This is a genomic window from Echinicola salinicaeni, from assembly GCF_014280965.1.
Lineage (GTDB): Bacteria > Bacteroidota > Bacteroidia > Cytophagales > Cyclobacteriaceae > Echinicola > Echinicola salinicaeni.
This window is the reverse complement of sequence record NZ_JACODZ010000006.1, coordinates 115,344-173,014: the sequence shown is the minus strand read 5'-3', so window position 1 is coordinate 173,014 and position 57,671 is coordinate 115,344. Positions and strand designations below refer to the sequence as shown.

Annotated in this window: 45 protein-coding genes (2 of these 45 cut by a window edge); 21 read left to right on the top strand and 24 right to left on the bottom strand. The window is 38.5% G+C overall.

Going from position 1 to position 57,671, the window contains the following annotated elements:
• Window positions 1–358, top strand: partial view of a YeiH family protein gene (locus H7U17_RS12845; RefSeq protein ID WP_230981403.1) — the end only. Its footprint begins 626 nt before the window's first position; only the last 358 of its 984 coding nucleotides appear in the window; its start codon lies off the left edge, out of view; the stop codon is at window positions 356–358.
• Window positions 359–433: 75 nt separating this feature from the next.
• On the opposite strand, the gene H7U17_RS12840 is transcribed toward H7U17_RS12845, so the two are convergent.
• From H7U17_RS12840 to H7U17_RS12830, 3 genes are all read right to left on the bottom strand, one after another.
• Window positions 434–2,539: a protein-disulfide reductase DsbD family protein gene (locus H7U17_RS12840; RefSeq protein ID WP_186757141.1), complete on the bottom strand. Its 2,106-nt coding sequence runs from the start codon at window positions 2,537–2,539 to the stop codon at window positions 434–436.
• A 170-nt stretch (window positions 2,540–2,709) separates the two neighbouring features.
• Window positions 2,710–4,098, bottom strand: a complete 1,389-nt coding sequence (locus H7U17_RS12835) for a dipeptidase (RefSeq protein WP_186757140.1) — start codon at window positions 4,096–4,098, stop codon at window positions 2,710–2,712.
• A gap of 118 nt (window positions 4,099–4,216) precedes the next feature.
• A complete protein-coding gene (locus H7U17_RS12830) occupies window positions 4,217–5,152 on the bottom strand; it encodes a hydrogen peroxide-inducible genes activator (RefSeq protein ID WP_186757139.1) in 936 nt (311 codons plus the stop codon).
• A gap of 266 nt (window positions 5,153–5,418) precedes the next feature.
• Here H7U17_RS12830 and H7U17_RS12825 point away from each other — a divergent pair, with 266 nt between their 5' ends.
• Both H7U17_RS12825 and H7U17_RS12820 read left to right on the top strand, forming a co-directional pair.
• Window positions 5,419–6,456, top strand: coding sequence for an ABC transporter ATP-binding protein (locus H7U17_RS12825; protein WP_186757138.1), 1,038 nt, complete (start codon window positions 5,419–5,421; stop codon window positions 6,454–6,456).
• 115 nt (window positions 6,457–6,571) lie between these two features.
• Complete coding sequence (locus tag H7U17_RS12820; RefSeq protein WP_186757137.1) at window positions 6,572–7,891, top strand: Gfo/Idh/MocA family protein; 1,320 nt, start codon at window positions 6,572–6,574, stop codon at window positions 7,889–7,891.
• Between the two features lie 291 nt (window positions 7,892–8,182).
• Here H7U17_RS12820 and H7U17_RS12815 read toward each other — a convergent pair whose 3' ends face one another.
• Window positions 8,183–8,656 carry a YcxB family protein gene (locus tag H7U17_RS12815; protein WP_186757136.1) on the bottom strand — a complete coding sequence of 158 codons (474 nt, stop codon included), beginning with the start codon at window positions 8,654–8,656 and terminating at the stop codon, window positions 8,183–8,185.
• 305 nt (window positions 8,657–8,961) lie between these two features.
• Between H7U17_RS12815 and H7U17_RS12810 the strand changes: the two genes are divergently transcribed.
• Window positions 8,962–9,192, top strand: coding sequence for a hypothetical protein (locus tag H7U17_RS12810; RefSeq protein ID WP_186757135.1), 231 nt, complete (start codon window positions 8,962–8,964; stop codon window positions 9,190–9,192).
• Here H7U17_RS12810 and H7U17_RS12805 read toward each other — a convergent pair.
• The 4 genes from H7U17_RS12805 to H7U17_RS12790 form a co-directional block, all read right to left on the bottom strand.
• Complete coding sequence (locus tag H7U17_RS12805) at window positions 9,189–9,605, bottom strand: Fur family transcriptional regulator (protein ID WP_186757134.1); 417 nt, start codon at window positions 9,603–9,605, stop codon at window positions 9,189–9,191. The genes H7U17_RS12810 and H7U17_RS12805 overlap by 4 nt on opposite strands.
• Window positions 9,606–9,769: 164 nt before the next feature.
• Window positions 9,770–12,259 carry a zinc-dependent metalloprotease gene (locus tag H7U17_RS12800; protein ID WP_186757133.1) on the bottom strand — a complete coding sequence of 830 codons (2,490 nt, stop codon included), beginning with the start codon at window positions 12,257–12,259 and terminating at the stop codon, window positions 9,770–9,772.
• 381 nt (window positions 12,260–12,640) lie between these two features.
• Window positions 12,641–13,486, bottom strand: a complete 846-nt coding sequence (locus tag H7U17_RS12795) for a mechanosensitive ion channel family protein (RefSeq protein WP_186757132.1) — start codon at window positions 13,484–13,486, stop codon at window positions 12,641–12,643.
• A 239-nt stretch (window positions 13,487–13,725) separates the two neighbouring features.
• Window positions 13,726–14,397 carry a peptidoglycan DD-metalloendopeptidase family protein gene (locus H7U17_RS12790; RefSeq protein ID WP_186757131.1) on the bottom strand — a complete coding sequence of 224 codons (672 nt, stop codon included), beginning with the start codon at window positions 14,395–14,397 and terminating at the stop codon, window positions 13,726–13,728.
• A 58-nt stretch (window positions 14,398–14,455) separates the two neighbouring features.
• On the opposite strand from H7U17_RS12790, the gene H7U17_RS12785 reads away from it, so the two are divergent.
• Window positions 14,456–15,409, top strand: coding sequence for a pyridoxal-phosphate dependent enzyme (locus H7U17_RS12785; protein ID WP_186757130.1), 954 nt, complete (start codon window positions 14,456–14,458; stop codon window positions 15,407–15,409).
• Between the two features lie 79 nt (window positions 15,410–15,488).
• On the opposite strand, the gene H7U17_RS12780 is transcribed toward H7U17_RS12785, so the two are convergent.
• The 3 genes from H7U17_RS12780 to H7U17_RS12770 all read right to left on the bottom strand — a co-directional run bounded on the left by H7U17_RS12780 (window position 15,489) and on the right by H7U17_RS12770 (window position 18,360).
• Window positions 15,489–16,634, bottom strand: coding sequence for a cysteine desulfurase family protein (locus tag H7U17_RS12780; RefSeq protein ID WP_186757129.1), 1,146 nt, complete (start codon window positions 16,632–16,634; stop codon window positions 15,489–15,491).
• A 23-nt stretch (window positions 16,635–16,657) separates the two neighbouring features.
• Window positions 16,658–18,049, bottom strand: a complete 1,392-nt coding sequence (gene glmM, locus H7U17_RS12775) for a phosphoglucosamine mutase (protein WP_186757128.1) — start codon at window positions 18,047–18,049, stop codon at window positions 16,658–16,660.
• Between the two features lie 80 nt (window positions 18,050–18,129).
• Window positions 18,130–18,360 (bottom strand): hypothetical protein, encoded by a 231-nt coding sequence (locus H7U17_RS12770; RefSeq protein ID WP_186757127.1) that lies wholly within the window; start codon window positions 18,358–18,360, stop codon window positions 18,130–18,132.
• Window positions 18,361–18,434: 74 nt separating this feature from the next.
• Between H7U17_RS12770 and mazG the strand changes: the two genes are divergently transcribed.
• Both mazG and H7U17_RS12760 read left to right on the top strand, forming a co-directional pair.
• Window positions 18,435–19,235, top strand: a complete 801-nt coding sequence (gene mazG / locus H7U17_RS12765) for a nucleoside triphosphate pyrophosphohydrolase (protein ID WP_186757126.1) — start codon at window positions 18,435–18,437, stop codon at window positions 19,233–19,235.
• A 130-nt stretch (window positions 19,236–19,365) separates the two neighbouring features.
• Entirely contained in the window at window positions 19,366–21,144 is a 1,779-nt protein-coding gene (locus tag H7U17_RS12760; protein WP_186757125.1) for a chloride channel protein, read from the top strand.
• A 416-nt stretch (window positions 21,145–21,560) separates the two neighbouring features.
• On the opposite strand, the gene H7U17_RS12755 is transcribed toward H7U17_RS12760, so the two are convergent.
• A complete protein-coding gene (locus H7U17_RS12755) occupies window positions 21,561–22,031 on the bottom strand; it encodes a Fur family transcriptional regulator (protein WP_186757124.1) in 471 nt (156 codons plus the stop codon).
• A 223-nt stretch (window positions 22,032–22,254) separates the two neighbouring features.
• Here H7U17_RS12755 and H7U17_RS12750 point away from each other — a divergent pair, with 223 nt between their 5' ends.
• The 5 genes from H7U17_RS12750 (at window position 22,255) to H7U17_RS12730 (ending at window position 28,874) form a co-directional block, all read left to right on the top strand.
• A complete protein-coding gene (locus H7U17_RS12750; RefSeq protein ID WP_186757123.1) occupies window positions 22,255–23,502 on the top strand; it encodes a retropepsin-like aspartic protease in 1,248 nt (415 codons plus the stop codon).
• A gap of 117 nt (window positions 23,503–23,619) precedes the next feature.
• Window positions 23,620–26,904: an ATP-binding protein gene (locus tag H7U17_RS12745; RefSeq protein WP_186757122.1), complete on the top strand. Its 3,285-nt coding sequence runs from the start codon at window positions 23,620–23,622 to the stop codon at window positions 26,902–26,904.
• An 82-nt stretch (window positions 26,905–26,986) separates the two neighbouring features.
• Entirely contained in the window at window positions 26,987–27,577 is a 591-nt protein-coding gene (locus H7U17_RS12740) for a LemA family protein (RefSeq protein ID WP_186757121.1), read from the top strand.
• Between the two features lie 54 nt (window positions 27,578–27,631).
• Window positions 27,632–28,066, top strand: a complete 435-nt coding sequence (locus H7U17_RS12735; protein ID WP_186757120.1) for a TPM domain-containing protein — start codon at window positions 27,632–27,634, stop codon at window positions 28,064–28,066.
• Window positions 28,047–28,874 (top strand): TPM domain-containing protein, encoded by an 828-nt coding sequence (locus H7U17_RS12730; RefSeq protein ID WP_186757119.1) that lies wholly within the window; start codon window positions 28,047–28,049, stop codon window positions 28,872–28,874. Before H7U17_RS12735 ends, H7U17_RS12730 begins: the two co-directional genes overlap by 20 nt.
• 81 nt (window positions 28,875–28,955) lie before the next feature.
• On the opposite strand, the gene H7U17_RS12725 is transcribed toward H7U17_RS12730, so the two are convergent.
• On the bottom strand, window positions 28,956–29,105 hold the full coding sequence (locus tag H7U17_RS12725; protein WP_186757118.1) for a hypothetical protein: 150 nt from the start codon (window positions 29,103–29,105) through the stop codon (window positions 28,956–28,958).
• A gap of 425 nt (window positions 29,106–29,530) precedes the next feature.
• On the opposite strand from H7U17_RS12725, the gene H7U17_RS12720 reads away from it, so the two are divergent.
• From H7U17_RS12720 to H7U17_RS12695, 6 genes are all read left to right on the top strand, one after another.
• Window positions 29,531–30,142, top strand: coding sequence for an RNA polymerase sigma factor (locus tag H7U17_RS12720; RefSeq protein WP_186757117.1), 612 nt, complete (start codon window positions 29,531–29,533; stop codon window positions 30,140–30,142).
• Window positions 30,143–30,398: 256 nt separating this feature from the next.
• A complete protein-coding gene (locus H7U17_RS12715) occupies window positions 30,399–31,502 on the top strand; it encodes a FecR family protein (protein WP_186757116.1) in 1,104 nt (367 codons plus the stop codon).
• Window positions 31,503–31,711: 209 nt separating this feature from the next.
• The gene (locus H7U17_RS12710) at window positions 31,712–35,254 is read left to right on the top strand and encodes a SusC/RagA family TonB-linked outer membrane protein (protein WP_186757115.1); all 3,543 of its coding nucleotides are present in this window, start codon (window positions 31,712–31,714) and stop codon (window positions 35,252–35,254) included.
• Between the two features lie 17 nt (window positions 35,255–35,271).
• Entirely contained in the window at window positions 35,272–36,990 is a 1,719-nt protein-coding gene (locus H7U17_RS12705) for a RagB/SusD family nutrient uptake outer membrane protein (protein ID WP_186757114.1), read from the top strand.
• A 55-nt stretch (window positions 36,991–37,045) separates the two neighbouring features.
• A complete protein-coding gene (locus H7U17_RS12700) occupies window positions 37,046–38,344 on the top strand; it encodes a sulfatase-like hydrolase/transferase (protein WP_186757113.1) in 1,299 nt (432 codons plus the stop codon).
• A 217-nt stretch (window positions 38,345–38,561) separates the two neighbouring features.
• Entirely contained in the window at window positions 38,562–39,200 is a 639-nt protein-coding gene (locus tag H7U17_RS12695; protein ID WP_186757112.1) for a TetR/AcrR family transcriptional regulator, read from the top strand.
• A 30-nt stretch (window positions 39,201–39,230) separates the two neighbouring features.
• On the opposite strand, the gene H7U17_RS12690 is transcribed toward H7U17_RS12695, so the two are convergent.
• The 8 genes from H7U17_RS12690 to H7U17_RS12655 form a co-directional block, all read right to left on the bottom strand.
• Window positions 39,231–39,722 carry a peptide-methionine (S)-S-oxide reductase gene (locus tag H7U17_RS12690; protein ID WP_186757111.1) on the bottom strand — a complete coding sequence of 164 codons (492 nt, stop codon included), beginning with the start codon at window positions 39,720–39,722 and terminating at the stop codon, window positions 39,231–39,233.
• A 31-nt stretch (window positions 39,723–39,753) separates the two neighbouring features.
• Complete coding sequence (msrB, locus tag H7U17_RS12685; RefSeq protein ID WP_186757110.1) at window positions 39,754–40,197, bottom strand: peptide-methionine (R)-S-oxide reductase MsrB; 444 nt, start codon at window positions 40,195–40,197, stop codon at window positions 39,754–39,756.
• A 77-nt stretch (window positions 40,198–40,274) separates the two neighbouring features.
• Window positions 40,275–41,027, bottom strand: a complete 753-nt coding sequence (locus tag H7U17_RS12680) for a hypothetical protein (protein ID WP_186757109.1) — start codon at window positions 41,025–41,027, stop codon at window positions 40,275–40,277.
• A 213-nt stretch (window positions 41,028–41,240) separates the two neighbouring features.
• Window positions 41,241–42,941, bottom strand: coding sequence for a SusD/RagB family nutrient-binding outer membrane lipoprotein (locus tag H7U17_RS12675; protein WP_186757108.1), 1,701 nt, complete (start codon window positions 42,939–42,941; stop codon window positions 41,241–41,243).
• A gap of 18 nt (window positions 42,942–42,959) precedes the next feature.
• Complete coding sequence (locus tag H7U17_RS12670) at window positions 42,960–46,133, bottom strand: SusC/RagA family TonB-linked outer membrane protein (RefSeq protein ID WP_186757107.1); 3,174 nt, start codon at window positions 46,131–46,133, stop codon at window positions 42,960–42,962.
• Between the two features lie 570 nt (window positions 46,134–46,703).
• Window positions 46,704–47,789, bottom strand: a complete 1,086-nt coding sequence (locus tag H7U17_RS12665) for a nickel-binding protein (RefSeq protein WP_186757106.1) — start codon at window positions 47,787–47,789, stop codon at window positions 46,704–46,706.
• A gap of 206 nt (window positions 47,790–47,995) precedes the next feature.
• A complete protein-coding gene (locus tag H7U17_RS12660) occupies window positions 47,996–49,327 on the bottom strand; it encodes a Gfo/Idh/MocA family protein (RefSeq protein ID WP_186757105.1) in 1,332 nt (443 codons plus the stop codon).
• 297 nt (window positions 49,328–49,624) lie between these two features.
• Window positions 49,625–50,677 (bottom strand): phosphotransferase enzyme family protein, encoded by a 1,053-nt coding sequence (locus tag H7U17_RS12655; RefSeq protein WP_186757104.1) that lies wholly within the window; start codon window positions 50,675–50,677, stop codon window positions 49,625–49,627.
• Window positions 50,678–51,052: 375 nt separating this feature from the next.
• On the opposite strand from H7U17_RS12655, the gene H7U17_RS12650 reads away from it, so the two are divergent.
• Window positions 51,053–52,834, top strand: a complete 1,782-nt coding sequence (locus tag H7U17_RS12650; RefSeq protein WP_186757103.1) for a sodium:solute symporter family protein — start codon at window positions 51,053–51,055, stop codon at window positions 52,832–52,834.
• A gap of 524 nt (window positions 52,835–53,358) precedes the next feature.
• On the opposite strand, the gene H7U17_RS12645 is transcribed toward H7U17_RS12650, so the two are convergent.
• Entirely contained in the window at window positions 53,359–54,972 is a 1,614-nt protein-coding gene (locus H7U17_RS12645) for a glycoside hydrolase family 10 protein (protein WP_186757102.1), read from the bottom strand.
• A gap of 46 nt (window positions 54,973–55,018) precedes the next feature.
• Entirely contained in the window at window positions 55,019–55,594 is a 576-nt protein-coding gene (gldD, locus tag H7U17_RS12640) for a gliding motility lipoprotein GldD (RefSeq protein ID WP_186757101.1), read from the bottom strand.
• Window positions 55,595–55,714: 120 nt separating this feature from the next.
• Between gldD and H7U17_RS12635 the strand changes: the two genes are divergently transcribed.
• Window positions 55,715–56,242, top strand: a complete 528-nt coding sequence (locus tag H7U17_RS12635) for a DinB family protein (RefSeq protein WP_186757100.1) — start codon at window positions 55,715–55,717, stop codon at window positions 56,240–56,242.
• 87 nt (window positions 56,243–56,329) lie between these two features.
• Here H7U17_RS12635 and H7U17_RS12630 read toward each other — a convergent pair whose 3' ends face one another.
• Entirely contained in the window at window positions 56,330–57,352 is a 1,023-nt protein-coding gene (locus H7U17_RS12630; RefSeq protein ID WP_186757099.1) for an NTPase, read from the bottom strand.
• Window positions 57,353–57,431: 79 nt separating this feature from the next.
• Here H7U17_RS12630 and H7U17_RS12625 point away from each other — a divergent pair, with 79 nt between their 5' ends.
• Window positions 57,432–57,671: the beginning of a M28 family peptidase gene (locus H7U17_RS12625; RefSeq protein WP_186757098.1), read on the top strand. 654 nt of this gene lie beyond the right edge of the window; the window shows 240 of its 894 coding nt (coding positions 1–240); the start codon lies at window positions 57,432–57,434; its stop codon lies beyond the right edge, outside the window.

Genomic DNA, 57,671 nt, shown 5'->3' with positions numbered 1-57,671 from the left:
TCAGGCTTTGTCCGTTGCTACTACATTGAAATTGGCCAGGGCAATGTGGATAATTCCTGTTGCGCTGATCGCTGCGGTTGTGTTTTCTAAGAAGACCAGTAAGGTAAAGATTCCTTATTTTATCGGGCTTTTTGTAGTTGCAGTACTGCTCAATAGTTATTTACCCGAGATTGGCATGATCAGGTCTTATATTGTTAGTTTTGCTCATGCATGCATGTGTCTGGCGATATTCCTGATAGGAAGCAGTTTGTCCAAAAAAGTACTTTTCAGCGGAGGGCCAAAAATATTATTGCAGGCAAGCTTGCTTTGGTTGCTCATAGGATCTGCTACTTTATGGGCGATTATACAATTTTATTAATAACCACAACTCCATATACAAAAAAAGGTGCTGAATTTGTTTTCAGCACCTTGATTTTAAGCAATTTGTTTAAGTTTATTTTTCAAATTCCGCCTTGGCCTTATCCAAGAATTCCACGAAATTTTGTGGATTGGTATCATAGGCTTTTGGTCTTATCAACAGGTTTTCTTCATTGTCCAATATTACATAATAAGGCTGTGCATTATTATTGAACCGTGTGATTTGAAAATCAGCATTTTGCTTACCGATGGTTTTCTTCACCTTATTGTCATATTCAGAAGTATACCATTCTGATTCAGGAAGCTCAGTTCTTTCATCGACATACAATGCCACCAAGACGAAATCATTTTTCAATCTACTGAGCACTTCCGGATTAGACCAAACCTTTGCTTCCATCTCCCTACAGTTAACACAGCCATGGCCGGTAAAATCTATGAAAAGTGGCTTGTTTTCTTTTTTGGCAACACGAAAGGCTTGTTCATAATCAAAATATCCTTGTAGTCCATGGGGCCAATGAAGTAAGTCGGCATATTTTGGTGCTTCGGTCATTTCACTTTCAGAAACAGCAGCCCCTTTATTTTCACGGATCAACTTTTCCAAATTAAAATCATGGGTAGCCATTGGGGGAAGATATCCGCTTAGTGACTTAAGTGGGGCACCAAATAGCCCTGGGATCAAATAGATTACAAATACAAAGGTGATGGTGGCTAGAAGCAATCTAGGTACACTTAGGTTCTCTAGAGGTGAGTCGTGTGGCAAGCGTATTTTACCCAGTAAATAAAGTCCAAGTAAGGCGAAGATTACGATCCAAATGGCTAAATAAATATCCCTGTCCAATAGTCCCCAATGATAAACTTGATCGGCTACACTTAGGAATTTGAAGGCAAGTGCAAGTTCCAAAAATCCCAATACTACTTTAACAGCGTTCAACCAACCTCCAGACTTAGGAAGGCCGTTCAGCCATTCTGGGAAGATAGCAAATAGGGTGAAAGGAACTGCGAAGGCCAATGAAAAGGCAAACATACCTAGGATTGGCTTTATGATTTCACCTCCCGCGGATTCTATAAGGATGGAACCTACAATCGGGCCAGTACAGGAAAAGGAAACCAACACCAAGGTGAAGGCCATAAAGAAAACTCCTGTCAAGCCTCCTTGATCTGCTTTGGCATCCATCTTATTGACCAAGCCACTTGGCAAAGTGATTTCAAAAAGGCCTAAGAAAGCCAACGCAAAGAAAATAAATACCAAGAAGAAGAAAATGTTTGGCAGCCAGTGAGTGGATAACCAATTGGCAAATTCAGGGCCTTGGATAGCAGCGACTAAGGTTCCTGCCAAGGTGTAAATCACAATAATACTGAGCCCATAGATAAATGCATTTTTTATTCCTTGTGATTTGTTTTTACTTCTTCCTGTGAAGAAGGTAACTGTCATGGGAATCATTGGGAAAACACAAGGGGTCAGGAGTGCGGCTAAACCACCTAGGAAAGCGGCAATTAGAAATGGCAGCAAGTCTGTGGCATCGCCTTGTTTGCCTTCTGGATCTCCAGAAAGGTCAGCGGCTTGCTCACTAACTTTGGTTACCTTTTCTGGACTCTCAGCTATTTCAGTTTTTGGGACTTCTTTATTTTGAGCTTTTTCTGACTCTTCAGAAGTTTGTTCTTTGAAGGTTGTGACAGGCTCTTGAGTTTGGGTGTTGCTAGTAGCTTGGGCGCTGAAGGTTTTGGAGAAGTCTTCTTCATAAGGCACACATTGCCCGGTGACATCAGAGCACATTTGGTAGCCTAATGTGGCATTCACTTTAACTTGTTCAGAAGTGATCTTGATTTTTTGTCTAAACTCGCCTTTGCCAGTAAAATAACTTACTTCTCCTTCCCAAATTTCGTCTATTTTCCTTTTTGGGTCGATAGCCTGAAGTTCGCCTACTTTTTCGAGACCTTTGGAACCTTCCAAGCTCAGCTCTGTGAGCATAGGGCCCAAGTCCGGATCGAAGTCATTGGAATAGATATACCAATTCTTTGGAATTTCTGCCCTAAAAATCAAGTCAATTTCTTCGCCAACTTCTGCTGATTGATCAGATAGGGAAATTTCCCATTTTGGTGGTTGGATGATCTGTGAAAAGGCACTTACACTTAGTAAGCATAAAATGAATGCAATTCGGAATGATTTTTTTAATGTGCTCATGCGTCATTAATCAATGGATTGATTACTAAAGGCAAACCTGTGTTAATAAGTTCCTAAAAACTAAAACCACAAGGTTTTACTGCAAGGTTAATTTCTAATTCTTTCTGGAATCTCGAAATTAAACCAACGCAATATAATCCTTGTGGTTTCGAAGACTTTATAATTTTCCTTTATTTATTGGAAAGTTTTTTGAATTCTTTGAAATACTGAACAATGGTCTCAATTCCTAGCAAGTAATTGTTTACCCCATAATGTTCGTTTGGAGAGTGGATAGCGTCCGTATCCAAACCAAAGCCCAATAGAATAGGGTCAAGGCCCAATTCCTCTTGGAAAAGGGAAGTGATGGGTACTGAGCCACCCTCTCTGGTAGGAATGGCTTTTTTGCCAAATACAGTCTCTATGGCTGCTTCAGCTGCTTTATAGCCTGCTGATTGGGTAGGGACCACAGCAGGTTTCCCTCCATGGTGAGGCGTTACTTTCACTTTTACAGAATCTGGAGCCAAAGATTCGAAATGTTTTTGGAACAGTTCAGCAATTTCATGGTGGTTCTGATGAGGTACCAGTCTCATGGAAATTTTTGCATAGGCTTTTGAAGGCAGTACAGTTTTGGCACCTTCACCGATATATCCGCCCCAGATACCGTTTACGTCAAGGGTAGGTCTGATACCAGTACGTTCTAAGGTAGTAAATCCTGCTTCACCTTCGACTTCCTTAATGTCCAGCTTTTTCTTATAGTCATTAAGATCAAACGGAGCTTCATTCAATTTTTTTCTGTATTCATCAGAAAGCTGCTCTACTTTGTCATAAAAGCCTGGTATGGTAATCTTTTTATCTTCATCCTGAAGTTGTGCGATCATCCTGCAAAGCACATTGATAGGGTTGGCCACGGCACCGCCATATGTACCACTATGAAGGTCACGATTAGGTCCAGTAACTTCTACCTGCATATAGGCAAGACCTCTCAGTCCAACCGTCACGGAAGGAGTGTCCAAGGATATCATACTGGTATCAGAGATCAGGACGACATCAGCTTCCAATTTGGCTTTATTTTCTTTGATGAAATTTTCTAGATTATCAGATCCCACTTCTTCTTCGCCTTCGATCATGAACTTCACATTGCAGACCAATTCGTTTTCGGCCATCATGGTTTCAAAGGCTTTGACATGCATATAAAACTGTCCTTTGTCATCGGCAGAACCTCTAGCGAAGATGGCTCCCTCAGGGTGTAATTCAGTCTTTTTGATGACTGGTTCAAAAGGGGCTGAGTCCCATAGCTCATAAGGATCCGCAGGCTGTACATCGTAATGCCCATAGATCAATATGGTAGGGAGAGCTGGATCGATGATTTTCTCTCCATATACCACAGGATAGCCTGGGGTTTCACATATTTCTACTTTATCAGCGCCCGCGTTGATCAGGCTGTCCTTTACATAATCAGCTGCTTTAAAAACATCGGATTTGAATTTTGGATCAGCACTTACTGAAGGAATACGAAGTAAATCAAACAGTTCATTAAGGAATTTTTCCTGATGCTGCTGAATATATTCTTTAGCTGCCATATTTGGGATTTTTATATTAAATATGAGAAAGCTCAAAATTACACTATTAATAGAGGAATTCCAGCCAAGTACTCATTTTCCAATAAATAAGGAGTTTATATCAGCTCAAAATTTTATCTCAATATTTAAATTTAACGATTTTACCATGAGCCTTAGAAGTCATATCAGCGGGGATGGAAGCCGTGATTTCATTATAAAGTAGTTCTACCAGTCTTTTTTTGAGGAAGCTTCGATTGAGGATGATACTTACTTCTCTGATAGGATCTTCTCCAGCAAATGGGCGAAGTCTGGTTTTTTCCTCCTCACTGAGTTCGTATGTGGCCAATTCGGGTAGAAGGGTTACGCCTTTATAACGGTTGACCATATTTTTTAAGCCTTCCAATGATCCACTCTCGTAATGAAAGTTCATCCTTTGGAATTTACTTTGTTCACAAATATTGAGGACTTGATCACGAAAGCAATGCCCTTGTTGGAGTATCCAAAAATCATCACCCATGAGGTCTTCTACCTTTACCTCCCTATTGGCTAGTAATTGATGTTCTTTTGAGAGATAGGCGTAGAATTTTTCATAAAACATGGGCTTTTCTATGATGCCCTGTTCTTCCAAAGGAGTGACCACAATGCCTAAATCCAGTTCGTCATTGCGAAGTCTTTTGATAATTTCTTCGGTAATCAGTTCTTCTACTTGTAACTGGACATTGGGGTACTTCTCAATGAAATTACGGATAAAAAGATGCAGGAGATAGGGGGCTAAGGTAGGTATAATCCCCAGTTTGATTACCCCGCTGATATTTCCCTTTAGCTGAGAAATAAGTTCATAGATGCCCTTGCTTTCAGAGACAACCTTTTTGGCCTGTTCAATGAGTTGTAAGCCAATTTCTGTGGGGATCACTGGCATCTTTGAGCGATCAAAAATCACCACATCCAGTTCACTTTCCAGTTTGTGAATTTGGGCACTCAAGGTCGGTTGGGTAACAAAGCAGGCTTCTGCTGCATGTCCAAAATGGCGGTGTTTGTCTACAGCCAAGACGTACTCCAATTGCTGTATGGTCATATCATAAATGCTTTTTATAGCCTGTAAAAACTAGCTGCAAATATATTAATTTTTTCCTTTTATTTAGATTTGATTTAAATAAACGTTTTCGAATAATATTTTTGCAGAGAATTTTGACCTAAAAGTCTGATTAAAGGTCAATTTAGCGCCAATATTTAGTTTTAAGTGTATCTATACCAATTTTTCCTTTTAAATTTACTGAAATGGCTATTTAGTGGAAAAGCCCAATTTTTAGCCACAACCAAACTTTGAAGCATCAGTAAAGCATGAACTTACTCTCTCTTCACGACATTAGTAAAAAATACCCCCAATCCAAAGGAAACTCCCTTCAGCATATTGACCTAGAAGTAAAGGAAGGGGATATTATGGCCATTGTAGGAGAGAATGGTTCAGGGAAAACAACCTTATTAAAATTGATTGCTGGATTGGAACATCCTGATAGGGGAAGTATCACCTATGCAGGCCAGATTATAGTAAATGGGAAAATGGCCATACCGGCTAATCAGCGTGGAGTAGGGGTAATCTTTGAAGATTATTCATTGTTCCCTCAGATGACCCTTTTGGAAAATGTACGTTGTGCCCTTCATCAAAAGGAAAAGAATGCCCGGAATATTGCCAAGGATAGCTTGGCACTGGTGGGGTTGGAAGATAGTTTTGCATTATTTCCCCATCAACTTTCCTCAGGTCAAAGACAAAGGGCAGCATTGGCCAGGGCTTTGGCTTCCAAGCCAAAATTGTTGTTATTGGATGATCCATTTAGGAGTTTGGATACCCGGTTTAAAAATGAGATGAGTGAGGATCTGATTGATATTGTGAAGGGAAGTGGAGTAACGGCAATTTTGGCCAGTCACCATGCCAAGGATGCCCTTTCTGTGGCAGATACCATCGCTATTTTGCACAAGGGCAAGTTACAGCAAGTAGATAGTCCTGTGAATATCTATAAAAAGCCGGCCAACGCCTACGTTGCCAATTTCTTTGGTAAAAGGAATGAGATTCTGGCCACTCCAACTGAAGATGGCTTTTATTGTGGTTTTGGTTTTATTCCAGATGAGCAATCCAAGAACTTTACTGAGAAGGTAAAAATCCTCTTTAGGTCAGAAGATGCTAAAATCAAGAAAAATACGGAGCAGCCATTGAGTGGAGAGGTGGCGAGGACACTATATTATGGTGATCATCAAATTGTACGTCTGATAGATGATGAGGGTAAGCAGATCAGTATAAAAGCTGCTCCCAGAAGGAATTTTGAAAAAAATGACCGCTTATTTTTTACCATTGATAAATACGAACTGGAAGAAGCTTTCTGAAAAATGAGTGTTTTATCATATATTGGTTTGAATAGCTTGGGTTGAGTTTGTTAAATCGGTGATGGTCGAGTATTTTCAGCAAATAAAATTTCATTAACAATACCTAAAAACCATTATGTCTAGAAAAGATTCCTCACATTTTTCCAGAAGAAAATTCATGGGGGCTTCACTATTGAGTGCCGCAGGCCTTTCTGTTATTCCCCAGCTTAATTTTGCAAAGCCAGCATCAGATTTAAATAGATTGCCGGAGAGCAGTAAAGTTCGTTTGGGCTTTATTGGCATGGGTAGGCAATCCTATGGTATTTTAAAAGGGATGATCAATATTCCCCAAGTAGAGGTTATCGCAGGCTGTGATGTTTATGGCGTCAAAAGAGAACGTTTCCAACATGAGGTGGCAAAACATTACGGGAGGAACGCAGAAAGCATACCTGTGTATGAAAAGTATCAGGACCTTTTAAAGCGGGACGATATTGATGCAGTGGTTATCGCTACGCCAGATTTTTGGCATGCCATGATTGCCATAGATGCTTGTCATGCCAAGAAGGATATTTATCTTGAAAAACCACTGACTTTTACCATTAAGGAAGGTCAGGCTTTGGTGAAAGCCGTTCGTGATAATTCCATTGTATTGGCAGTAGGAAGTCAGCAGCGTTCAGAAACAAATTTTCAATATGCTGTGAGGATGGTCCAGAAAGGACATATTGGTAAGATCACCCATGTAAAAGCCAATGTTGGTCAGCCGGAATCTCCCAAGCCTTATGACTTGCCTGAAGAAAGTATTCCTTCAGACCTGAATTGGAAGTTATGGCTAGGGCCTATAAAGCCCGTGCATTATAATTCTGACTTAAACCCGCCGATTACCGTTAATCCTCCTCAAAATGAACAGGTGTGGGGAGCTTGGAGATGGTATGAAGAAACTGGTGGGGGATTGATGACCGATTGGGGTGCCCATATGTTTGATATTGCCCAGTGGGGAATCAGCATGGATAAGAATGGTCCGGTTGAGATCATTCCACAAAAAGAGGGACATCCATTGACATTTAAATATGCCAATGGCATTGTGATGACAGCAGAGCCTTTTGATGGAGATACACGAGGAGTGAAGTTTTTTGGTGAGAAAGGCTGGATTCAAGTCAGTAGGGGTGGATTTAAATCTTCAGACCCAAGTTTACAGGTGCCGGATCAAGAGCAGAATATTTCTGAAGGGCCTGCTCATTATGTGGATTTTATCCAAAGTGTAATTAGAAGAAAGGACCCTATTGCTAATGTAGAAATAGGTCATAGCACCTGTACAGTATGTTCTCTAGGGAATATTGCCAATAAACTGAGAAGAACGCTTCATTGGGATCCAAAGGAGCAGGATTTCCACTATGATGCCGAGGCTTCAAGTATGTTGCACTACGATTACGAAAATGGCTATAAGTTGAAGTCCTGATGGGATAGAAAAGAATATCTGATTATCCACTATGATGCCAGAAACCTGAAATCCTTTGATGAAGTGGTCGGAAGCCTGTCTAACTGCCAGGTAGAACAGAAGATTGAAGACCGAAGGCGGTGCTGTTTTAGTTTAAATAATCGTTTAGAAACTCTTTTATCTTAACTGGCACGATTGCGGATATTCATTAGAGAATAAAATCAAGGTGGTTTTTCCAAGGTAAAAGCTTAGGAAGATCACCTTTTTTATTTGCTTAAAAAGAAAAAGGACCAGCTTGGCCGGTCCTTAATATTAATTGATATATCCTTTTCTCTTTAGAATGGTCTCCACAAACTTTCTTTCGTTTTCAGTGTTGAAGATTTTGAAAGGAAGATGTATAAATTGAGCTTTGGACATCACCAGTACAAATGCGTCTTTGGTAATTTCCGCTTTTTTGATCATTGACCAGTTGATAGGCATCCCTTGTTTGGTGTTGATCTTCATCATAATTTGGCGACTGTCGATTTCGTAGGCGAGTTTTTCGAACATCACCTTGTTCTGCTCCATTTGACTTACCCCCGCAAATTGGATTACCCAGAATAGAATATAAAGCAAATAAGCCACTATGGCCATGCTAATCCACCACCAAGAAGGAATCCAGAAATATCCACAAGCAATAGCCACGGCGATCAATATGACCCACCATTGGGCTTTCAAGACATTTACTAAACCCATTTTTACATAGGTACCTGTTTCTAGCTTGTATTTTTTTGTTTTTACAATCATGGCATTAGTTTTTCGAACGGCAAATATCCGATGATATGAGGTATTTAACAAGTAGATTGGGAAATAGCAGGGATTTTTTTCATTTGGGGAGTAAAAAACAGCTGCTTTACCACCTGGTCAAGGCATTTTTAATATAATGAGGTTTTTGATCTTTCCCATTTTTAGGATAAAATATGCCCTGAAAGTATTTGTGTGCATAAAAATTATACTGTTCAAAAAAAATGATATGAATAGTAAAATCATGTGTATCAGTCTGTTGACTTATAGCGATATTTCTTGTAAATTATCCTAAAGAAATAATTATTATGAGCAGTCTGACCATAGATATGATTTTATGTGGAATAGCCTATGTGCTGCTTGTGTATTTTATTGTTACTATGTCACGTCCACCTTTCGGAAAAGGTAGAAATAGGGGAGATGATGGTGATGGGGGAGTTGAAGATACCTCTCCTCCAAAGATTGATTTGCCTCCAGGTGTGATTTGGCCTTCTGATGGTCCCAAGACCAAGAAGCCCGGTCCACCAATGGAAGTTTAGCTGCATTTGCTGCAGGTGCCATGCACCAACAGACTTTTTTCCTTTACGATAAAGCCTTCTGGAAGAGCTATAGATGGTAGTGCAATTTCTGCAATACACTGAGTCTCACCACAGACATCGCATTTGAAATGTACATGTTCGTGATCATGATGACTTTCGGAAGAGTCATGATGACATAGGGCATATTTGGTTACACCAGTATCATCCAATACTTTATGGATGATATCGCTTTCCAGAAATGTCTTAAGGGTACGGTATATGGTTACCCTGTCAAAGTTCTCTTTCAATGCTTCTTCAAGGTCCGAATGGGAAAGAGCTATATCCTTTTTCAAAAAAGTCTTGAGCACATCCCTTCTACAGCTGGTGACGCGGAGTTGATTATCTTTAAGTATTTCAGCAGATTTTGAAGACATATCTATTAATTAGGTTTTTCTGGATTCCCAGCTAAAATTACAAGAAATTAATGAATTTAGCTTCATAATAGCTTATTAGGAGAGGCCCAATGCCTCTCAGTATCTTGAAAACGAAAAAAAGGGAACATATCGTTCCCCTTTATGATTTACATTTCGCTTATCCATTACTTTGGATCCAAGATGGCGTCAATCCGAGCCAATAAATCTTCCAGATGGAATTTAGAAACTTTATCGGAAGTCCTAGGGATGGCTGCTTTGATCTTTCTTTTTAAGGTATTTAGTTCTGCTCTAACGATAGGCCTAATATCGGATTGGGATGCATCTATCTGCCTGCCTCTTCCAGAAGCTTCGTTGTTTAATAAGTATTCAAGTCTTTCGATATGGGCACGCTGAAGGCTTCTTCTAAAAACATCGATGGTCTTACCTGCATCTAGTTCAGTCCATATTCCAGTTCTTAAATCGTCAAAAAGATTTAGCATGTCATAGGCTTCAGCTCCATTGAGAGCGGTGTTTTCAATCACCCTTGCTAGTCTGCCCCAATCTAAGATACTATTCAATATATTGGCTTGGGAACTGCGAATCCTGTCTGTATATCCAAAATCCTCCGTTCTTTCAATGATCTTCTCATCAATTAACCATGTAGGTGTGTGGAATAATTGATCGTTAAGGAATGAAACAGCCGCTTTTTGAGTGTCTTTATCCACATGAGTATATACAGCTTTGTCTTGTCCTGCAGAATGGTAAACTTCATAAACACCACCTATATTGGTCCGGACATGCCCCATATATCTATTGAACTGGGTAAGTACTTGACCGTACATTTCTTCTAAATCTTTGAAGTTTTTAAATGGTTGATCTTCCTCAGCTGACCAATCGATTAGATTTGGCATGATCCTCTTGAGGTTTTTTATTCCATATTCAGAGGCTTTCATGGAATTGTCTCCCAAGTCTTCGTTTTGGGCACTTGGATCATAGGAATTTCCTTGACGACCGTATCGATAAAGCGGGTTATCATTTTTTGATAATATCCATTTGTCCAAAGTGCTTTGTTCATCCTCTGGCGTTTCAGCATCCAAAATAGGTCTATAACCCCAATTGACAGCGTATTTATCATAAGGACCTACATTGGGGAAAAGGTTTACACCTTCGTCCTCAGGCTGGGCGATATAATTAAATCGCGCATAGTCCATTATGGATGGGGCGGTGCCGTATTTTTGGGTGAAAGAAGCACTTCTTAAAGAGTCCACAGGATAGGCATGGGAAGAGGCAAAGTTATGGGGAAGCCCCAAGGTATGGCCTACTTCATGTGCTGCCACAAAGCGGATCAATCTGCCCATGACCTCATCTTTAAATTTCACCCCTCTTGCATCTGGATTCACTGCCGCTGTTTGCACAAAGTACCAGTTTCTTAATAGGTTCATTACATTATGAAACCAACCAATATCAGATTCAATAATCTCTCCAGATCTTGGATCGGAAACATGAGGGCCATAGGCATTTTGGATATCTGAAGCGAAATAGCGAATTACAGAATAACGGGCATCTTCAGGGCTCCAGTCTGGGTCCTCTTCAGGACTTGGGGCATACTTTGCTTGTATAGCATTTTTAAAGCCTGCTTCTTCAAAAGCTACATTCCAATCCTCAACACCTTTTTTGATAAAAGGCGCCCAGTTTTCGGGAGTGGCCCGATCGATATAATAAACTATGGGCTTTTTGGGCTCAACTAATTCTCCTGCTTTGAATTTTTCAATATCCTCCTCTTTTACCTCAAGTCTCCAACGATCCAGATAAGTTCTTTTAGCTGCTTTCTGTTCATCTAATCCATAATCTTGGACTGTAGTGGTAAACCAACCTACCCTTTGATCATGAAGTCTTTTTTTCATCGGTTCTTTGGGAAGTAGCACCATGGAGGAGTTCATTTCCACGGTAATGGAGCCCATGCTGCTGTTGGAAGGTGGGGCAGAAGCCTCATAAGTCATTATATAGCGGTTCTCAATATTGATAGGATATGGCGTGATCCTTTCTATATAGGACTTATCAGTACTTAGCCTGGAGACTTTATAGGCTTTTCTTCTGTAATCAGGTAGTCCTATGGTTTTAATATCTTTGGAATATAGGTCAGTTACCTCAATGACCACTCCGCTGCTATCTTTTGCGATAGCTTCGATATCAAATTTGTAAATGATCGGTTCGAGATTGGAATTTTTGACCGCATTATAGATAGGTAGAGAATCTGCAGCCGTGTTGTTATAGGATACTTTTTTCAGTAAAATATCATTTCCATTTCTATCCCAGCGTATGACTTGGGTATTGGCCCGTTCGCCACCATACCCCATACCGTCGGCTGTTTTTGCTATGGTTGTAACAACCAACATTTCGCGTCCCATCAGGCTATCGGGAATTTCGTAATAGTACTTTTCCTCGATTTGGTGTACGGTAAAAAGTCCCGCTTTGCTCTTGGCTTCTTCAGTGATTACCTTGGAGTAGGGCTTTATTCCATTTTTGTTCTCTTTGGGTTTTGGAGTTGCTGTCTCTTCTTTTTTATCTTTTTTCTTTTTGCGTTGGGCAAGGGCTTCATGATTGTTAAAGATTGCTCCCAAGGCCAGGGAACAGATCAATAGCCCCCTGATAAAATTGGGGTGGAATTTGTTCATATATGCTTCGATAATTAAAATTTGTATATAAATAAACTCAGCTTATTTATAAGAAGGGAGTAAAAATAAAAAAATTATATAAATGGTATATGGTAGGCCCTTATTGTTACCAGTTGAGACTTTTTGTCTTTTTGATGTATTAATTAATCAATGGAGATTAATCCGTGAAAAGTTAGTAAATATACTCTTTTGGTATTTGATATTTAAAGGGAACAAATTGCTTGAAATTGAAAGTGATTCACAACTATCTTAAATATTTCAGGATTATTAAACCAATCCTATAATGATTAAGGTTTCTTATAATCTGAAGATTTAAATTGCTAAGGCATGGAAAAGAAAAAAGGACAACTAATTAGTTGCCCTTTTAAAGGAATGGGTTTATTACGCTTCTTTAGTGCCTTCTGGATAATAATGATTAACATCTCTTTGTGGAAATGGAATCTCAATATTGTTCTCTTCAAAAGCTTCTTTGATTTTCTCCATATTGTCAAAATATACTGGCCATAGATCGGCGGCATCTGACCAGATTCTAGCGACCAAATCCAATGAACTGTCCCCGAAATTGGTAAAGAAGACAACTGGTGCTGGATCTTGGTGAATTCTTTTATCCTGGGCAAAAACATCCATCATGATTTTTCTGGTTTTCTTCAGGTCGGTACCATAAGCGACGCCCACTTTGATCTCAGATCTTCTTGTAGGTTTATTGGACATATTGATCAAATCGGAATTCGCTAGGGTTCCATTAGGGATGATAATGTCTTTATTGTCAAAGGTCTTCATCTTCGTATAAAGAATATCAATGGATTCCACTACGCCCAAATGCCCTTTTGCCTCTATGACATCATCCACTTTGAATGGCTTAAATAGTAGGATCAAGACGCCTCCAGCAAAATTGGCCAATGAACCCTGAAGAGCCAAGCCAATGGCCAAACCAGCGGCACCTAAAATGGCGACAAAAGAAGTAACTGGAATACCTATTACATAGGCAATGGTCAAAAATAACAGTACATATAATAACGCACTGGTTAGGCTCATTAAGAAGTTGGTAAGCGAAGGGTCAGGTTCCCTTTTGGCAATTACCGCCTTCATAGAGTTTATAATTTTATTGATGATAATCTTACCTACAATGAAGATAAGAATTGCATAAATAATACTTGGAACAATGCTCATTAAGAGCTCTATTCCTTGATCATAAAAGGTCTGTAAAGTTTCGGCATTAATATCCATAAGTTAAAAGGGTTGATTTTTGTGTGTTAAATTATTTAAAGAAATGGCTAAAGAAAATTCAAAATCCGAAGCTTCCATAATTTAGTTTATTTATGGAAAATTATAAACTTGAACTAATATTAAAAACAGATTATTTTGAAGTTTTTTGATAAAATTATTCTATTTAATCAGTCGTGAAACAAAACTATACATTTTTCCTCTAATCAGCGAAACAAATAGTTGTTTGAACGATCCGTTTCTTAACACAGCAGTACTTTAGGGTCTGGGCAGTTGTTTCTATATTTCTCTATGTCTTTACTCGCGCATACCCCTGGATAGTCGCCTTCATTTCCTTCCAGGTCAGCAATTAATTGGAAATGCAAATGTGGCGGCCAATCCCCATTTTCAGGATAAGAACCAATATGGCAAAACACCCGACCGGCAGAAATTCTCTGTCCTTTCTCCAAGCCCACTAAATCTGACCGCTTAAGATGCCCATAAAGCGAGTAAAAGACTTCTCCAAGAAGCTGGTGTTCCAAAATAATTACTGGCCCATAATTGCCAAAGGTACCATTGTCCTGAAAGCTATGAACTTTTCCATCTATTGGCGCATAGATTGGCTGTCCTGCTTTAGCCCAAATATCAATCCCTAAATGTACGTTCCTGAAGTTCTCTTTGGATTTTCCGAAAACCTCACTTCGCTGATAAATGGCCCTTGGCTCCATATATCCTCCAATGCCAAAATGCTTTCCATCGTGCTTTAGCTTGCCAAACACATATTCGCTGAACTGTTCGGTATCTTTAAGGTCCAATAGCTTTAAATCAGTATTGGCAGCAGTAAAATCCAATTCGATAGAGTTTTCAGCTGTCAATTTTATTCCCATTATAGGGAAGTGTCTTTTTTCGCTAAGAATTTTGATGATATTAAGCATGCAGGATAATTTGCAGAAAGATACAAATTTTGCTTGCAAAATGTTAACTTTATAATACATGCAACAATTCAGGTTTCCACAACTTATTGATCTCAAACAGGCCTATCAAAGGATCATGGCCTATATTCATCATACGCCAATAATGACCTGCAATGCTATTGATGAAATAGCGGAATGTCAGTTGTTTTTTAAATGCGAGAACCTGCAAAAGGTGGGCGCATTTAAGGCGCGTGGAGCTACCAATGCCATCCTTAAACTCCCCCCAGAATTACGAGAGAATGGTGTAGCTACCCATAGCAGTGGGAACCATGCTGCAGCACTATCCCGGGCAGCAAGTGAAACGGGTACAAAAGCTTTTATTGTTATGCCTTCCAATGCCCCTGAGATCAAAAAGGCTGCTGTGAAAAGTTATGGAGGGGAAATTATTGAATGTGAGCCCAACTTGAAAGCGAGGGAAGAGGCCTTGGAAAAGGTTGTCAAAGAAACTGGTGCTGCTTTTATCCCTCCTTATGATTATATGGATGTAATCGAGGGACAGGCTACTTGTGCATTGGAAATGTGGGATGAAGGAATTCCATTTGATGCAATTGTTGCTCCGGTAGGTGGAGGAGGTTTACTCGCAGGTACTGCCTTGACTACTCACTTTCTTTCTCCAAAGACGCTAGTTTATGGAGCAGAGCCAAAAGGGGCTGATGATGCCCAGAGAAGTTTTAAGGCAAAGCATATCATTCCCATGGAAAATCCTAAAACCATAGCAGATGGTCTTTTGACATCTTTGGGTGAACGTAATTTTATTTTGATCTCCAAATATGTCAAAGATATTTTTACCGTTACTGATGAAGAAATTATTGCTGCAATGCGACTGGTTTTTGAGAGAATGAAACTTGTTATCGAACCAAGTAGTGCAGTTGCTCTTGCAGTAGTATTGGCCAATAAGGAGGTCTTTAAAGATAAAAAAGTAGGCATTATTATTTCTGGAGGAAATGTGGATGTCAGTAAGTTGCCATTTTAGTTTTTTAATTTCAGGTCCAAAAATAGACAATAAAAAAACCGGCCATAAGACCGGTTTTAAACTGCTTCACTTTTTCAGTCTATTTGGCTGTTACACCATATAGTTCTTTTAATCTATCTACTGTATAATCGACTTCTTCTATGGTATTGAAGCGGCTAAAGGAGAACCTAACAGCGTCTCTTTCTGGGCTGGCATTCAAAGCCTTCAATACGTGTGATCCTACGGTAGCTCCGCTGCTGCAGGCTGAACCTCCCGAAGCAGATATGCCGCTAAGGTCCAAATTAAACAACAACATGCCGCTATTTTGCTCTGAAGGAGGAAGACTGACATTTATAACGGTATAAAGGCTTTTTTCCATATTGGCAGAAAGACCATTGAACTCCACTCCAGGAATATCCTCCTTTAAGCGCCCTATAAACCTAGTTTTTACCTGCTCAATATGCTTTTGATGTGCAGCCATTTCTTCATAGGCCAATTCAAGCGCTTTGGCAATCCCCACTATGCCATATACGTTTTCAGTGCCACCACGCATATTTCGCTCCTGTGCTCCTCCATATATAAACGGACGAATTTTCTTTTTCTTATTCAGATATAAAAATCCTGATCCTTTGGGTCCATGGAATTTATGGCCTCCAGCCACAAGGGCATCTATCGACAAGTTCTTTAGATCATGAGTATAATGCCCCATTGTCTGCACGGTGTCTGAATGGAAAAACACTTCATATGCTTTGCATATTTCCCCGATGGTCGCTATATCATTGATATTGCCGATCTCATTATTGGCATGCATGATGGAAACCATGGAGTTCGGGTGGGATTTTATCCATTCGGTGACATGGTTCATGTCGATTTCACCCTTATCATTGATTTCAACATAGCTGAGCTTAATCTTCCCTGCTTTTTCACACATTTCTAGCGTGTGAAGCACGGCGTGGTGCTCAATAGGAGAAGTCAAAACTTCCTTTATGCCAAAACTTTCGATGGCACAGACCAAAGCAGTATTATCTGCTTCAGTTCCTCCTGAGGTGAAGAAAATTTCTCCTGGGCTAACATTAAGCAATTCAGCAACCTTTTTCCGAGACCTTTCAATTGCTGTCCGTACTTCTCTGCCATGTGAGTGAACGGATGATGGATTTCCATAATTCCCAGTCATATAGGGGAGCATGGCTTCCAGCACCCTTTCATCAAGGGCAGTAGTAGCTGCATTGTCAAAATAAACTTTCATTCTCTTTTGTATACTTGGGTTGATTACTTGGCCAATGAAATGACCTCTTTGATATCGAGGATCAGTTTATTGGCCAAATGTTCGGCAGTTGCCTGACTTTCTGATTCAGAATAAATCCTGATAATGGGTTCGGTATTGGATTTACGCAAATGAACCCATTCTTTATCAAATTCTATTTTTACTCCATCAATTTCATTGATCGGATGCTTACTGTATTTTCTGGTGATCTCATCCAGAATCGAATCAACATCAATTTCAGGAGTAAGCTCAATTTTGTTCTTTGAAATATAATAATTTGGGTAAGTTGCTCTTAGTCTACTGGCTGTCTTTCCAAATTTAGCTAAATGCGTTAAGAACAAACCTATCCCTACCAAAGCGTCGCGACCATAATGGGAAGCGGGGTATATTACGCCGCCGTTGCCTTCGCCGCCTATAATAGCATTGGTTTCCTTCATTTTGTTCACGACATTGACCTCACCAACAGCTGCCGCATTATACACTCCTTGGTGCTTTTCAGTCACATCCCGTAAAGCTCTAGTAGAGCTTAAGTTGGAAACAGTATTTCCGGGAGTTTGGGATAATACATAATCAGAAACAGCTACTAAGGTGTATTCTTCTCCGAATGGCGTGCCATCCTCAGTCAAGAAAGCCAATCTGTCCACATCTGGATCCACTACAATTCCAAGGTCAAACTTGCCATTATGCAATTTCCCTGAGATGTCTCTTAAGTTTTCGGGCAATGGCTCAGGATTGTGGGGGAAGTAACCATTAGGTTCACAATACATTTCTTCTACATGTTCTACTCCCAATGCTGTCAATAACTTAGGCAAAGCCAAACCGCCTGTTGAATTGACACAGTCAATTACTACTTTGAATTTTCTGGCTGCAATAGCCTCCTTATCTACTAGATCAAGGTTGAGTACATGTTCGATATGTCTATCTAGATAATCATCTACAGGAGTGTAGGCTCCGAGCTTTTTAACTTCTGCAAATTTGAAATCTTCTTTTTCGGCCTTTTCCAGTACTTCTTTACCGTCCTGATCGGAAATGAATTCTCCTTTGTCATTGAGCAGCTTTAAGGCATTCCATTGAACGGGGTTGTGGCTCGCTGTAAGGATAATTCCTCCGCCGGCTTTTTCCAGTGGGACTGCAAATTCTACAGTTGGCGTGGTGCTCAACCCAAGATCAATAACATGAATTCCCAATCCTTGAAGTGTGGCGGTAACCAATTTGGATATCATATCTCCTGATATCCTGGCGTCTCTTCCTATTACGACTTTAGGATTATTGGTTTTTTCTAAAATCCAAGCACCATAAGCAGAAGTGAATTTTACCACATCCAAAGGGGTCAGGGCTTCCCCGGCTTTTCCTCCGATAGTTCCTCGAATACCGGAAATAGATTTAATTAAAGTCACTGATTGCGTGTTTATTTGATAGGTTAAAGAAAAAATCCCAATTTCTAAAATAGAAAATAGGAAGGGTTATTAATAGTTGATTATTTGAATTTCGCCATTACTTTATTGACTTCGGAATCTGGGTTGCCGCATTGTGATTCATCGTCTACTTTTTTGCCACAATAGCTACAAGTTTCTCCTTCCTTATTTAAATAGGGGTTCTGAGAAGCACAAGTTCCCTTAAACTGTCCATTTTTCAAAAATATCAGTCTTACTGACATTAAGATGAAGAATAGGGCCAAGAAACCTAAAGTCAAATATACAGTTGTCATATCCAATTAATTTGCACAAATTTACGTAATACTTTGAAAACGTCCACATAATAAGATTAGTTTCCCCTTTTCTCATGTCTGAAATTTCCTCTCGCCAAAAACAACTGGAAGCCTTTGACCGGCTGCTTACTATTATGGATGAACTCAGGGAACAGTGTCCTTGGGATCGGAAACAGACGATTGATAGCTTAAGGCACCTGACGATCGAAGAGACCTTTGAGCTTTCGGATGCCATTTTGGACAATGACCTTGAAGAAATCAAGAAAGAGCTTGGTGATATTCTATTGCATATTGTTTTTTATGCTAAAATAGGTTCCGAGAAAAAAGCTTTTGACATAAGCACAGTAATCAATAGTCTCTGTGAAAAACTTATCAGAAGACATCCTCATATATATGGAGATACAGAAGTTCAAGACGAGGAGGCAGTCAAGCAAAATTGGGAAAAGATCAAGCTGAAAGAAAAAGGGAATAAAAGTGTGCTTGGTGGAGTGCCTCGGTCTTTGCCTGCGCTTATCAAGTCCATGAGAATCCAAGAAAAGGCCAGAGGTGTTGGTTTTGATTGGGAAGAGAAAGGCCAAGTTTGGGATAAAGTGGAGGAAGAAATGCAGGAATTCAAGGCTGAATTCAATGCAGCAGAAAACAAGACGATCGATAAGGATAAAGCAACTGGTGAATTTGGAGACCTTTTATTCTCACTGATCAATTATGCCAGATTTATTGATATCAATCCAGAAGAAGCACTTGAGAAAACCAACAAAAAGTTCATACACCGATTTCAGTACCTTGAAAAATCCGCAAGCGATTCTGGGAAGAAATTGCAGGATATGAGTCTTTCTGAAATGGATAAATTCTGGAACGAGGCTAAAAACCAATAAAAAATATAATTTTATTGGGTGATATAATTTTTGAGAAGCAATTAATTTTTACTTTTGATCTAATTATCGGAAAACAAGCCAAATAACCCTTAGTTTGCATTTTACCATTGATTAACAAGAATCTTCCGTTTTGGCAAAAACAGATATAATTACCCGGTTTCTAATCTGGAGGCTCAAACACATCAGCACCAAGAATTTTGTTCTTATTCTTAGTGGTGTAATTGGTATTTTAACAGGTCTGGCAGCGGTAATTCTTAAAGAGTCTGTTCACTTTATACAGCATTGGTTATTCGAAACGCTTCAAATTGAATATGCCAATTTCTTTTTCATCCTCTACCCGATGATAGGGATTTTCTTGACTTATATAGTGGGCAAGTATATCGTAAAAGATTATGGAGGCCATGGTATTCCTGATATCCTGTATAATATCTCGAAGAAAAACAGTCTGATTCCACGGGTGAAAATGTACAGTCGTGTGGTTACGTCTTGTCTTACTGTTGGGCTTGGAGGGTCTGTGGGACTTGAGGCCCCGATCGTGGTTACAGGATCGGCCATTGGTTCTAATTCTGGTAACCTGATGCACCTCAATGCCAAAAAGAGGAATATACTTATTGGTTGCGGGGCTGCAGGTGGTATATCTGCCATCTTTGGTTCTCCTATCGGCGGGGTGATATTTGCCATAGAAGTTATTTTACTGGAGGTTAATGTAGGTGCCTTCATCCCTCTCTTGATTGCTTCGGTGATGGGTTCACTGACTACCATGGTATTGATCGGCAATGATGTGATTTTCTCTTTTAATATTACAGATGAATTTATTGCCGCGCATACGCCGTTTTATCTGGCCTTAGGTATCATTACTGGGATTGTTTCCGTTTATTTTAATCGCTCAGTTTTAAAGACTGAGAGTATGTTGGAGAACTTTAAGAATCCATGGTTGAAAATTCTCTATGGTGGAGGAGTTTTGGGGCTGTTGATATTTTTCTTTCCTCCGATATATGGTGAGGGTTATAATACCTTAAATTCATTGATTTCTGGAGATCCTTCAAACCTACTTGATAGAAGTCCTTTCTTCTCTGAAATAGATAATAATTATTTCATCCTGGTATACCTATTATTGATCATTATCTCGAAACCAATAGCGGCGGCATTGACCATAGGTAGTGGTGGTAGCGGAGGGATTTTTGCTCCTTCATTATATGTGGGTGGAATCACTGGGTTTCTCTTTGCTTATTCAAGTAATTTTTTTGGTGGCTACATTCCGCTTCCTGTAGCTCATTTTACCTTGGTAGCCATGTGCGGGGTGATGAGTGGGGTGCAGCATGCGCCTTTGTCGGCGATATTCCTTATTGCCGAAGTCACAGGTGGTTATGAGTTATTTGTGCCATTAATGTTGGTATCAGCTATCTCCATGGCCACTGCAAGTTATTTTAATAAGAATTCGCTTTATAGAAGTCAATTAATAGAGCAAGGAAAGCATATCCCTGAAACCAAAGATGAGCAAGTACTAGATCTGATTGATATCCGTAGGATTATGGAAAAAGATTTACTTCCTATTCATCCTGATGCCAGTCTCAAGGATCTTTGTGGCTTAGTGAAGCTTTCCAAGCGGAATATTTTTCCTGTCGTCGATGGTGAGGGACAGCTAAATGGGATCATTACACTGGATGATATCAGGGATATAATGTTTGACAAGGAAAAACAGGAAGCTGTGCAAATCAGACAAATCATGCATAGTCCACCTGATAGTATTCAGCCCGCTGAAGGCATGCGTGAAGTAATGGGTAAATTCGAAAAGTCAGGTGCATGGAACCTGCCTGTGGTAGATAATGGTAGGTATCTAGGTTTTATAAGTAAGTCTAGGATATTCAATGCGTACCGTACTAGGCTCATTCGTCAGCAGCAAGAGTAAATAGTCATAAAATAATATTCTGTTCTCAGGTTATCCACGGGTTATCCCAGATTGGGAAAACGTAATAATTTCATTTACAGTTGTTTATCCACAAATTGATATTTTTAAATTTTATATAAAATACTGATTTACAGATGATTAATAATAGCTTTAGAGGTGGTGTGGATAAGTGTGGATAATTGTGGATAAAAAATCATTGAGAAATTAGGTGCTATTCTGGTGGCTTTTAATGCATGTAAATTCTTTCAGATTAGGGGTTTTTGCTAGTGTCTTTGGGTGTTTAATTTAGATAATTCAGAATAAAATACAAGTGGAAATATCCAATACATTTTTCTGTATATAAAATGATGTCTGGTGATTAGTACCAGTAGGTGTTGGTTATTGATATTTAATACGTTGATTCGGAGAAATGGAATTTAAACTAACTTGAGGTTTTTACAATCTGGAATTTGACAATCTCCATACAGCACCAATGAATGGCTGGTAATGGCTGAAGAAAATTCCTTGCCCATTGCCTCTTTTATAGCATTGATTCGTTCATCAGAAAACTCCCTGATTTTTCTACATTGGTTGCACACATGGTGGTCATGATGCTTGTAGGTGAGGGCTTGCTCATAAAGCGCCACCTTGTCTTTAAACTGGTGTTTTACTGCCAAGCCACATTCCACCAAAAGGTCCAAAGTGTTGTAGATCGTAGCCCGACTAATAGAATAGCCTTTGTTTCTCATCAGTAAAAAAAGTCCCTCAACGTCAATATGTTCGTCTTGAGGTAATGCATATAATTCATCGATAACAGAAAAGCGTTCAGGCGTTTTTCTGCTTCCTTGTCTCAATAAAAAATTTTCAAATATTTTTTTTGCTTTTTCTAAGATAGACTTTTCTGCCATAACATCAATTTACTAAAAAATAAAGATGCAGGATTTTTTAGATTTTATCAAACTAAGCATTATATCTCCAAGCGATCTAGCCTTATTTGCTTTCAATCTAAATTAGCATAAGGAGGACAAAATTGGTTATATCTAAAACTTCATTAATATTGGCCACATCGTCTGCGGCGGAGACTTTTAAATATTTTTTTATTTTAGGTAGATAATATTAAATTGGTTTTGTATGAGCCTAAGGAAGTTTTTGATTCCCATATCCATCTTATTATTTTTCTCACTGGAAAGTTGGGCTCAGGTGCCGGGTTTTTATATGAAGGAGGATAAAAAGAAGACCCTCATTCCTTTTCAGAATCATAATAACTTAATTATTCTGCCAGTATCTATCAATGGTGGAGAAGAGATGAATTTCTTGATAGACACTGGGGTGAAGTCTAATATTCTTTTTAGTAAAAGCTTGGGTGACGAATTAGGATTATACTATACCAGAACGCTTAATCTTATGGGGGCTGATGGAAAAACTGTCCTCACGGCCCTTGTTTCTCCCAATAATACCATAGATCTAGGTCCAGTAGAGGGGACAATCCAGGCAATTCTGGTCCTTACAGAAGACTTTTTGGAATTGGAGAAAGTGATAGGAGTTCCTATACATGGTATTTTGGGTTATGAATTTTTTAAATACAATCCGGTTAAGATTAACTATGATGTCAATTATCTGACGTTTTACAGGGCAGATAGGATGAAGAGGAAACCTTTTGGCTACAGAAAGATTGATTTGGAATTTGATAATTATAAACCCTATGTAGCCGGTACTGTAAATCAAATTGAAGGGCCCGATTTGAATGGAAATTTTCTTATTGATACAGGGGCCAATCATGGCCTTTTACTTAATAGGGAAACTTCAGAAGAAATTGTGCTTCCTCCAAAGAATATTGAAACGGATCTTGGACGGTCTTTGGGTGGCGATCTTTATGGATACGCTGGACGGGTAGAAAAGTATTCCATAGGAAAATTGAAATTCAAAAAAGTGGTTACTTCTTATCCTGACGAAACTGAATTTTCATCCATTATTATAGAGTCGGGTAGGTTGGGGAGTTTGGGATCTGAATTGCTATCTCGAATGCAGATTATCATTGATTATCCTAGAGAGCAGATGTACTATAAAAAAGGATCAGGTTTTCATGCTCCTTATAATTATGATATGAGTGGGCTGAAAGTCCGGATGACGAGTGCGGAAAACGGACGGTATTATGTTAGCAGTGTACGTGAAAATACGCCAGCTTCAAGAGCTGGGATTAAGGCCGGAGATGAAATTATTGCCATTAATTTATTACCTGTTGAATATTGGGAGTTAGCTGAAATCAACGATCTACTACGTTCAGAAGAGGGCAAGGAAATACATTTTACCATCATCAGAAATATCAGGAACAGTTTGGTGGAGCTAAAAAAATCCTTTATCCTCAAGAAACAACTCTAGGTAAGCTAATCATATCCTTTGAAGATTATCCACTATTTTTCTATAATTTCAAGCGAAATAAACTAAATTTAAAATACCTTTTTTAATACATATTATATTCCACACAACAGATCACCTATGGCACCATGCTTATTGACCGCTGTTAGGTTTAAGGCTAACAATTTCCAAATAGCTTTTTTAAGTGAAGGGTTTATCAAAGATAAACCAGAGGTAACTGAACAGGAAATCAACAAAATATTCCCCGCCTTACCACACAATGCACTTGAATTTATTTATCAGCAAATACATCAACATAAAACTATTGATACCTATTTACTTGTAGGGGATGGAAGTTTTGAAAAAGTGATCATCCAAGGTAATCTCATAAGTCATGAAGATTCAGAGTTATTGAACATCATGATTTCTCCGGATAATAATTTCAATGGAGAGGATGCCTGGATTTATGACCGAGAGGCTAAATTAATCATTCCTACTGCTGATTTTAATGGCACAATAAATAGTGTAAAAGAACTTGTTCGTCACCTCCAAGTGCTGACTCCTGAAATGAATGAGAAAGAGTTATATCAATTTTTGGAGGATGATTATAAAAATTTATTAGACTATACTCAAATCACCATCAATAAGGAGCAGATTTGTCCTGCTAGTAATCAATACAGTCTTATCCAACTTTTTCATGCCGAATACATTTCTATAGACAAAGATGCAGTCTCTCTGGACCTGACAATAAAAGAAAGGCCTTCTGCTGTGTTTTTGGAGCAACGGGAAGAAAACAATGAATTTAGGGCATACGGAAGTTTCTCCTCTCTGCTAGGTCAATCAAATGAAGTAATAAATATTTCAAGCGAAGAAGATTGGGGAGACTATATCTTTCCCGAAGATTACGAAAAGCTGTTTTTAAAAGATGAACGTCAAGAAGATATTAAAGCACCTGTCTTTTCATATTACAGGTTAAAGCACTCTGAAAAAGACTTTATATATGTTCAGGAAACCGCTAGAATATTTGAAGATCGACGTACTTCAAAAAGAATCACTGTTAGGATCATTGAAGATATTTCTGATATCGATGAGTTGAGTAGTGGTATTGCCCTAGATGATGATCATCATATTCCTGGTCAAATACCCTGTATGGTTTACCTTTTTGAACAAAATCATGATGGTAGTCAGAAAATAATTTTTGCCAATGGGGTGGCTAATGAATTACTTGGAATCAGTCCTGCTCACCTAATGAAGGGACGGAAAGCCCTTATGGATTTCATTCATCCGGAAGATTTGCCAAGTGTAGTAGAACAAAATATAGCAACATACATTAGTCAAGACAATGTTGAGCAATACTTTAGGGTGATAAGTCTGGAAGGACAGATTAAATCAATATTCTCCACATCAAGCAAATTTAACAGCTCTGAAAAAAATAAAGTCCGCGTGGGCTATTTGATGGATATTACCTACCATCGTGAGGTGGAGATCAGGAATAAAAAGCACCTCGAACAGTTTCAATCCATATATGACAATAGCCCCTTGGCCATTATGAATTTTGACAAAAATGGGGTGATTAGAAGTGTAAATAAAACATTGCTGAGAAAGCTAAATATAGACGATGCCAGTATAATCATCGGGAATAATATTAGGAATTTTGCCACAAATGGAGATATAGATCAAGCTTTTTTTGAAGCTTTTAAGATAGGGAAGGGCCATTATGAAGGGCCTTATTTATCATCAATGAATAATAGCCATTTTTTTATTAGGCTTACTGTTGAGAAAATGGAGTATGAACAAGGTTACCAAGCTTTTTTTGAGGATCTGAGCCAAAAGGAATATACCCAGCTGATCATGAATGATGTGGCTGAAATCTCTGCTAGATATAGTGACAAGGAATTTTTTAATGAAACCGTTAAACTTATCACTAAGAAGCTGGATATGTCTTATAGCATTATAGGGGAATATCTCCCTGAAGTTAATGCTGTCCAGTCTTTGGCTATGGCAGAGAATGGCAAATTAGTGCCCAATATCAGGTATTCATTAGAAAATACCCCATGTGAAAGTTCCCTTTTTGGTGAAGATAAAATAACCATCTATGATGATCATGTTGGTGATATATTTCCTTGTGATACAATGCTTCAAGATATGAATATCCAGTCATATTGTTCAACGGGAATTCACGATAAGAATGGTAAAAAGATAGGGATCCTTTTGATCATGGATACCAAGGCGCTAAGCAATCGACTGGGTATAAAAAATATACTCACCATTTTAGGAGATAGAATAGGTGCTGATCTTCAAAGAATCAAGAATGAACAAAAGTTATTAGAATCGAAACAGCTTTATCAAAGTGTGGCGGAAAACTTTCCTAAAGGTACCGTAGATGTCTTGGACAGGGAGTTAAGATATATTTATACAGAGGGAAATGAATACAAAAAGCTGAAAATAGATCCACAAAATTTAATTGGCTCCTATCATTTGGAGAAGTATGATGAGCAAACAGCTGCTTACGCTAAGCGCCAATTGGATAAAGTATTGATGGGGCAAACGGTGATATATGAAGTTAACCTCAGTGATCAAATTTATAAGAAAACAGGTGTTCCTCTAAAAAATGAAGATGGTGAGGTTTTTAGAGTTTTACTGGTCACACAAAATATAACCCAAGCGAAGAAATCAGAGATAGAGCGAGAACGATTAATTAAAGATTTGTCCAACCATAATGATGAATTGCAGCGGTTTGCTTATATCGTTTCCCATAACCTTAGAGCACCAATTGTAAACATTACCTCGCTTTTGGATCTATATGATGAAGAGGAGCCAAATAGCCCAGAGAATGTTGAGGTCATTGATAATTTGAAATTAACAGTATCCATTCTAAATTCTACATTGACTGACTTAATTGAGGTCGTATCTTTTAGGAAGCAAAAGATTTTGAAGGTGGAAGAAATCTACTTGAATGATCTGATGAGCAATCTAGAAAAGAGCATATTCAAGCAATTAAAAGAGGCAAAGGTGAAGATCCACAAAGACTTCAGGGCTGAAAAGGTCAATTATATCCACAGTCATATAGAAAACATTTTGATGAATTTTATGACCAATTCCATAAAATACAGTCACCCGGATCGCAGCCCGGAAATTTGGATTGAATCTTTCATGCTAAATGACCACTTTGTACTGACTTTTAGAGACAATGGAATCGGGATAGATCTAGAGAAATATAAAGACAGAATTTTTGGATTATACCAGCGCTTTCATTCTCACATTGAGGGTAAAGGCTTAGGTCTATATTTAGTGAGAGAGCAAATAAGATCTCTGGAAGGAGAGATATTTATCGAAAGTGAATTGGGTGAAGGAACCTGTTTTAAAGTAATGCTGAAAAACTTGATCCTTTCAGATAAACAAGTCGATGTTACAGAGACCTCTTAGAGGTCATTATGGAATTTTACCAAACCCTAGCCGATCTTTTGCGTGATTATATCTAAATTCGTGTAACAGATTAACACAAACTATGAAAAAAGCGATAATTCCAATTCTTATCATTGCAGTGGTAGGTATTTTTGTCTACACAAAAGCTGTAGGAACTTACAACCAATTTGTGCAAACGGAAGAAAACATCAATGGCAAATGGGCCGAGGTGGAGACACAATATCAGAGAAGATCTGACCTGATTCCAAATTTGGTTAATACGGTAAAGGGCTATGCAGATTTTGAAAAGGAAACTTTGCAAGGTGTTATTGAAGCCAGAGCAAAAGCTACTTCTGTAAACATCAATGCAGATGAATTAACACCAGAAAAAATTGCACAGTTTCAGCAGGCCCAGGATCAGTTAAGTGGAAGTTTGAGCAGATTATTAGTGGCTGTGGAAAGGTATCCAGACCTAAAAGCCAATCAGAACTTTTTGGATTTGCAAGCGCAGTTGGAAGGTACTGAGAATAGGATAGCAGTAGCTAGAAGGAATTTCAACCAGTCTGTACAATCATATAATTCCAATCTTAGAACTTTCCCGAACAATATATTTGCCGGTTGGTATGGTTTTGATAAAAAAGGCTATTTCGAAGCGTCCGAAGGAGCAGAAAATGCACCGAGTGTAGAATTCTAAAATTGATTCATTCAGCTGTCCGGAATTATTTCCGGACAGCCAAAATATAAGGCCATGGCCGAAAAGTTATTTACAAAAGCACAAAAAGAGCAAATCATTGCAGCTATCAAAGCTGCAGAGGTGGAAACAAGTGGAGAAATTCAAGTGCACCTTGAAAGTCATTGTAAAGAAGATGTGTTGGACAGGGCGGCAGACGTTTTTGCTATGCTCAAGATGCACAAAACTAAACTTCGAAACGGAGTATTGTTTTATCTAGCTGTTGAAGATCATAAATTTGCCATTCTTGGAGATGGAGGGATTAATGCATTAGTTCCAGATGATTTTTGGGAAGGGATTAAAACTGAAATGCTCCAATATTTTAAACAGGGAAAATATACTGAAGGCTTGGTTACTGGCATAGAAATGTCCGGTAAGGCCTTAAAAAAACATTTTCCTTATGATCCCGATACAGACGAAAACGAACTCTCCGATGAAATTTCCTTTGGATAATATGCTTGCCAAGAGATTACCTTTATTTACCCTTTTATTTTTTCTTTTTATTAACCTGTTGATGGCCCAAGGGGATTTTCCTGAAAGACCCAATCCGCCCAAGCTTGTAAATGATTTTACCAATACCCTTTCCAGTACAGAGCAAGCTTCATTGGAGCGTAAGCTGGTAGCCTATAATGACAGTACATCTACACAGGTAGCAGTGGTGCTGTTAGGCTCAGTAGGTCAATACGATATTAGCGATTATTCTTTCCAACTGGCGGAAAAGTGGGGGATTGGACAAAAAGGAAAGGACAATGGTCTATTGATTTTGGCAGCCATGAAGGATAGAAAAGTGTTCATAGCGACTGGTTATGGGATGGAAGGAGCTGTTCCTGATGCATTGGCAAGGAGAATTGTGGATAACTTAATCGTGCCGGCGTTTAAAAGAGAAGCTTATTATGATGGATTGGATCAGGCTACTTCGATGATTTTTAAGTTGGCCAGCGGAGAGTATGATGCTGAAGATATTGAGAAAAAAGGAAATCATGGAGGGGCCATTTTCTTTGTGCTTTTCTTTATTGTGGTGTTTGTGATTCTTCCATTATTGAAAAACAGAAATGATAATGATAACCATATGGGAGGCCGCGGTGGCGGCGTCGATCTTTTCACCTCGTTGATGTTGATGAATCTGCTAGGAGGAGGTCGTCGCAGCGGCGGAGGATTTGGAGACTTCTCAGGAGGCGGGGGCAGCTTTAGCGGAGGTGGAGGATTTGGTGGCTTCGGTGGAGGCAGCTTCGGTGGCGGGGGAGCTGGAGGAAGTTGGTAATGAAACTATGAGTTTTATAAAAACAGGTTGCCCAATATTTATTTGAGACAACCTGTTTTTTATATTTCTTGCTGAAATAAGTCACGACTCTTTTTTTAGTTTCTTGCTAGTGCCACATCCTATGTTTTTTGTTAAGTCAACCTCCTCTGGAATTCCTCCAAAACCTTCACTATAGTCCCATTCTTGTTCCTTAGGACTGGGATTTTCCTTTTTACTTTTCTTCTTTTTCATATATGAATTTACGAATTATAATAAAGTGAGGTTTAAGCTTCTTTTTTGGATTTACATTAATTAAAATCAATCGGATTGATGCTACAGGTCTAGCTGACGTCAGTCAGCTTAACACAGAAAAAACTTATTTGTGTTTTGTGAAGGATATTAAACTATTAACAGCAACTTATATCGGAGCTGCTATTATACATCAATAAATAAAATACGAGATTTTTGAATAAATTATTTAAATAAAGATTTGGAGACTTATTTAGTCTAAAAGAATAACTTTTTGAAAATTCGATAAGGCGTAAATGATTAGGGAAAATTTTTTATAAAAATGAATAAGTAAAATTTTGTTGAATCATTTAAATCATTAAATAAATTTTATTAGATTGAATCAGTTATTTTAACAAATTTCTACTAAATTTTTCGTTTTGCTCTAAATGTCTTCTTCCAGTATAAAAATAAATTCGTTTAATTATGATTCCGTCAATAATTGGTGGAATGATTTGAGGCATGGAGAAAAATCGGGGTTAAAATCAATTTATGCCTTCTATGTGGAGGATATGTATAAATATGGGATGGCAATCCATAACAATAAAAGTTTTGTAAAGGATTGTGTCCAAGAAGTTTTTGTTAGTCTTTGGAAGTATAGGGGCAATCTGAGAGAAGGAGTGAATGTTAAGCAATATCTTTTTAAGTCCCTGAGTAATAGAATTCAAAAGGAGATAGCTAAGGAATCTAAATTATATCATTCCAATGCTATTGACAGTTTTGAATTTCGTTTTCAGTCTGAATCATTTGAAAAACAGATTATCGATGAACAGCAAAAGTCGAGTATTCAAAAGAAATTATTCAGCAGCTTGAGTTCCCTTCCCAGTAGGCAGCGGGAAGTAGTGCATCTGTTATTTTTTGAAAATTTGACCTATGAAGAAATTTCTGAATTAATGGGAATTAATTTAAGGTCGGTATATACGCTTGCATGGAAAGCAATATCGAGTCTAAAGAGAAGCTTGATATCCTTCTTAATAGTTATTTTTTACAGTGTTTTTTAATAGTCCTATTAATATATTTCTAACGCTAATTATTGTTTCAGCCTATTCTGCTAATGATTGATTCGTTTATTCTTTGGATTTAGGCAACCAGATTATGCTTTTTCTATAGCAGGGAATTGCAAGTTCTCGAGTAGACATTATTTATGAAGTACGATTTTTTGAGAGTTGTAATTTTCTGTTTTTTAGGTATTTATAAAATAAATTTAATTTTTTTCTTTTTGGAGGGATAACTTTTAGCTATTGCCGACTTATATAAATGAATACGTTAATTATGGATATTTCTAATTTTTCAGTTGAAGATTTTGTTTTGGATGCCCGGTTCAGAAGCTGGGTTTTAAAGCCAACGAGTTCCTTAAATGAGCAGTGGGATTCTCGTATTGCAAAACATCCCGCGAAAGTCAAGGACATTGTTGTTGCGAGAGAGCTTGTACTCAAGTTGGCACAGAAGAACACTAGTATTACAAAATCTGAAATACAGGAGATGTGGGAAGGTATTGATGGTAAGATAGATGAAGAAGATCAGGATTCGACGCACGAGCCAAAGGTGATTTATCTTAATTCAGCCAGTGTAATTTCCCAATATAATGAACTTTACAGGCCAAATTTCAAATCACAGTGGAAAAGGGTTGCAGCTATATTGGCCATTTGCTTTGGTTTGAGTGTTATGGCCAATTTGCTCTTTTCCCAAAACGAAGAAGCAATAGCCCCTGTAATTTCTTTTACTGAATTCAGTACTCCTCCAGGTGTAAAATCATCATTAAGATTATCAGATGGATCAGTTATAAAACTTAACTCCGGAAGTAGGGTCAGGTATATGAAGGATTTTACTGCTGAAACCCGTGAGGTTTTTCTTGAGGGTGAAGCTTATTTTGAAGTGGCCAAGGATGCTGCCAGGCCATTTATAGTCCATACGGGGAATACGTCAACAACAGCTCTGGGTACATCATTTAATATCAGATCCTATGAAGGTGAGGAAAGGGAAGTGGCCTTATTGACCGGTAAAGTTGCTGTAATGGACAATGTACTTAATAAGAAAGTTTATTTGAAGAAGGGTGATGGGGTAAAGCTGAATCCTGAAAAGGACAAAATGGAACTCTTTAGATATAACAAAGAAATTACGACTGCTTGGTTGAATAAGAAAATAATTTTTGATAAGACTCCTATTAATGAAATGGTAAGAACCTTGGAAAATTGGTATGGTGTTAAAATTAGCTTATCGCAGATTAATAAAACTGATTTGTGGGTATCAGGTACTTATACCAATGAAACCTTAAGCAATATATTGGAGGGACTTAGTTATACAGCACGTTTTGATTACGAGATCAATGATAGTGATGTGAAAATAAAATTCAAGCAATAAAGAAAGCCTATGAAATAAAACTTGACAACAAAACACTCAAAAAGAAATGAAGAATCCGAAACTGCGCTAACAGTCTCGGATTGCAAGTGGTATCTGGATTGCAAATCGCCAAACCCGCATCCAGATGATGTTAAATCAAACAGATTATCAATCAATTCAATTAACATTACAAATATATGAACAAAAGGATACTTATTCACATAACCTACATGACAAAGCTCTTTATATATGCTTTTGTGATTCAGGCATTTTCGATGAGTTTCCTGTGGGCAAATGACAGTAAATCACAGGTTAAGAGTATCGAAAACGTACAAGTCAAAGTTGGATTTAGTGAGACATCATTGTTAGAAGCTTTTGATAAAATAGAAGAAGTTTCGGGATTCAATTTTGTCTATACTAATAGAGAATTAAAAGGAATTGGGGCCATTTCCATTAATCAGGGAAATAGAAGCTTATATGATCTTTTAATAGATATTGCATTGCAAACTCAATTGGAGTTTAAGCAGGTCAATCAGAATATCCATGTCAAGAAATCGGCCAATGTTTCAAGAAGTATACAACCTGTAGTTATAGCAGATATTACTGTAACAGGTACAGTATTGGACCCAAATGGAGAACCATTGCCAGGTGTAACCATCACTGTTCAGGGAACCACAAAAGGTACCGTGACTGATTTGGATGGTAAATATAGTATTACTGTTTCAGAGGGGGTAGAGCTAGTTTATTCTTTTATTGGGTACAAGTCTCAGGTGATTCAAGTGGGGAATAGTGCTGTAATTAATATAACCATGGAGGAAGATGCCCAAGCTTTGCAAGAAGTCGTGGTCGTTGGTTATGGAACTCAAAAAGTGACCAATCTTACAGGTGCGGTGGATGTTGTTGATGGAGAGCTTATAGAGAGTCGTCCTTCTCCGACTGTATCACAATTACTACAAGGAACTTCTCCGGGCCTAACGTTTAATGTAGGCAATTTTGGGTTCCAGCCAGGAGCAAGTATGGGAATCCAAATCAGAGGTATGGGATCTATAAATGGTGGAGGAGAACCTTATATTATTATTGATGGTATTCCTGGGGATATGAATCGGCTTAACCCAAATGATATAGAGTCTATTTCCGTTTTAAAGGATGCTGCAGCTTCAGCTATTTATGGTTCGAGGGCACCATATGGGGTAATCGTTATCACGACAAAATCGGGTAGAGGAAAACTAAAAGCGTCTTACTCGGGTAGTGTTTCTGTGGCAACACCACAAAATTTACCTAGCATGCTTAATTCTTATACCCATGCCCGTGTAATCAATGAGGCGGGTACTGCTGTACCTGGTGCAGGAGGAAGATTCTTTAGAAATGAAATAGTGGATAATATTATCGCCTTTCAGGAAGGTGATTATGATTTTCTAAGGAGTCGTCCAAATTTTCCAGCAGATGCAACCTATTTTGAAACTACTCCTAATCTTAATAACACGAACCAGTGGGGTTTTAATCAATTTGGTAATGCCAATAGGGACTGGTTTGACGAGTACTATGGTAAAGGTTTTATCCAAAAGCACGATGTAAGTATTTCAGGAGGTTCAGAAAAAACTTCCTATTATTTCTCGGCAGGTTTGTTTGGCCAGGAGGGTGTTCTGAATTATGGTACGGATACCTTTAACCGATATAATATCATGGGTAAAATCACCACTTCTATAACTGATAATTGGGATTTTACTTATCAGCCTAGATTTTCCAAGCAGGTAAGGGAGATTCCAAATATGGACCGTCAGGGCTCTTATGATTTGATTTTTCATCAAATCGCTAGGACCATGCCTACTAATGCAATGTATGATGGTTTTGGAAATGTAATGATCCAGTCAAAAATCCCATGGGTCAATGATGCAGGTACCGATGTCACTGAGACCGTAGAGAACTGGCATAATTTTGCTACTGATTTCAGACCTGTAGAAGGATGGACCATTCATGCTGACTTTGCTATGAGAAATGTGGACCAATTCTATCAAAGTAAAGAACTTACTGTTTATGATCATTTGGTGGACGGAACGGTCACTCCAAGTGGAAATACCTTGCCCAGTAATATTCGATCTACTCATTACAGCAATAATTATTGGACCACCAATATTTACTCTTCTTATGACTTTAAGGTTGGAGAGGACAATAACTTCAAAGTGATGGGAGGTACCCAGTTTGAGCGTTTCAAAAATCGCAACTTAACAGGTTTTAGAACAAACTTATTGGTACAGGATGTCCCTTCATTAAATACGGCAGATGGGGAGATCCAAATGAGTGAGGGTTTACAGACTATCAGTACCCAAGGTTATTTTGGTCGATTTAATTATAATTATAGAGAAAAGTATCTATTGGAAGCCAATGCCCGCTATGATGGTAGTTCTAGATTCCGTAAAGGAAAGCGATGGGGGTTCTTCCCTTCCTTCTCATTGGGTTGGAATATAGATAAAGAAGTATTTTGGGAACCTATTAGTAATGCGGTAAATACTTTTAAAATCCGAGGTTCTTGGGGAGAGTTAGGAAACCAGAATACAGCCCCTTATCAAGATTTATTATTGATACCACTTTCAGGAAGTGCAGTAAACTGGATTTTTGATCAAGGAGGTAGCAGGCCTATTGGCTTTGCAGGTACACCTGCTTTGATAAGTCCAGACTTAACTTGGGAAACTGCTAGGACGATTGATATCGGTACGGATATGTCCTTCTTTGACAAAAAATTGAAGCTTACATTTGATTGGTTTGAGCGAACTACTTTTGATATGATTGGCCCAGTATCCCCAGTGCCAGGAGTATTGGGAGCAGGATTGCCTGCTTCAAATAATGCTACTTTGCAGTCACGGGGTTGGGAGAGTACCATCTCCTGGAATCAAACACTTTCAAATGGCTTAAGCTATAATGTAGGTTTTAATATTTATGATAGTAAGGCAGTGATTACTGATTACCTCAATCCGAATGGGGTATTGAGTGATTGGTATGAAGGAAGAGAACAAGGTGAGATTTGGGGCTATACTGCGCATGATCTCTACAGAACACAGGAAGATGTGGATTCCTATACTGCTGAGAAAGATTTGACACCATTGGTTGGAGGTCTGGCCTGGAATACCGGAGATGTCAAGTATTTGGATACAAATGGTGATGGTGAGGTAAGTCCGGGGGCAAACACCTTGGAGGATCATGGTGATCTAAGCATTATTGGTAATACCACGCCACACTATCAATTTGGTTTAAACCTTGGAGCTGCATATAAAGGATTTGATCTTTCCATGATAATACGAGGTGTCGGGAAGAGAGATTTATGGTTTAATAGCGCCCAAAATATATTTTGGGGTTTCAGGACAGGTAACCAATCCTCTTTATTCCCTGAACATCTAGATTATTTCCGAGATCAGGTAGGGGATAAATATACTGGTTTATATGAAGGGGAAGCTAATTATAATTTGGATGCCTATTTCCCTAGACCATATATCAATAATGCGCAGAATAATAAAAACCGTATTGTGAACTCCAGGTATTTGCAAAATGGAGCTTATGTAAGAATCCAAAATGTACAGGTAGGTTATACGTTGCCGAGCGGTGTTTTGGATAGGTTAAAGTTGAGCAATTTTAGGGTGTATGTTTCTGGAGAAAACCTGTTTACTTTTAGTAGTCTACCGGTAGGGATAGATCCTGTGGCGGTAAGCAGTAGTTGGGGAGCAGGTAAAACCTATGGTGCAGACAGGATTGTTTCATTTGGATTACAGGTTTCTTATTAATCAAAAAGCAAATAGACATGAAAAAAATACAATATATAGCGAGTATGTTCCTTCTGATGTTAGGGACAGTTTCATGCGAGGATTTTATTGATAATCCCCCTGAGGATCAGATTGCTGTTAATGATTTCTTTAAGACCAGTAGTGATATTGAAAATTATGTAAAGAAATATTATGCACAATTTCCCAGTCATGGCAGTGCCAATCTTCCATTTTCGGAGAATAATTCCGACAATTTAATTGTAGCGACACCGAATGCGGTTCTAGACGGGGCAAGAGCAACAAGAAATGGCCAATGGACAGGTGAATGGTCTAATATTAGAAGTATCAATATCCTGTTTGATAATCTTGAGAATGTGGAGGATGACTTAAGTTCGTACCAACAGTTTTTGGGCGAAGCACACTTCTTTAGGGCTTGGTTTTATTATAATATGCTCCAGTCTTATGGGGACTTGCCGATCTATGATCATCAGTTATTTCCTGGAGATGAAGCATTAATGGACCCTCGAGCTCCTAGGACAGAAGTTGCAGATTTTATACTTTCGGATATAGATAATGCCATTCAATATTTGGATTTAAGGGAACAGGTAGGAAATTCCAGGCTTAATAAGGAAACAGCTTTAGCTTTTAAATCCCAAGTAGCTTTATTTGAAGGTACCTGGCAAAAGTATCATGCTGGCACTGACTTTGGTACATCTGGAGCTGACCCAAGTAAATACCTTCAACAAGCTGTAGATGCAGCAGAAGAGTTGATAAATGGTGATTACACAGTTGGAGTTTATAATACTGGTAGTCCAGAGAGCGATTATTATAGTTTGTTTGGTATGGACAATATGTCTGGTTTGGATGAAGTATTGTTCTATCGAATAGCTAGTACAGCTGATCAGTTAGGTCACGAATTGCAGTTTTATACGACCAGAAGAACTAGAAATATGGCTATTACTTGGTCCTTGGTAAACTCTTATTTAGGTAAAGATGGTCAGCCATATGATTATATGGGATTGGCGGTCAATACTAAAGGAAATGCGTTTTTGAACCAAATAGCAGAAGATTGTGATCCGAGATTGCATTCAACGGTTTGGGTTCCCGGTGATCTAAGAGTGGCTAGTGCGGGACAGTTATTTAGCAAGCCTTTCTTAGATGGTGGTTCAGAAGAATTATGTGCAACAGGATTTCAGGTGAAAAAATTCTCTAATCCATTTTCTTCAGCTGCTGGGGCAGATTTTGGAGGTTACAGTCAAACAGGCCGGATTTATTTCCGTTATGCTGAGGTGCTCCTCAATTATGCCGAAGCAAAATATGAATTAGATGGAACGGTAGCTTTTGAACAATTGAACCTTCTTCGTCAAAGAGTTGGCATGCCTGATTTTGAAGTAATTCCTCAGGCTGCTTATGGAGAAAGTCTTTTGGACTACGGCTATGAAATAGATGATGCACTTTACGCGATTCGAAATGAGCGGAGAGTGGAATTGGCTTTGGAAGGTCAGCGAATCGATGACTATAGGAGGTGGGCTGCCCATGCCTTGTTTGTAGGTAAAAGACCACTAGGTTATCCTTTTGAACAATCGGATTTCCCTGGTTTTGCAGTGAAAGTAAACGATGATGGGCTAGTAGATTATTTTCAAGATGCCATGCCGGATGGCTATGGCTTTAGGCCAGATCAGGATTATTTGCTTTCGATTCCAAGAGATGAATTGACGCTTAATCCTAATTTGGAGCAAAATCCTAATTGGAATTAAATTAATGAAAGGGAGGCGTACCGCCTCCCTTTTGAGTTAAATATACAATGTGGAAATGAGACAGGTACTTATTTTATTATTATTTGGCATTAATTTAAATGCTAAAGCTTTTCAGATAGAAGCTCAGCAGATGCCTAATATAATTCTGATCATGGCAGATGATTTAGGTTTCGAGACTTTGGGTGTAAATGGTAGTGAGAGTTACGATACACCCCATCTTGATCAATTGGCCGAGGAAGGAATGAATTTTACCCAATGTTATTCAACGCCCTTATGTACGCCAAGTAGGGTCCAGCTGATGACTGGGAAATATAATTTCAGAAATTATATTGGCTTTGGCTTGCTCGATCCAAAGGAAAAAACTTTTGGCCATTATCTAAAATCAGCGGGATATGATAATTTTGTTGCTGGAAAGTGGCAACTGTATGGTAATGAATATCAACAGAAATTGGCAGGCAATAAAGAAGGGTCTCTACCAAAAGATGCAGGATTTGATGATTATTGTTTATGGCAGGTACAGCAACTGGGTAGCCGTTATAAAGATCCTTTGTTAAGCAGCCCTTCTGGTGATAAATTATATGAAGGAAGATTTGGACCGGATATTTTTGTAGAAAATATTATTGATTTCATTGAAAAGGAAAGGGAGAGCCCCTTTTTCGTTTATTTTCCCATGGCCCTGACCCATGATCCATTTGTTCCTACTCCGGATAATGAAGCCTTCGCTGACTTTGATGCCCAGGGCAGAACCAATGATCCCAAGTATTTCGGGGAAATGGTGAGCTATATGGATAAGCTATTAGGAAAAATATTTGAAGGGGTCGAGTCAATGGGCATAGCTGAAAACACCCTGATCATTTTTATAGGGGATAACGGGACAGATCATGATGTGGTTTCTATTCAAAATGGCCAAAGCATACAGGGTGATAAGGGCCATACAACAGCAGCAGGAACCCATGTTCCTATGATAGCAAAGTGGAAAGGGAAAATTAAAGCGGGTACTGTGAATGATAATTTAATTGATTTTACGGATTTTGTTCCAACACTATTGGAGGTGGTTGGTCAATCTGATGATCAGGAAATATTTACTGATGGAATTAGCTTTTATCCACAATTATTAGGGAAAAGATCAGAGACAAGAGATTGGGTATTTTGCCATTATGCTCCTAATTGGGGTAAATTTGAAGATAGTCGTTTTGTTCATGATCGCTCCCTTAAATTGTATGAAAATGGAAGTATTTATAAGATCGACAAAGATCCGATGGAACTGAACGCTCTTGAATTAAATCAATTGAATAAAAAAGAGAAAAAGAAAGTTAAGAGATTTGAGATGGTGCTGGGTGAATTAAGTCCTTGATAAGTTAGTGTTTATTAGTTGAAAATTCCTAAAATAAGCTGTCTTTCAAGTAGCGAATATGCTAAGTCTTGAGAAGACTGAGAAAAATGGAAAAAAAAACTGTATGTATTGAGGTTTTGAGGGTTATATCTTTTTTATTTGTTTTCAAATAAATTATTTTTCCTCCTTTAAATAAAAAAATATGGTATTTGGGAGGAGAGTTTTATTGCTTTGATTTATGGAAAAACAAAAGAAAATATCCACAAAAAATAAGATAATTAATGCTGCTGTAAAGCTGTATAATGAGAATGGTGCACAAAATGTAACTAGTAGGCATATTGCAGCCGAGCTGGGTATCAGCCATGGGAATTTAGATTACCATTTCAATAATCGTGAGGCCTTGCTTTTGGCTATATATGATCATATGAGGGAGGAAATGGGCCCGTCCTATTCGGCAAAAGAGCAGGGGGGGAATGCATTTGAGCAATTTAAATTACTATTGCAGCATTTAGAAAAATTTCAACTGCACTATTCGTTTTTTAATTTGGACATTTTGGAAATCTCCAGGGCCAATCCAAAGGTGAGCAAAGTGCTTCAGGAGACCTTGGAGTTAAGGAAGCGGCAAATAAGGGATTTCTTTGGGCGATTTGTGGAAGAAGGATTGATGGAAGATAGGATGGACTCTACTTATTTGCGTCTACAACATACTATAAGAATAATTATTACTTTTTGGCTATCTCAGAAAGAGGTGCTATCACATTATACCTTTAATGAACCTGGGGAAATGTCAATTCATATTTGGGAACTGATGGAGCCCTATATGACCGATGAAGGTAAAAAAATATATGAGGGTTATATTAAAGGAAAAAAAGCCTAAATGATTGAATAAACAAGAGAGACTTCTTTATCAAAAGTCTCTCTTGTTTAGTTTGCTGTATTTTTTTCTTAATAACTCTAATTTTGGATGGATATATTGCCTACAAAATGGAGTGTTTTTTCTATTCAAATAATAATTGCAAAACTCGGTACTATTTCTTTTGAAGTTGTTAAATTCTAATACTCGGGTAATAATAGGTTCTTCAAAGTCATCCTGGAGTTGTTCAATAGAAGCTTTGGCTTGGTCTTTATGTTCCGGAAAAATATAATAAACAGCTGAACGGTATTTTTTCCTGTGGCTATGGTTTGAAGTGGATGAATGGGTGTGTAAGTGTATTTCAATTAAATCATGAAGTGAAATTTTTTGAGGATTATAATGAACTACGACAGCTTCGGAAAAGTCAGTAAAAGGTGAGGTACTTGATATCCAGCCTTGATCAACCTGATGTACTCCAATTAAGGATTGAAATACTGCTTCTGTACACCAGTGGCAACCTCCCCCAAAGCCAATTTTCAATAACATGATATGATTATTTTTCCGAATGTTTTTGGAATCATTCCAGCTTTTTTAGCGATACTGCATTTACACAATAACGCAGTCCGTTGGGTTCAGGGCCGTCAGGGAAAACATGTCCAAGATGAGCATCACAAGTATTACAGGTGATTTCCACTCTTACCATTCCGAAGCTTTCATCCTTATGGTAGGCCACGGCATTATTTTCCACTGGTTGGGTGAAGGACGGCCAACCTGATCCGCTTTCGAATTTTTCTTCTGCATCAAAAAGTAAGGTTTCACAGCAAATACACACGTATTTACCAGGGTCAAATTTACTACAAAGCTCGGAACTAAAAGCTCTTTCCGTTCCTTTTAAACGGGTAATTTTGAACTCCTCCTCTGTTAAGAGTTCTTTCCATTCTTGGTTTGATTTTTCTACCCTTTTATTCGGGCTTGGATTGCCCTGATTGGCATATTGGATTATATCGGACCATTTAAGCATAAGCAAAGTTAGAGTTTAAATAGCACATCTCTTTTATTATGTGTTCTAAATAAGTTCTTTTAATTCTTACGGAATATTCAAGGCTTGGATGTGTCCAAGGATAAAAAGTATTCATCCTTCTGGTTTTTGGTCAACATAAGTTTATAATAAATATCGATGACCAAAGGTAGTCGCTGAAACCAAGTTAGTTCTTCACCGGCTAACTGTTCCAGGTGTTTTTGCGCAAAGAGTGAAGGGTGTATATCGCCATAAGTATATTTAACTTCCACATAGGTCATAAAGCTAGGGTCCTTTTGCTTCACTTTAGCAAGGGCATACATGAAGAGTCCTTTTTTATTAAAAAGTAAAGTGGAGTCTCCAGGTGATGATGACTCAGTGGGTGTATTGGAGGTCGGTAAAAAATAGTTTTTATGCTTAGAGTTGGGGGCATTCATACTTAAATCCAAGGAATTTTCCGGATATTCAATTGGGATTAATTGATCTACAGGGTAAGCTGGATAGGAAGATTTTTCACAATTATAGATATAAATATCTTTTCTAAGGCCGCTTTCTTCCATCAGCTTAAGAATGGCTGGCGTGTTTGGAAGTTCTCTTATGCTTAATGAATTATTTTCCTTTACATCTTCCAAGAATAGAAAGGTCTTGTCTGAAACTTTAACGGGGTCTGGGTATTTTGTAAACAAAAAGTGTTCATAAGAAGCAACAAGTTGGTTCAGGGCAGCCATTTTCTGCTGTCCGATTTCTTCTGAGAACTGTTCTATTTCCTGATGTTCAGTTGTACAGCTAAAAGAATAAGTAAGTATGAGGATCAGTAAATAAAGATGTTTCATAAGCTTTGGACTATAGTTTGAATGCTAAACCTCTGAAAATCAGTATAAAGTTTTCTATAATATACGTATTTTTTGGGAGCTTATGTTTTAAAATCCAAGTAAATACAGTATATGATTTTCTTCTAATTGAAGTAAAAAGCTTTCTAAACTGTCTTAGAAATAAAAAAAGGAGACCTATTGGTCTCCTTTTTAAGTTTAATTCTAGTTTCACGATTATTTCGCCCACCATAATTTTGTTTCTTGAAGATCTGGCCCCTGGCTAGCAACTGCCGCCTGATAATTGTCGGGGTTAGAAGTCTGCAAGCCACTGCCATATCTGAGTCTTTGTGGATATCCACCAGCAGTGATATTACCTGGACCATAAATGTCGTAATCAGAAACACCCTCTGCTAAAGAGCTTGGATACCCAGTATCCCTAACAATCGCCCAGGCTTCATACCCATCAGTGTAGCTGGCTATCCATCTTTGAATGGCGATTTTTTCAAGGTTTTCCTCCTTGGTGCCATCAAGCATGGCCATAGATTCAGTGCTTAAGAAAGCATCAATGCTTCCATCATCTACCCCCCATACCCTCATTGCTTCCTTGATACCCATTTGGTACATGGATGTTGCATCACCAGTAGCCATTCCTTTTACAATAGCTTCTGCTTGCAAGAAGAATGATTCGGCTGACAGAATAATAGTTTCTGGAGTTGCCTCACCACCAGCATTTTTCTGGCTGATCACCAATTCACTTGGGCGAGCAAAGAAGCCAAATTGTGCCAAACTGGACATTTGACCAGAAAGTCTTACTGGCTGACCGATATAATTGGTTTCTTCAGGCATAGTTATAAGAATCTTATCTCCTTGATCATCCCAAGTGTATTCCGCGCCAGCTTCATCAAATATACTTTTGATAAAGGCAGTCCTTTTTGGAAACAAATCATAACCTTCTTGATCTTCGTCCGCTGCTGGTCTGTTTAAGGTAAACTCTCCACCCAAAGAAGGCTTCACATATTTATCCAAACGAGGGTCATTATTGTCTCTAAGGTAATTGACCAATTCACGACCTACAGTCCAGTCCGATCCACCTCCGAAGTTGTACCATACATCTCCGTAGGTAGAATAAGCCCATTGGGAAATTTCAAGATCTTTTTCAATCAAGGCACTTTCTCCTTCATCCAATAATGGCGCAGCAAGAGCTTCATTGATGGCTCCTTGAGCGAAGTCATCACCATCAGCTCCTAGTGCCCTCATGGCCATTTTTAGTTTTAGGGTATTGGCAAAGCGCTTCCACTTTTGAAGGTCACCTCCATAAATCAAATCATTGTCACCCAGGTTTTCCAAGGCATCGCCTGTAGTGGTATTATCACCAATAGTGGCCATGGCGGCATCCAGGTCTGCTATGATTCCTTTATAGATATCTTTCTGCGAATCAAATTTTGGTAGTGTAACTCCTTCTTTAAATAAGTCAGAGTATGGTATTTGACCAAAAGTGTCCGTAAATAATTGGTAGTAATGACTTTTTAGAATCATTACGACCGAATAAGTCAATTCATTTTCAAAAGCTCCACCAGGTTTGGTAAAGTCGATTAATTGTTTCAATGTAGAAAGTTGTCCGTTATAGTGGTCCCATGCGGCATCAGTATAGGCGCCATTATAAGAATAGCCCAATTCATCACTCCACCATGAAACACTATGTCCGAAAGTAAAATGGCCGGCATATCTATCCGTGTGGATCAAATTTGCCCTCCAATAGGCATATCTAGCTGGGATATATGGTCTGACCATTAATTCGGTCAAGAAATATTTGGCACTGGCATCTTCTTCTCCAATCAAATTTGGATTGGTATTGATATCTTCAAACTCGGAAGTACAGCTACCCAAAGTAGCAAGTGAAGCCAGTCCGATTAAAGTTTTATGGAATAATTTCATAATCTTCTTTTTTACTAATTAAAACTTCACATTAAGGTTAAATCCTAAAGATCTTGCAGTTGGCATACTATAATACAAGTAACCTTGACCAGCATTGCTAGTACCCAAAGTAGCTTCAGGATCAAATCCTCCTTCAAATCCTTTGTATAGGAAGAACAGGTTTCTTCCGATAAAGCTGATGGATGCTCCTTTTACAATGGAATTTCCAATTAGGGAGGATGGAAGATTATATGTCAGCGAAAGTTCTCTTAGTCTTACGTTGGTTTGGTCCATGATATAATTTTCACCGATGCCGCTCATAGCGCCCCAGTACTGTTGGGCTGTGATGGATTGGTCGTTTTGCGAGAAACTACCATCTTCATTTTCAATTAGTCCATCGAGCACTACACCATCTTCACGATATAGTAATGTCGCTTTTGAATTTCCTGCGCCGTCCATAGCAGCATTTGTACCAGCGTACATTTGGCCTCCGAACCTGCCGTCGATCAAGAACTTCAAGCTGAAATCTTTGTATCTAAATGAATTATTAAAACCTAATAAGTAATCAGGTTGGAAAGAGCCTAGTTTCACTCTTTGTCCATCGCTTTGTGGTCTTCCATCTGCAGTTAAAATCATTTTGCCGTTTTCATCTCTCAAGATTTCAGTCCCCCATATTTCACCATAACCACCACCTACGGTAGCTCTTGTGTCTATTGATCCTGAGTTGTTAACATTCCACTGACGACTTACTACATCAGGGATAAATTCAGACAATTCATTTCTATTATGTGAGAAGTTAGCATTGATGTCCCATGAGAAATCACTCTTTTGAATGGGGCTACCACCGATCATCATTTCAAAACCCTTATTGGCAATTTCACCTACATTGGTATGTACATTTGCGTATCCAAATGGATTTACCTCTTGGTTGTCTGTAGAAACTATATCAATCAAATCTGTAGATCTGATATCATAATAAGCCATATCCACATATAACCTGTTTTTGAAGAAACTTGCCTCTAGACCTATTTCAAAGGTATTGGTAAATTCAGGACTCAGATTGACATCGTACCAAGTGTTAGGAATGGTCAAAGTGGTTGTTCCTAAATAGCTATTGTTTTTATCTTTCAGGTTGTAACCGTTTTGCAATCTCCATGATGCAGCATCCTTACCTACGCTTGCCCAGCTACCTCTAAGCTTCAAGAAATCCATAACTCTTTGGTCAGGGTCGATGAATTCATTTAGCATCACGGCCAAGTTCACTGAAGGATAGAAGTAATTCCAACTGGTCGAAGGAAGGGTAGAGGTCCAATCACTTCTACCTGTGATGTCCAAGAATACCAATCCGGCATAGTTCAAAGAAGCTGATGCATAAAGTGAATTAGTCACTCTTTCAGAAGGAACACCGGCACTTGCAAAGATTTGGTCGGCACTACCAATGGTTGCCTTGGTAGGGATCCTTAGATTGTCTCCCCTTACGCTCATAGATTGACGAAGTTGATAGAGGTGGTTACCACCTATATTGGCATTGATCTCAAATTTTTCAGTGATTTTCTTATTGATCATTACCAAGAAATCTGCATTGGTTTCCTGAATACGGTTGTTGCCGAAATTCACCCTACCTTCTCGTACAAACCAGTGACCAGGCTGCGTGACGCCTTCAGAGCGGATGTCTGTAAGGTCAGTACCTACTCTCGCATGAGCTGAAATCCAATCAGCAAACTGGTATTTTACTTTGGTAAATCCGATGAACCTATTGCGGGTGTCTTCTGATTTATCGTGAAATAAAGACCAATATGGGTTGGAGCTGTTATCAGTTACATTTCTAACCAGTCCTGTTGCTTCATCCCTGTAGTCTCGGAAATCGTTTAAGACTGCATTTCTAGGAAAACTATATACACCTGCTAAGAGTCCTTCAGTACCTTGAGAAACCCTGTTTCTGGTGAATTGATTGGTATAGGTGGCTTTTGCGTCAAGAGATAATTTGCTAGATAAATTAGCTGTAGCTCTTAAGTTGAAGTTGTTACGCTTTAAGAAAGAATTCTCAACCATTGCTTCATTACGTGTATTGGTGTATGAGAACCTGGCCGTCACCTTATCATTTCCTCCTGTTAGACCGATTGTGTTAACGAAGTTTCCTCCAGTCCTGAAGAAGTCTTTCACATTATTGGGCTGGGCAGTATAAGGTTGGGTACTTCCGTCCCAATAAAGTTGATCACTTCCATCCAGCTTTCCACCCCAAGATCCACCATTGCTTCTTAATTCATCTATAGAGGCTGGTGTCCTGCCATTGGTTCCTTGACCATATTCGTTTTGGAACTCAGGCAATAACATTGGGTTTGAAAAAACAGTACTGCTAGAGAAATTAACTCCAATACCTTTTCCTTTTGTCCCTTTTTTAGTGGTGATCATGATCACACCATTGGCTGCTCTTGAACCATACAGTGCTGCTGCGTTAGGACCTTTTAGTACAGTCATGGATTCAATATCGTCAGGGTTGATATCTGATATGCCAGAACCTGCATTACCACTATTATAGATGCTGCCACCTTCATTAAGATTGGTGTTGTCCATAGGGATACCATCTACCACGTATAAGGGCTGGTTACTTTGTGTCAATGAGTTATTCCCTCTGATGATCACACGTACGCCTGCACCTGGGCCAGAACCTGATTCGGTGATGTTAACACCAGCGATACGACCCTTTAAGTTAGAAACTGCACTTGGGGAAGCTTTAACTGCGGTAATCTCTTCACCATCCACTTTTTGAACAGCATATCCCAATGATTTTTTGTCTTTTTCGATACCAAAAGCAGTAACTACTACTTCGTTAAGTTGTTCAATGTCTTGAGACAGAACTACATCTATTACTGTTTGAGTACCGATAGTAATTGTTTGTTCTTGAAATCCGAGGTAGGAAAACTTAAGGGCTTGTCCTTCCTCTGCATTTATATTGTATTTACCATCTAAGTCTGTGATGGTACCTTTGCTAGTTCCTACAATGGTTACACTTACACCCGGAATGGGCGTTCCATCCTCGTCACTAGTAACTGTTCCTGAAATAGCAACTGGAGCCACTGTTTTTGAACTTGGGCTATAATTTACACTGAACTCGTCAACCGTATTAGTATTGGCTGAGGCTGGAAGGGTAAAAACTCCAAACGCCGCCAATAACGATACTGGTCTTAGTAATCGTAAAATTTTGGTTTTCATAAAACTGATTTAGGGTATAAAATTTATTTAACGTTTAAATATCACCCTGCAGATAGTGAGGGTGAACCATTTTGCTTCAGCTAAAAATCCTTGCTTTTTTCGTGTGTGAAAAGGAGATTTTTAGGTATAAATTTTGGGTAATCTTATCTAGTGAAAATTTTATTTTAATAAAGTTTTATTTAATACACCTTAAAGGGGTTATAATTTCTATTAAATAAGCCTAGATAATTAAATTTATTTTAAAAGCAATATGGTATTTTTTTCGCTTTGCTTAAAAGATTTAGCGGGCTTTTTTGTAGGTTAAATGGCCTAAAATGATGATAAATAATTGAAAAGTATTTAATGGAATTGTTAATTATTAATGATCTTTTAATTAATCGGTAAGCTTGATAAGCCTTAGTTATCATTTAACCTGATTCATTAATAATTCCATTAACTAATTTTTTCTTGATTTTTTTTCGGAAAATCGAAAGGCTACTAGTCTATCCGAGAAATAAGACTGTCTTTAAAACCTATTTGACCTAAAGTGCAACTCCAAAAACTTGGCGATAAATAAAAGTGATTTTAGAACTAATGCGCCAATATATAGGATGGTTTATATCCGAACTTTTCAAAAAAACATTTGGTGAAGTAAGATGGACTGCTGTATCCAACTTCCATGGCGATCTGGGCTATATTCTCTGTTTTTTGCAATAAGAGTTTACGTGCTTTTTCCAAGCGGAGGTCTCTTAGGAAAATAATGGGGGATCTACCAGTAATTGAGGTGATTTTGCGGTATAGTTGTGGTCTGCTAATACCAATATATTTGCAGAGCGTTGAAATGGTGAAATTTTGATTCGATAAGTTTTGCTCTGATGTTAGACAGACTTTAGAAATAAAAGCTTCTTCAGCGGGTGATATAGTTTTTATAGATGATGGATCTGTGTTATTATAAGATGAAATTTGGTCTATGATGGAAGATGAGACCATCAACTGGTTATTATTGGCAATTCTGCTTAAACATTGGGCATACTGAATTGCTGGTCCCAAATAATTGCCTTTTTCTATTTGTTCTGTATGAAGTCCCATTTTGAAGCAAATGGGCTTGATGGCGTTTAAATTGTCTTGACCAAGGCGAGACTGTATTTCCAATGCCCCTGAAAATGCTTGGTCCGCATCCTTAAATTGGGCAAGAATATTCTCGGTTTTGTATCCATTTAAAACCTTGCACTCTTTTTTTGCAAATATTTCATTGATTATACGCCTTGCCCAAGATGTAGGTGGAATTGAATTATTTGGATGCGCTAAATCAAAAGATGGGACTGGCCATAGGTTAATTGAAAGTATGAAACGATTTTCGTAATCAGGAAGCTTCTTATTCTCTATTTGATCATCCTGTAAAAATGCTTGCACTCCCCACATATTTTTAAAGAACCCGGCCTCTACCTCATCAATAGAAAATGAAATTTGATGATGATGTAAGGGATTGGCTTTTTCACAGGTAGCTATATCCGGTCCTTCAATTAGACAATAGACACTGGCTGTTTCTTCATTTACCCAGAATTGATGGAATTTAACCCCATAGTATTTTAGCTTAGTCTCATCATGGATTAGACTATTTTTTACATCCTCCAACGTGATGTGTTCGAACTGATGGAAATCCATAAAAAGGGGCATAGCTAAAAGTATTTACTTAAATATAGCTCTAATTGCCATTAAAAAGTAGAACTAGAGTGATTATGGGTGTCTAAGAAGTTTTTTTGTCAGTTAATGTTCATATTCTGTGTATAAGCCTATTTAAAAAAACAGGTTGACCAAAGCCGATTGAGCTCTAAAAACAAAAAGGGACTTAAGTCCCTTTTTGTTTTTATTAATTGGTTTCTTTAGAAATCCCTGTAAGGAGCATCCAATAACTCATTTGCTTCTTCTTCAGCAAATCGACCGGTTGCTGCATCCCAATGCAATTTCTTGTTAGGGAATCTACCTGCAATTGTTCCTAGAAGAATAGTTTCTGTTAGCCTTGCGGCGTATGAGAATGGTGCGCTTGTTTCGTCTTTCCCCAAACAAGCATCTACAAATTGATGGTAGTGCTTGTCGCCTTCGCTATCATAGTCCCTAACCGGTTCGCCGATATGTTCAGTTCCTGTTAGGTCGAGCTCCTTATATTCTCCATCTACAATTAATTTTGGAAGCTGCATAAAGTGTGGTAATAATAATCTTCTGCCATCTTCCCCGATGAACATGGCTCCCTGTCCAGGAAGTTTGTCATCATTTGGTAATTTAAGATCTTTATGCTTGTCAGGCGCTCCAGGGCCATCATACCATACCCATTTTAGTTTTTTGGTGGTATACGGGGTCTGTGGAAATTCGTAAGTCACCTCATTTTTTTCTGGGAAACCAAATCCAGTTGGTTTTCTACACTTGTTTTTGATGGTCATTGGTACATCAAGTTCCAAGGCATTGTAAGGTGTATCAAAAATATGTACTCCCATATCACCTAAGGTGCCGCACCCGTAATCCAAAAGTTTTCTCCAATTTCCAGGATGGTATACCCCTTCCTTATATGGTCTTTCTGCAGAAGTTCCCAACCATAGGTTCCAGTCTAAATTTTCTGGAACTGGATCCTGACCTTCAGGTGCTGGTCCATCATAACCCCAGTTTTTTGGAGACCAAGCCCTAACTGTTTTTACTTTTCCGATAATTCCTGACTGAATCAAATGGGTAGCCAATTTATAATCATAAAAGGAATGCACCTGAATACCCATTTGGGTAATGATATTATGGTCTTCAGCATACTTTTTCATAGCCCTGGCCTCAGTAACATGGTGGGTCAATGGTTTCTGGCAGTATACTGGCTTGCCTTTTTCCATTGCCAGCATGGAAGCTGGTGCATGGGTATGGTCCGGTGTGGAAACTACAACAGCATCAATGCTGTCAACCATTTCCTTCATCATTTCTCTATAGTCCTTATAGATTTTTGCGTTTGGGTGCATGGCTTTGGCAGTATCCAATGCTTTTGAATCGACATCACAAAGCGCTACTACATCTACAGAAGAGTGGGAGGAAATAGACTTCAAATCTGCAATGCCCATGGCTCCTAAGCCAATATGGGCCGTTCTTAGTTTTTTACTTTTACCCAAGGCCCAAGCGGATCCAGGGAGCATGGATACAGCCGCTAATGCTGCTGTGTTTTTAAGAAATGCTCTTTTTTTCATGGAGTACTATGTTATTATGCTCAAGCCTATTTAGGATAAGTAAATAGACTTTTTACGTTATTAAGTTTAAGTTTATAAAAAAAATACACTATCTAAGCACTAATATATTAAAGTATTTGAAGTAATGCCAAAATGTTTCAAAACTTATTGAGTGTTGTGCGTTATGTGGATTTATAGTTTTGTAAACGGTAAATTCACGAAATCCAATTTTGAGGCTGTGGAAAACAGCAAGATTTATATGATTAGGTAACTAGTGTTATACAGCGATTTGGGTCGAGTATAAAAAAAAGAGGTTGGTTAAACCTCTTTCATTATTTCGCTTATATCCTCCCTTTTGTTTTGCAATGCCTTTAATAATAAGGCTTGGTTCTTGGCGCGGTGGAAATTATGTTCTGGATATTCTATCGGGTAATATATATTTCCATTTAAGTAATCAGTCAAAAAGCGTAAGCCCATAATACAGGCCATCATTTCCCCTCCAAAGGGCAATGAATTTTTCTCTTCTTCACTTAAATCATTTCCTAATGCCGCTACAAAGCCCTTGAGTAGGGAAGCATATTTGTCAAGATCAACATCTATTTTGTCCCAGTCCAAAGAAGCTTCTTCTTCCGTACAGCTGACTGTTCTCACCAAATCTCCAAAATCATAGAAAATATATCCAGGCATCACGGTGTCCAAATCAATGACGGCATTGATTTTAGCAAAACCCTTGTCATATATTACATTATTGATTTTAGTGTCATTGTGGGTCACCCTAAGGGGGAGTGTTTCCTCATAGTGCTTATATTTTCTTACTAATAGCACTTGACGTTGAAAAAAGGCTACTAATTCTTGAGCCTCTGCATGAAGCTCAATATTGGTTTCCTTTAAGGCATTTTCAAACTGGCGAAATCGTAGGGAAAGATTATGAAAGCCCTCAATGACTTCTTCAAGGTCATTTGTATTTATACCAATACATGCTTTTACAAAACCTCCAAACGCTTTGGCTGCCAAATAGGCCTGCTCAGAAGAAGATACTTTGTCAATACACTCTCCTGCAATAAATGGAAAAAGTCTGTAGGCAGATTGGTCTACTGAAGAAAAGAGCGCCCCTTTGGCCGTTTTCATGGGTAGTACTAAATTGAAATCAAGTATTTTACCCTCAAGATGCTTGTTGACGACCTTTAAGTTTTTGGCTATTCTATCAGGAAAGGGGAATACACTCGTATTGAAATTCTGAAGAATGAATTGTTTAGAATTACTGTCTATCAAATAGGTTTGATGGATATGTCCAGACCCATATCTTTTTATATTTGCTATTACTCCTTGTTGACCGTAATCAACTAAAATATCATCAAAGACACTTTCCATACAAGCTTTACTGAAATGTTAAAAATATATTTTTTGGCTTAGATGCCGATCGCTAATTATTGATAAATTTAATTCTGAAATCTAAATTCAAAAGAAATTGAAACATTTATATGATAAAAGCGAATGTAAAAATAAAAAACATAATAAATAATATATGTTTTCGATAAGATTTATTTTATTTGGAGAAAATTTATTTTGAGGCCCAAATAAAGGGTTTTTGAATTTCTTGAATTATTGAATACATTAGTGAAAATTATTTCAAAAGTAAGTTTTATTAAATGTAAAATTTTGTAAAACAAATTATAAAGTAGGGAATAGTTTTCAAGCGCAAAAGCTTTCGAAATTAATACAATTTAAAATTTACATTAGGATATTATGAACATTTCTCCAATTGATTGGGGCATAATTGCGGCCTTTTTCATCATTTCCTTGTTGATAGGTCTTTTTACCTCCAAGTCTGCCGGTAAAAGTGCTAAGGACTTCTTCCTTTCGGGAAGGAATATGCCTTGGTGGTTATTAGGTGTATCAATGGTTGCTACCACATTCTCTGCCGATACCCCGAATTTGGTGACCGATATTGTGCGTGTGAATGGTGTGTCTGGTAACTGGGTATGGTGGGCATTCCTCTTGACAGGAATGTTGACGGTATTTGTCTATGCCAAGCTTTGGAGGAGGTCCGAAATTACCACTGACCTAGAATTCTATGAATTAAGGTACAGTGGGAAGGGCGCAGCATTCTTAAGAGGCTTTAGGGCCATTTATTTAGGGGTGTTCTTTAATATTGTAATTATGGCGACAGTTTCCCTTGCGGCCATTAAGATTGGTGGGGTAATGCTGGGCTTGACTCCAGTACAGACTTTGTTGATCGCTTCTATCGTGACGGTAGTGTATAGTTCACTTGGTGGATTGAAGGGGGTACTTTTGACTGACTTCTTCCAGTTCTTTATTGCGATGGGTGGAGCTATCGGTGCGGCATATTATATTCTTGATATGCCTGAAATCGGTTCTCTGGAAAATTTGCTTGCCCACCCTAATGTATCTGACAAGCTTTCTTTCTTCCCGGATTTCAATGATATGAATTTGGTGATTCCATTGTTGATCATGCCAATTGCCATACAATGGTGGGCTACTTGGTATCCAGGTGCAGAGCCTGGAGGTGGCGGGTATATCGCGCAAAGGATGCTTTCTGCCAAGGATGAGAAAAATGCCATCGGTGCTACGCTATTCTTTAATGTAGCGCATTATGCATTGAGACCATGGCCGTGGATCATTATTGCCTTGTCTTCTTTGGTGATTTTCCCTCAGATCAGTGATATGCAAGAGGCTTTCCCTCATATGCCTGCTGATAAATTGGGGAATGATTTGGCTTACTCTGCCATGTTGACTTTCTTGCCAACAGGTTTGATCGGTGTGGTTTTGGCTTCTTTGATCGCTGCAGTAATGTCTACCTTGTCCACTCACTTGAACTGGGGTTCTTCTTATGTGGTAAATGACTTTTACCTAAGGTTTGTGAAGCCGGATGCAAGTGATAAAGACTTGGTAATGGTAGGTAGGATTTCCACGGTAGTATTGATGGGCTTTGCTGCATTGCTGGCATTGGCGCTTTCTAATGCCTTGGAAGCTTTCAATATTCTATTGCAAATTGGAGCAGGTACTGGATTGATCTTTATCCTAAGATGGTTCTGGTGGAGAATTAATGCTTATACTGAAATTTCTGCCATGATCATATCATTCCTAGTGGCTATTTTCTTCGAAGTCATCAACCCTAAGTTTGGAATTATTAATATTCCAGAGGGAATGGAATACCTAAAACTACTTTATGGTGTAGGTATTACTACAGCAACATGGCTGACGGTTACTTTGGTGACCAAACCTGAAAAGGATGAGGTATTATTGTCCTTCTATAAAAAAGTTAAGCCAGCAGCTTATGGATGGAGAAAGCTATTGAACAGGTATCCTGAGGTAGAAGCGGAGCAAGGCCAGCTTCCATTTGAAATTGGATTGATGGTTACTGGATCTGTTGCGATTTATTCGGCTCTTTTTGCTATTGGGTTTTGGATTTATGATAATACCACCTCAGCCATTATTGCCACATTGGTAAGTGCAGCAGGTTTTGCTATACTGATCAAGAGCTGGAACAAGATCAAGTTATTCTAATCGATAGATATATTAAATGTCAAAGCCCGCTTGAATCTCAAGCGGGCTTTTTTTTATAAGTTGATTTTTGAAATAGCCCACGAATTTTCAACGGATTCAAGGCAAGTGAAGTATAATTTCTAGCTCTCTAAATCAATAGCCTAGGAATGGCCTAAGGCATATTTACAGATCATGATAACCGGATTTTGGCATCTGTGCTGATCTGTAAACATCTGTGGTTAATAAACATAAAAGATTTTAAAAGGGAAAAATATAGATCAAAACCTATGTTTCATTTAAATTTATATGATTATCCGTTATTACACCTGTAAACTTATTTCTCACAGCCTGTCCAGATTTATCGGGAGATTCCACAGATCTATCTGGCGGAAGACAAGTTTGCACGGAGTAAAATATCGTTTCTTTGGACTTTTGTGTTCATACTGAAAGAATATCTTATTTACAAAAACCTACTGGTGTCTTTACTGATATACAGATAATTTTTTCTGTTGGACCTGAACTTTACTGTTTGATTCTCGGGATGATTAAGGTTTCCAGATTTTAACTTGGGAAAATTCTCCGAAATTGCCCAAAAAGCCAATGGCCAAATACGGATAATTCTGTACCATATAGCTGTCAAACATAAAGGTTTTCCCATCGATGGATGTACCGGTATATTGACTTTCTACCAGTTCCCATTTTCCGCTGTTGTTAAAGCCAAACAAGGCCACAGACCTGGCCAAATAGGCATTGTCTATTTCTACCTGTAAGCCTCTATCCGATAAGTGGGAAGTGGATATGTCAGGGTTGAGACTTTCGAAAACATTATTTCTAGCCTTGCTAGGGGTTAACACCGGCCTTTCATACATGGTTTGGGAAAGCAGGCCGGCAATATCTCTATTGCTTCCCATTAGTGACCGGGCACGGAAATATAGATTGCCCTTAACAGCTGTTTTAGATCTTCCTACAGCTACTTGGTTGGGGATTTCATAACTGTTTTTCCAAGCATCATCTTTATCATTTCGGACTTTATAGCTGCCATTGCCAATATAAATTCTGGTGTTATTGGCATTTTCGGACCACCAATTCACGAGTTCCCTATGGGAGGCTTGTGGATGGTCCAAGCTCCAATATATCTGTGGGGCCAAATAATCAACCCATCCATTTTTTACCCAAGATAATGGATCGGCATATAGGTCATCATAATTGGTTTGGCCTGCTTGGGTATTAGAACCTTGTGGATCAACTGAGGCATTTCTCCATACGCCAAAGGGACTTACACCGAACTGGACCCATGGCTTTTCATTTTTTACCAAATCATTTATGCTGCGGATAAGCTCGTCCACATTAGCTCTCCTCCAATCTCCCAAATTAAGGTTATTGCCATACTTGCTATAGGCATCTTGGTCTTCAAATTCTTCTCCGGGGATTTTATAGGGATAGAAATAATCATCCAAATGAACCCCATCAATATCGTAGTTTTGAAGTACTTCACTTACAATATTGACCATATGGTCCTTTACAGCAGGTATTCCCGGATTATAATAGTATTTGCTGCCATATTTTACCATCCAATCAGTGTGGCGGAAGTAATCATGCATGGGACTTAGTTCTTCCACTTTGAGGTTAAAAGTGGCCCTGTAAGGGTTTAGCCAAGCATGAAATTCCATTCCTCTTTCATGGGTTACTTGGATCATCCATTTCAAAGGATCAAGCATCGTTTGGGGAGCTTTTCCTTCCTTTCCACTAAGGTATCTTGACCATGGAGCCATTTTACTTGGATAAAAAGCATCACCTGCAGCCCTGACTTGGACAAAGACTGCATTGAAATTATGCTGGCGATAGAAATCTAAAATCTGGATAAAATCCCTTTGCTGTTTTTCAAAACTATCGTTACCTGAGCTGGGCCAGTCAATATTGGCTACCGTGGCGATCCAAACACCACGCATTTCACGGTTGGGAGCGGAGAAAGCAGGTAGGGCTTCTGCTGTTTCTGCCTCAGGTTGAGGGTCCTTTGGATTATTGCTTATGGGTTTTGTGGCTTTTTCTGTTGGTGCAGGGGTGGGCCCTGGAGATTGGCTGGTTTTGTTAAAAACCGAACAGGCACTCATCATCAGTGCCATTGCTAATATGCTTAATCGTTGTAAACTCAAGTTCATTTAATGTCGCAGGATTTTGGATAAGTCTCGTATCAATAATTAGACCTTAGTTTTTGAATTCAAGGGAATTGATCAAATGGAGCATATCTTCTTTTATATATTCAATTACAGGAGCAAGGGAATCGTTCTTTACAGCAGTGTTAAAATATAAGGCCCCTCTCAGGAAGTTTTGGGTGGAATCAGTTACAAAAAACTGGAAAGGAGTAGGGACTTCACCACTCAATTCCGCTACTACACCTACATAGCCATATGGCGTTTTGATAACTCCTTCTTCTATGCTATAGGCTTTCACCTGGTGCTTTGCAGTAAGGTTAAAGGAGTCATCCAATATGCTCTTTAGGACTTCTTTGTCCCCGTTGATAGATTTATAGGTAAGGTGGATTTTTGCACCAAAATTTGAATAGTTTAAGTTGATCCAGTTTTCTTCCGCTAAATTGAAGGAATCTGCCTCAGTTTGGGCAAATACTGATTTTTGGAACTGGTAAGGGTATGCATCTGTCAGTGTCTCAAAAGATTTCTCAGGAAGGTCTATCCGATTATAGCCCTTGGGTTTTGGCAGATAATGTTGATCACAACCCAATAAGATAAAGCCAATAACCCAGCAAATATTTTTGAACTTCATAGCTCCAAAGATAAAAAATAGATCAGAATCTCTCATTCTATGCATAATATATTGCTGTGGATATTACTATTTATGACGAAACTTCACGAAATTAGTTATTCAACCTAAACTTTAATCGATATGAAAAAGATTTTCAAGTCATTGTTTTTGGGGCTGTTTTTAAGTGTATCTTCTCTTTATACCTTAAATGCCCAAACCAACCAAGAGGAGTTTTTGGCAAAATGGGAAAATATGAAAGCCTATACGGTGGAAATTTTGGAGGCCATGCCTGAGGATAAATTGGATTTTAAGCCTGTAGAGGAGGTTTCTAGTTTTAAGGAACTGATCATGCATATTGCAGGTGGCAATGTGATGATGGCCAATAACTTTCTTAAGGAGGGTAATCCAGGAATTGATTTTGAGGATAAGAGCATGAGCAAGGCTGAATTGGCTGAAGCGGTAAAAACTTCATTTGATTTTGTTGCCAAAACCTATTCATCTTTATCTGAAAGCGAATTGGGTGAAGAAGTAGAGGTTTTTGGAGGTAATAAGATTACTCGCAGGCAAGTGGAAGGATTGATTGATTCCCATGGTATTCACCATAGAGGCAACTTGATCGTCTACTTACGCTTGAATGGTATTACACCACCGCCCTTCAGGGCTTGGTAATTTTCTGTTTTCATGAAAAATAAAAAGCCTGTCAATAATTCAATTCATTTGACAGGCTTTTTAGTGTCTTTATCTGTAGTTAGCTTTTCATTCCTCTATTTTTAGATTTTGGAGAAAATTAATCAAGGCCTGTTTTCCATTAGGGTCGGCATCCCATACTGGACCAATATAAAGCTCATTTCTGACCAAGAACTTGATATAATATTTCACCACAATCCGGTCTTTATCAGGAAGCGTCTCACTTCTCAGTCCCATACTTTCCATTAGGTCGGCTTCGCGACCTTCCACCCTGGTCAATACAAATTGGATTTTGTCGGCAATTAAGTCTTTGTCCGAACGGATAGTAGTCAAAAATACGGTTTCGTAAGGATAATATTGCTCCAAAATACTTTCTATACTGGCTTTTTCGGCTTTTTGTGCAGCCAAAATTTGGTCTGAAGATTTGCCCAATAGGTCGTATCTAAACTGGGTTAGCAAGGCGGCTTCACCTGATGCTCCAGAAAGCGGGATTCCCAGCTTAAATATATCCAGGTTCAAGGGGTTTTTGGCGATAAATCTGGAAGAAACAGGCAGGTTATTGGCTTGGGATGGACTTGGATCGGCTCCTCCTACCAAAGGTGGAAGAAAGCTGGGTACGTCCAAGGCCATCAGGTTCTTTGATCTTTGGCCTTCGCCAGCTGCAATAAGTTTTTCTTGGAGTACTTCCATATTGTTCGCCTGAAGCGACCATTGGTTTCCTGCATTAATGATATTGCTGTTTCCGGAAAATTCCATGATGTTGATAAAAAAGTCACCATTGTCTTTTCTGGTTATAGTGACGATATTTCTGACCATGCGTTGCAAGAAACTTTTCCCATAAGCTGCTTGGATTTCCTCGGAAAGTATGATCTCTTCCAGTTCGTAGTAGGCAATAGGATCACCACCGGCTTCTACCAATGCTGAATGAATTTCTTCTGCTATATTTTTCCAATCCATCGGTGGTCTTGCGCTAGGAGCAGTGGAAATCAAAATGACCGCCTTTCCATCTAAAAAGTGCTCGGGCAAGGTACTTTGGCCGAAACTTTGAAAGTAAGAAAATAGGATTAAAAATAGTACTGAAATATATTTCATAGATATTTGAACGTTCCAAAAGACTAAATTAGTATTTTCACTTTAATACTGGTAGCCAACAATCGATAATCACATGAAAATGCCAAAAATACTCATTTTATTACTTTTCATACTCAGTCCTGCTTTTTTAGAGGCACAGGAACTGGATAGAAACCAGCTTATTAATGATCTGAAATACCTGTCTTCTGATGAATTGGAGGGAAGGGCTCCTCTAAGCACTGGGAGCAAAAAGGCCCAAGCATATATCAAAGAAAGATTCTCTTCGCTGGGGCTTTTCAGTCAGTTTGATGACTATACCCAGTATTTTAGTTTTGGAGAG

What these genes read in the sequence shown, in the direction of transcription:
- H7U17_RS12740 (WP_186757121.1), top strand. Translation starts at nt 26,987, where the DNA reads ATGAAAAAAGCGATAATTCCAATTCTTATCATTGCAGTGGTAGGTATT.
- H7U17_RS12795 (WP_186757132.1), bottom strand. Translation starts at nt 13,486, where the DNA reads ATGGATATTAATGCCGAAACTTTACAGACCTTTTATGATCAAGGAATA.
- H7U17_RS12670 (WP_186757107.1), bottom strand. Translation starts at nt 46,133, where the DNA reads ATGAAAACCAAAATTTTACGATTACTAAGACCAGTATCGTTATTGGCG.
- H7U17_RS12680 (WP_186757109.1), bottom strand. Translation starts at nt 41,027, where the DNA reads ATGAAACATCTTTATTTACTGATCCTCATACTTACTTATTCTTTTAGC.
- H7U17_RS12655 (WP_186757104.1), bottom strand. Translation starts at nt 50,677, where the DNA reads ATGGAAAGTGTCTTTGATGATATTTTAGTTGATTACGGTCAACAAGGA.
- H7U17_RS12645 (WP_186757102.1), bottom strand. Translation starts at nt 54,972, where the DNA reads ATGAACTTGAGTTTACAACGATTAAGCATATTAGCAATGGCACTGATG.
- H7U17_RS12745 (WP_186757122.1), top strand. Translation starts at nt 23,620, where the DNA reads ATGGCACCATGCTTATTGACCGCTGTTAGGTTTAAGGCTAACAATTTC.
- H7U17_RS12820 (WP_186757137.1), top strand. Translation starts at nt 6,572, where the DNA reads ATGTCTAGAAAAGATTCCTCACATTTTTCCAGAAGAAAATTCATGGGG.
- H7U17_RS12695 (WP_186757112.1), top strand. Translation starts at nt 38,562, where the DNA reads ATGGAAAAACAAAAGAAAATATCCACAAAAAATAAGATAATTAATGCT.
- H7U17_RS12785 (WP_186757130.1), top strand. Translation starts at nt 14,456, where the DNA reads ATGCAACAATTCAGGTTTCCACAACTTATTGATCTCAAACAGGCCTAT.
- H7U17_RS12735 (WP_186757120.1), top strand. Translation starts at nt 27,632, where the DNA reads ATGGCCGAAAAGTTATTTACAAAAGCACAAAAAGAGCAAATCATTGCA.
- gldD (WP_186757101.1), bottom strand. Translation starts at nt 55,594, where the DNA reads ATGAAGTTCAAAAATATTTGCTGGGTTATTGGCTTTATCTTATTGGGT.
- H7U17_RS12770 (WP_186757127.1), bottom strand. Translation starts at nt 18,360, where the DNA reads ATGACAACTGTATATTTGACTTTAGGTTTCTTGGCCCTATTCTTCATC.
- H7U17_RS12730 (WP_186757119.1), top strand. Translation starts at nt 28,047, where the DNA reads ATGAAATTTCCTTTGGATAATATGCTTGCCAAGAGATTACCTTTATTT.
- H7U17_RS12830 (WP_186757139.1), bottom strand. Translation starts at nt 5,152, where the DNA reads ATGACCATACAGCAATTGGAGTACGTCTTGGCTGTAGACAAACACCGC.
- H7U17_RS12810 (WP_186757135.1), top strand. Translation starts at nt 8,962, where the DNA reads ATGAGCAGTCTGACCATAGATATGATTTTATGTGGAATAGCCTATGTG.
- H7U17_RS12715 (WP_186757116.1), top strand. Translation starts at nt 30,399, where the DNA reads ATGAATACGTTAATTATGGATATTTCTAATTTTTCAGTTGAAGATTTT.
- H7U17_RS12650 (WP_186757103.1), top strand. Translation starts at nt 51,053, where the DNA reads ATGAACATTTCTCCAATTGATTGGGGCATAATTGCGGCCTTTTTCATC.
- msrB (WP_186757110.1), bottom strand. Translation starts at nt 40,197, where the DNA reads ATGCTTAAATGGTCCGATATAATCCAATATGCCAATCAGGGCAATCCA.
- H7U17_RS12665 (WP_186757106.1), bottom strand. Translation starts at nt 47,789, where the DNA reads ATGCCCCTTTTTATGGATTTCCATCAGTTCGAACACATCACGTTGGAG.
- H7U17_RS12705 (WP_186757114.1), top strand. Translation starts at nt 35,272, where the DNA reads ATGAAAAAAATACAATATATAGCGAGTATGTTCCTTCTGATGTTAGGG.
- H7U17_RS12800 (WP_186757133.1), bottom strand. Translation starts at nt 12,259, where the DNA reads ATGAACAAATTCCACCCCAATTTTATCAGGGGGCTATTGATCTGTTCC.
- H7U17_RS12750 (WP_186757123.1), top strand. Translation starts at nt 22,255, where the DNA reads ATGAGCCTAAGGAAGTTTTTGATTCCCATATCCATCTTATTATTTTTC.
- H7U17_RS12780 (WP_186757129.1), bottom strand. Translation starts at nt 16,634, where the DNA reads ATGAAAGTTTATTTTGACAATGCAGCTACTACTGCCCTTGATGAAAGG.
- H7U17_RS12835 (WP_186757140.1), bottom strand. Translation starts at nt 4,098, where the DNA reads ATGGCAGCTAAAGAATATATTCAGCAGCATCAGGAAAAATTCCTTAAT.
- H7U17_RS12675 (WP_186757108.1), bottom strand. Translation starts at nt 42,941, where the DNA reads ATGAAATTATTCCATAAAACTTTAATCGGACTGGCTTCACTTGCTACT.
- H7U17_RS12815 (WP_186757136.1), bottom strand. Translation starts at nt 8,656, where the DNA reads ATGATTGTAAAAACAAAAAAATACAAGCTAGAAACAGGTACCTATGTA.
- H7U17_RS12710 (WP_186757115.1), top strand. Translation starts at nt 31,712, where the DNA reads ATGACAAAGCTCTTTATATATGCTTTTGTGATTCAGGCATTTTCGATG.
- H7U17_RS12725 (WP_186757118.1), bottom strand. Translation starts at nt 29,105, where the DNA reads ATGAAAAAGAAGAAAAGTAAAAAGGAAAATCCCAGTCCTAAGGAACAA.
- H7U17_RS12840 (WP_186757141.1), bottom strand. Translation starts at nt 2,539, where the DNA reads ATGAGCACATTAAAAAAATCATTCCGAATTGCATTCATTTTATGCTTA.
- H7U17_RS12635 (WP_186757100.1), top strand. Translation starts at nt 55,715, where the DNA reads ATGAAAAAGATTTTCAAGTCATTGTTTTTGGGGCTGTTTTTAAGTGTA.
- H7U17_RS12805 (WP_186757134.1), bottom strand. Translation starts at nt 9,605, where the DNA reads ATGTCTTCAAAATCTGCTGAAATACTTAAAGATAATCAACTCCGCGTC.
- H7U17_RS12720 (WP_186757117.1), top strand. Translation starts at nt 29,531, where the DNA reads ATGTCTTCTTCCAGTATAAAAATAAATTCGTTTAATTATGATTCCGTC.
- H7U17_RS12755 (WP_186757124.1), bottom strand. Translation starts at nt 22,031, where the DNA reads ATGGCAGAAAAGTCTATCTTAGAAAAAGCAAAAAAAATATTTGAAAAT.
- H7U17_RS12690 (WP_186757111.1), bottom strand. Translation starts at nt 39,722, where the DNA reads ATGTTATTGAAAATTGGCTTTGGGGGAGGTTGCCACTGGTGTACAGAA.
- mazG (WP_186757126.1), top strand. Translation starts at nt 18,435, where the DNA reads ATGTCTGAAATTTCCTCTCGCCAAAAACAACTGGAAGCCTTTGACCGG.
- H7U17_RS12630 (WP_186757099.1), bottom strand. Translation starts at nt 57,352, where the DNA reads ATGAAATATATTTCAGTACTATTTTTAATCCTATTTTCTTACTTTCAA.
- H7U17_RS12825 (WP_186757138.1), top strand. Translation starts at nt 5,419, where the DNA reads ATGAACTTACTCTCTCTTCACGACATTAGTAAAAAATACCCCCAATCC.
- H7U17_RS12660 (WP_186757105.1), bottom strand. Translation starts at nt 49,327, where the DNA reads ATGAAAAAAAGAGCATTTCTTAAAAACACAGCAGCATTAGCGGCTGTA.
- H7U17_RS12790 (WP_186757131.1), bottom strand. Translation starts at nt 14,397, where the DNA reads ATGCTTAATATCATCAAAATTCTTAGCGAAAAAAGACACTTCCCTATA.
- H7U17_RS12700 (WP_186757113.1), top strand. Translation starts at nt 37,046, where the DNA reads ATGAGACAGGTACTTATTTTATTATTATTTGGCATTAATTTAAATGCT.